The organism is Rhizobium sp. 01L410, assembly GCF_056400165.1.
The window spans coordinates 54,855-110,603 of the sequence record NZ_JBFTST010000017.1 but is presented as its reverse complement, the minus strand read 5'-3'; the positions used below and the strand labels follow the sequence as shown (position 1 = coordinate 110,603).

The 55,749-nt window shown below is 58.0% G+C and carries 58 protein-coding genes and 3 pseudogenes (2 of these 61 running past the window's edge); 28 read left to right on the top strand and 33 right to left on the bottom strand.

Going from position 1 to position 55,749, the window contains the following annotated elements; translation table 11 throughout:
* The 4 genes in view from AC1DV9_RS27460 to AC1DV9_RS27445 are tightly spaced (at most 17 nt apart) and all read left to right on the top strand, a layout consistent with a single transcriptional unit that may run on beyond the window.
* On the top strand, positions 1-835 hold the 3' portion of the coding sequence (locus tag AC1DV9_RS27460) for an Ldh family oxidoreductase (RefSeq protein ID WP_477950922.1). It extends 200 nt beyond the left edge of the window; the window shows 835 of its 1,035 coding nt (coding positions 201-1,035); its start codon lies beyond the left edge, outside the window; it ends in the stop codon at positions 833-835.
* Entirely contained in the window at positions 832-2,058 is a 1,227-nt protein-coding gene (locus AC1DV9_RS27455; protein WP_477950920.1) for an iron-containing alcohol dehydrogenase, read from the top strand. The genes AC1DV9_RS27460 and AC1DV9_RS27455 overlap by 4 nt, the downstream gene beginning before the upstream one ends.
* A gap of 17 nt (positions 2,059-2,075) precedes the next feature.
* Positions 2,076-3,563 (top strand): NAD-dependent succinate-semialdehyde dehydrogenase, encoded by a 1,488-nt coding sequence (locus tag AC1DV9_RS27450; protein WP_477950918.1) that lies wholly within the window; start codon positions 2,076-2,078, stop codon positions 3,561-3,563.
* A 16-nt stretch (positions 3,564-3,579) separates the two neighbouring features.
* Positions 3,580-4,416, top strand: a complete 837-nt coding sequence (locus AC1DV9_RS27445; RefSeq protein ID WP_112538792.1) for an alpha/beta hydrolase — start codon at positions 3,580-3,582, stop codon at positions 4,414-4,416.
* 154 nt (positions 4,417-4,570) lie between these two features.
* Here AC1DV9_RS27445 and AC1DV9_RS27440 read toward each other — a convergent pair whose 3' ends face one another.
* From AC1DV9_RS27440 to AC1DV9_RS27400, 9 genes and pseudogenes are all read right to left on the bottom strand, one after another.
* On the bottom strand, positions 4,571-5,125 hold the full coding sequence (locus tag AC1DV9_RS27440) for an MBL fold metallo-hydrolase (protein ID WP_477950916.1): 555 nt from the start codon (positions 5,123-5,125) through the stop codon (positions 4,571-4,573).
* A 284-nt stretch (positions 5,126-5,409) separates the two neighbouring features.
* Positions 5,410-5,778: a DUF1330 domain-containing protein gene (locus AC1DV9_RS27435; RefSeq protein WP_477950914.1), complete on the bottom strand. Its 369-nt coding sequence runs from the start codon at positions 5,776-5,778 to the stop codon at positions 5,410-5,412.
* 46 nt (positions 5,779-5,824) lie between these two features.
* Complete coding sequence (locus tag AC1DV9_RS27430) at positions 5,825-6,601, bottom strand: helix-turn-helix transcriptional regulator (RefSeq protein WP_442208272.1); 777 nt, start codon at positions 6,599-6,601, stop codon at positions 5,825-5,827.
* A gap of 510 nt (positions 6,602-7,111) precedes the next feature.
* On the bottom strand, positions 7,112-7,330 hold the full coding sequence (locus tag AC1DV9_RS27425; RefSeq protein ID WP_477950911.1) for a hypothetical protein: 219 nt from the start codon (positions 7,328-7,330) through the stop codon (positions 7,112-7,114).
* Positions 7,331-7,632: 302 nt separating this feature from the next.
* Positions 7,633-9,492 (bottom strand): glycoside hydrolase family 15 protein, encoded by a 1,860-nt coding sequence (locus AC1DV9_RS27420; RefSeq protein ID WP_477950909.1) that lies wholly within the window; start codon positions 9,490-9,492, stop codon positions 7,633-7,635.
* A 36-nt stretch (positions 9,493-9,528) separates the two neighbouring features.
* The gene (locus AC1DV9_RS27415) at positions 9,529-9,996 is read right to left on the bottom strand and encodes a CBS domain-containing protein (protein WP_442208351.1); all 468 of its coding nucleotides are present in this window, start codon (positions 9,994-9,996) and stop codon (positions 9,529-9,531) included.
* 109 nt (positions 9,997-10,105) lie between these two features.
* A complete protein-coding gene (locus AC1DV9_RS27410) occupies positions 10,106-10,612 on the bottom strand; it encodes a cytochrome b (RefSeq protein WP_112386538.1) in 507 nt (168 codons plus the stop codon).
* A 53-nt stretch (positions 10,613-10,665) separates the two neighbouring features.
* Positions 10,666-11,082, bottom strand: coding sequence for a sulfocyanin-like copper-binding protein (locus AC1DV9_RS27405; protein ID WP_477950937.1), 417 nt, complete (start codon positions 11,080-11,082; stop codon positions 10,666-10,668).
* A gap of 76 nt (positions 11,083-11,158) precedes the next feature.
* Positions 11,159-11,335 (bottom strand): annotated as a pseudogene (locus tag AC1DV9_RS27400) (phosphoketolase family protein); the annotation flags it as partial.
* Between the two features lie 157 nt (positions 11,336-11,492).
* Between AC1DV9_RS27400 and AC1DV9_RS27395 the strand changes: the two are divergent.
* Positions 11,493-14,780: a DEAD/DEAH box helicase gene (locus AC1DV9_RS27395; protein ID WP_477950907.1), complete on the top strand. Its 3,288-nt coding sequence runs from the start codon at positions 11,493-11,495 to the stop codon at positions 14,778-14,780.
* 155 nt (positions 14,781-14,935) lie between these two features.
* On the opposite strand, the gene AC1DV9_RS27390 is transcribed toward AC1DV9_RS27395, so the two are convergent.
* Entirely contained in the window at positions 14,936-15,703 is a 768-nt protein-coding gene (locus tag AC1DV9_RS27390; RefSeq protein ID WP_442208268.1) for an SDR family NAD(P)-dependent oxidoreductase, read from the bottom strand.
* A 211-nt stretch (positions 15,704-15,914) separates the two neighbouring features.
* Between AC1DV9_RS27390 and AC1DV9_RS27385 the strand changes: the two genes are divergently transcribed.
* Positions 15,915-16,136 (top strand): hypothetical protein, encoded by a 222-nt coding sequence (locus tag AC1DV9_RS27385; RefSeq protein WP_477950905.1) that lies wholly within the window; start codon positions 15,915-15,917, stop codon positions 16,134-16,136.
* Between the two features lie 402 nt (positions 16,137-16,538).
* Positions 16,539-16,772, top strand: coding sequence for a hypothetical protein (locus tag AC1DV9_RS27380; protein ID WP_477950903.1), 234 nt, complete (start codon positions 16,539-16,541; stop codon positions 16,770-16,772).
* Between the two features lie 30 nt (positions 16,773-16,802).
* On the opposite strand, the gene AC1DV9_RS27375 is transcribed toward AC1DV9_RS27380, so the two are convergent.
* Positions 16,803-17,111, bottom strand: a complete 309-nt coding sequence (locus AC1DV9_RS27375) for a hypothetical protein (protein ID WP_477950901.1) — start codon at positions 17,109-17,111, stop codon at positions 16,803-16,805.
* A gap of 618 nt (positions 17,112-17,729) precedes the next feature.
* Positions 17,730-18,707, bottom strand: coding sequence for a 3'-5' exonuclease (locus AC1DV9_RS27370; protein ID WP_477950899.1), 978 nt, complete (start codon positions 18,705-18,707; stop codon positions 17,730-17,732).
* A 284-nt stretch (positions 18,708-18,991) separates the two neighbouring features.
* On the opposite strand from AC1DV9_RS27370, the gene AC1DV9_RS27365 reads away from it, so the two are divergent.
* The 4 genes from AC1DV9_RS27365 to AC1DV9_RS27350 all read left to right on the top strand — a co-directional run bounded on the left by AC1DV9_RS27365 (position 18,992) and on the right by AC1DV9_RS27350 (position 20,634).
* The gene (locus tag AC1DV9_RS27365) at positions 18,992-19,351 is read left to right on the top strand and encodes a hypothetical protein (protein ID WP_442208263.1); all 360 of its coding nucleotides are present in this window, start codon (positions 18,992-18,994) and stop codon (positions 19,349-19,351) included.
* On the top strand, positions 19,351-19,563 hold the full coding sequence (locus AC1DV9_RS27360; RefSeq protein WP_112386546.1) for a hypothetical protein: 213 nt from the start codon (positions 19,351-19,353) through the stop codon (positions 19,561-19,563). Before AC1DV9_RS27365 ends, AC1DV9_RS27360 begins: the two co-directional genes overlap by 1 nt.
* Position 19,564: 1 nt before the next feature.
* Entirely contained in the window at positions 19,565-19,879 is a 315-nt protein-coding gene (locus tag AC1DV9_RS27355) for a hypothetical protein (protein WP_442208261.1), read from the top strand.
* 320 nt (positions 19,880-20,199) lie between these two features.
* Entirely contained in the window at positions 20,200-20,634 is a 435-nt protein-coding gene (locus AC1DV9_RS27350; RefSeq protein WP_477950896.1) for a hypothetical protein, read from the top strand.
* 61 nt (positions 20,635-20,695) lie between these two features.
* Here the strand turns inward: AC1DV9_RS27350 and AC1DV9_RS27345 are convergent, their stop codons facing one another.
* The 4 genes from AC1DV9_RS27345 to AC1DV9_RS27330 all read right to left on the bottom strand — a co-directional run bounded on the left by AC1DV9_RS27345 (position 20,696) and on the right by AC1DV9_RS27330 (position 26,473).
* Positions 20,696-23,959 (bottom strand): error-prone DNA polymerase, encoded by a 3,264-nt coding sequence (locus tag AC1DV9_RS27345; protein ID WP_477950894.1) that lies wholly within the window; start codon positions 23,957-23,959, stop codon positions 20,696-20,698.
* Positions 23,956-25,467, bottom strand: coding sequence for a Y-family DNA polymerase (locus AC1DV9_RS27340; protein ID WP_477950892.1), 1,512 nt, complete (start codon positions 25,465-25,467; stop codon positions 23,956-23,958). Before AC1DV9_RS27340 ends, AC1DV9_RS27345 begins: the two co-directional genes overlap by 4 nt.
* Positions 25,388-26,143, bottom strand: coding sequence for an ImuA family protein (locus tag AC1DV9_RS27335; protein WP_477950890.1), 756 nt, complete (start codon positions 26,141-26,143; stop codon positions 25,388-25,390). The genes AC1DV9_RS27340 and AC1DV9_RS27335 overlap by 80 nt, the downstream gene beginning before the upstream one ends.
* Before the next feature lie 144 nt (positions 26,144-26,287).
* Positions 26,288-26,473, bottom strand: coding sequence for a hypothetical protein (locus tag AC1DV9_RS27330; RefSeq protein ID WP_477950888.1), 186 nt, complete (start codon positions 26,471-26,473; stop codon positions 26,288-26,290).
* Positions 26,474-26,642: 169 nt separating this feature from the next.
* Here AC1DV9_RS27330 and dinB point away from each other — a divergent pair, with 169 nt between their 5' ends.
* Together dinB and AC1DV9_RS27320 are read left to right on the top strand one after the other, a co-directional pair.
* The gene (gene dinB / locus AC1DV9_RS27325) at positions 26,643-27,743 is read left to right on the top strand and encodes a DNA polymerase IV (protein WP_477950886.1); all 1,101 of its coding nucleotides are present in this window, start codon (positions 26,643-26,645) and stop codon (positions 27,741-27,743) included.
* Positions 27,744-27,900: 157 nt separating this feature from the next.
* Positions 27,901-28,674 (top strand): SOS response-associated peptidase family protein, encoded by a 774-nt coding sequence (locus AC1DV9_RS27320; protein WP_477950884.1) that lies wholly within the window; start codon positions 27,901-27,903, stop codon positions 28,672-28,674.
* Positions 28,675-28,767: 93 nt separating this feature from the next.
* Here the strand turns inward: AC1DV9_RS27320 and AC1DV9_RS27315 are convergent, their stop codons facing one another.
* Both AC1DV9_RS27315 and AC1DV9_RS27310 read right to left on the bottom strand, forming a co-directional pair.
* Positions 28,768-29,577 (bottom strand): metallophosphoesterase, encoded by an 810-nt coding sequence (locus AC1DV9_RS27315; protein ID WP_477950882.1) that lies wholly within the window; start codon positions 29,575-29,577, stop codon positions 28,768-28,770.
* A 270-nt stretch (positions 29,578-29,847) separates the two neighbouring features.
* On the bottom strand, positions 29,848-31,047 hold the full coding sequence (locus tag AC1DV9_RS27310; protein WP_477950880.1) for an FAD-dependent oxidoreductase: 1,200 nt from the start codon (positions 31,045-31,047) through the stop codon (positions 29,848-29,850).
* A gap of 17 nt (positions 31,048-31,064) precedes the next feature.
* Here AC1DV9_RS27310 and AC1DV9_RS27305 point away from each other — a divergent pair, with 17 nt between their 5' ends.
* Positions 31,065-31,760 (top strand): TetR/AcrR family transcriptional regulator, encoded by a 696-nt coding sequence (locus tag AC1DV9_RS27305; protein WP_477950878.1) that lies wholly within the window; start codon positions 31,065-31,067, stop codon positions 31,758-31,760.
* A 103-nt stretch (positions 31,761-31,863) separates the two neighbouring features.
* Positions 31,864-32,322 carry a hypothetical protein gene (locus AC1DV9_RS27300; RefSeq protein ID WP_477950876.1) on the top strand — a complete coding sequence of 153 codons (459 nt, stop codon included), beginning with the start codon at positions 31,864-31,866 and terminating at the stop codon, positions 32,320-32,322.
* A gap of 24 nt (positions 32,323-32,346) precedes the next feature.
* On the opposite strand, the gene AC1DV9_RS27295 is transcribed toward AC1DV9_RS27300, so the two are convergent.
* From AC1DV9_RS27295 to AC1DV9_RS27260, 8 genes are all read right to left on the bottom strand, one after another.
* On the bottom strand, positions 32,347-32,661 hold the full coding sequence (locus AC1DV9_RS27295; protein ID WP_112386557.1) for a chaperone modulator CbpM: 315 nt from the start codon (positions 32,659-32,661) through the stop codon (positions 32,347-32,349).
* 9 nt (positions 32,662-32,670) lie between these two features.
* Entirely contained in the window at positions 32,671-33,573 is a 903-nt protein-coding gene (locus AC1DV9_RS27290) for a DnaJ C-terminal domain-containing protein (protein ID WP_477950874.1), read from the bottom strand.
* 248 nt (positions 33,574-33,821) lie between these two features.
* Positions 33,822-34,178 (bottom strand): VOC family protein, encoded by a 357-nt coding sequence (locus AC1DV9_RS27285; protein WP_477950872.1) that lies wholly within the window; start codon positions 34,176-34,178, stop codon positions 33,822-33,824.
* A gap of 343 nt (positions 34,179-34,521) precedes the next feature.
* On the bottom strand, positions 34,522-34,842 hold the full coding sequence (locus tag AC1DV9_RS27280; RefSeq protein WP_112598166.1) for a hypothetical protein: 321 nt from the start codon (positions 34,840-34,842) through the stop codon (positions 34,522-34,524).
* A 35-nt stretch (positions 34,843-34,877) separates the two neighbouring features.
* On the bottom strand, positions 34,878-35,504 hold the full coding sequence (locus AC1DV9_RS27275; protein WP_477943641.1) for a LysE family transporter: 627 nt from the start codon (positions 35,502-35,504) through the stop codon (positions 34,878-34,880).
* An 81-nt stretch (positions 35,505-35,585) separates the two neighbouring features.
* Entirely contained in the window at positions 35,586-36,377 is a 792-nt protein-coding gene (locus tag AC1DV9_RS27270; RefSeq protein WP_477950869.1) for an anti-sigma factor family protein, read from the bottom strand.
* Positions 36,374-36,916 carry a sigma-70 family RNA polymerase sigma factor gene (locus tag AC1DV9_RS27265; protein WP_477943639.1) on the bottom strand — a complete coding sequence of 181 codons (543 nt, stop codon included), beginning with the start codon at positions 36,914-36,916 and terminating at the stop codon, positions 36,374-36,376. The genes AC1DV9_RS27270 and AC1DV9_RS27265 overlap by 4 nt, the downstream gene beginning before the upstream one ends.
* Before the next feature lie 264 nt (positions 36,917-37,180).
* Entirely contained in the window at positions 37,181-38,371 is a 1,191-nt protein-coding gene (locus AC1DV9_RS27260) for an MFS transporter (protein ID WP_477950867.1), read from the bottom strand.
* Between the two features lie 790 nt (positions 38,372-39,161).
* Between AC1DV9_RS27260 and AC1DV9_RS27255 the strand changes: the two genes are divergently transcribed.
* The 3 genes from AC1DV9_RS27255 (at position 39,162) to AC1DV9_RS27245 (ending at position 42,417) form a co-directional block, all read left to right on the top strand.
* Complete coding sequence (locus AC1DV9_RS27255; protein ID WP_477943638.1) at positions 39,162-40,682, top strand: mechanosensitive ion channel domain-containing protein; 1,521 nt, start codon at positions 39,162-39,164, stop codon at positions 40,680-40,682.
* Between the two features lie 155 nt (positions 40,683-40,837).
* On the top strand, positions 40,838-41,884 hold the full coding sequence (locus AC1DV9_RS27250; RefSeq protein ID WP_477950865.1) for a catalase family peroxidase: 1,047 nt from the start codon (positions 40,838-40,840) through the stop codon (positions 41,882-41,884).
* Positions 41,881-42,417, top strand: coding sequence for a cytochrome b (locus AC1DV9_RS27245; protein WP_477950863.1), 537 nt, complete (start codon positions 41,881-41,883; stop codon positions 42,415-42,417). The genes AC1DV9_RS27250 and AC1DV9_RS27245 overlap by 4 nt, the downstream gene beginning before the upstream one ends.
* Before the next feature lie 136 nt (positions 42,418-42,553).
* Here the strand turns inward: AC1DV9_RS27245 and AC1DV9_RS27240 are convergent, their stop codons facing one another.
* Positions 42,554-42,856 carry a BA14K family protein gene (locus AC1DV9_RS27240; RefSeq protein ID WP_477943750.1) on the bottom strand — a complete coding sequence of 101 codons (303 nt, stop codon included), beginning with the start codon at positions 42,854-42,856 and terminating at the stop codon, positions 42,554-42,556.
* A gap of 467 nt (positions 42,857-43,323) precedes the next feature.
* On the opposite strand from AC1DV9_RS27240, the pseudogene AC1DV9_RS27235 reads away from it, so the two are divergent.
* Positions 43,324-43,588 (top strand): annotated as a pseudogene (locus AC1DV9_RS27235) (PRC-barrel domain containing protein).
* A 384-nt stretch (positions 43,589-43,972) separates the two neighbouring features.
* A complete protein-coding gene (locus tag AC1DV9_RS27230) occupies positions 43,973-44,371 on the top strand; it encodes an ACT domain-containing protein (RefSeq protein ID WP_477950862.1) in 399 nt (132 codons plus the stop codon).
* A gap of 79 nt (positions 44,372-44,450) precedes the next feature.
* On the opposite strand, the gene AC1DV9_RS27225 is transcribed toward AC1DV9_RS27230, so the two are convergent.
* Complete coding sequence (locus AC1DV9_RS27225; RefSeq protein ID WP_477950861.1) at positions 44,451-45,428, bottom strand: magnesium transporter CorA family protein; 978 nt, start codon at positions 45,426-45,428, stop codon at positions 44,451-44,453.
* A gap of 96 nt (positions 45,429-45,524) precedes the next feature.
* Entirely contained in the window at positions 45,525-45,815 is a 291-nt protein-coding gene (locus AC1DV9_RS27220) for a hypothetical protein (RefSeq protein ID WP_477950860.1), read from the bottom strand.
* Positions 45,816-46,440: 625 nt separating this feature from the next.
* Here AC1DV9_RS27220 and AC1DV9_RS27215 point away from each other — a divergent pair.
* Complete coding sequence (locus AC1DV9_RS27215) at positions 46,441-46,818, top strand: hypothetical protein (RefSeq protein ID WP_112517564.1); 378 nt, start codon at positions 46,441-46,443, stop codon at positions 46,816-46,818.
* A gap of 245 nt (positions 46,819-47,063) precedes the next feature.
* On the opposite strand, the gene AC1DV9_RS27210 is transcribed toward AC1DV9_RS27215, so the two are convergent.
* Together AC1DV9_RS27210 and AC1DV9_RS27205 are read right to left on the bottom strand one after the other, a co-directional pair.
* Entirely contained in the window at positions 47,064-47,459 is a 396-nt protein-coding gene (locus AC1DV9_RS27210; protein ID WP_477950857.1) for a nuclear transport factor 2 family protein, read from the bottom strand.
* 26 nt (positions 47,460-47,485) lie between these two features.
* Complete coding sequence (locus AC1DV9_RS27205; protein ID WP_477950856.1) at positions 47,486-48,235, bottom strand: SDR family NAD(P)-dependent oxidoreductase; 750 nt, start codon at positions 48,233-48,235, stop codon at positions 47,486-47,488.
* Between the two features lie 107 nt (positions 48,236-48,342).
* Between AC1DV9_RS27205 and AC1DV9_RS27200 the strand changes: the two genes are divergently transcribed.
* From AC1DV9_RS27200 to AC1DV9_RS27175, 6 genes and pseudogenes are all read left to right on the top strand, one after another.
* Entirely contained in the window at positions 48,343-49,245 is a 903-nt protein-coding gene (locus AC1DV9_RS27200; protein WP_477950935.1) for a LysR family transcriptional regulator, read from the top strand.
* Positions 49,246-49,962: 717 nt separating this feature from the next.
* Positions 49,963-50,253: a hypothetical protein gene (locus tag AC1DV9_RS27195; protein ID WP_112538803.1), complete on the top strand. Its 291-nt coding sequence runs from the start codon at positions 49,963-49,965 to the stop codon at positions 50,251-50,253.
* Between the two features lie 98 nt (positions 50,254-50,351).
* A complete protein-coding gene (locus tag AC1DV9_RS27190) occupies positions 50,352-50,600 on the top strand; it encodes a DUF1488 family protein (RefSeq protein ID WP_112386601.1) in 249 nt (82 codons plus the stop codon).
* Entirely contained in the window at positions 50,597-50,842 is a 246-nt protein-coding gene (locus tag AC1DV9_RS27185; RefSeq protein WP_477950853.1) for a hypothetical protein, read from the top strand. The genes AC1DV9_RS27190 and AC1DV9_RS27185 overlap by 4 nt, the downstream gene beginning before the upstream one ends.
* A 606-nt stretch (positions 50,843-51,448) precedes the next feature.
* Entirely contained in the window at positions 51,449-52,174 is a 726-nt protein-coding gene (locus tag AC1DV9_RS27180) for a Crp/Fnr family transcriptional regulator (protein ID WP_477950851.1), read from the top strand.
* Between the two features lie 706 nt (positions 52,175-52,880).
* Positions 52,881-53,285 (top strand): annotated as a pseudogene (locus tag AC1DV9_RS27175) (alpha/beta fold hydrolase); the annotation flags it as partial.
* A gap of 82 nt (positions 53,286-53,367) precedes the next feature.
* Here the strand turns inward: AC1DV9_RS27175 and AC1DV9_RS27170 are convergent.
* Together AC1DV9_RS27170 and AC1DV9_RS27165 are read right to left on the bottom strand one after the other, a co-directional pair.
* On the bottom strand, positions 53,368-54,363 hold the full coding sequence (locus AC1DV9_RS27170) for an extracellular catalytic domain type 1 short-chain-length polyhydroxyalkanoate depolymerase (RefSeq protein ID WP_477950849.1): 996 nt from the start codon (positions 54,361-54,363) through the stop codon (positions 53,368-53,370).
* Entirely contained in the window at positions 54,360-54,842 is a 483-nt protein-coding gene (locus AC1DV9_RS27165; protein WP_477950847.1) for an NUDIX hydrolase, read from the bottom strand. Before AC1DV9_RS27165 ends, AC1DV9_RS27170 begins: the two co-directional genes overlap by 4 nt.
* A gap of 73 nt (positions 54,843-54,915) precedes the next feature.
* Between AC1DV9_RS27165 and AC1DV9_RS27160 the strand changes: the two genes are divergently transcribed.
* Positions 54,916-55,749, top strand: the 5' portion of a protein-coding gene (locus tag AC1DV9_RS27160) for a CYTH and CHAD domain-containing protein (RefSeq protein ID WP_477950845.1). Its footprint extends 618 nt past the window's final position; only the first 834 of its 1,452 coding nucleotides appear in the window; its start codon is at positions 54,916-54,918; its stop codon lies off the right edge, out of view.

Here is a 55,749-nt window from a genome sequence, read left to right as displayed (position 1 = left end):
CAATGCGCATTGGCGCTCATCATCATTTTTGGAGGTCGATGGGTTGAAAGGACTTGGCCCAGTCGTCGCTAGCTCCGCGCTGGAACGAATTGCGGAGCAAGCTCATAAGACTGGTATCGCCGTTGCTGGCATCCGCAACTCCAACCATCTCGGTATGCTCGCTTATTACGTCGAGCGCTTTGCCGAGAAGGGCTTGATCGGACTTGCCATGTCCTCCAGCGAGGCACTCGTGCACCCCTACCGTGGGACGCGGGCTCTCTTAGGAACCAACCCGTTGGCAATTGCAGTACCGACGGCAGGCAGGCCTCTGGTGGTCGACCTCGCTACCGCCATCGTTTCAATGGGCAAGATACACCACCATGCTGCAAACGGTTTGCCAATACCTGAAGGCTGGGCACGCGATGCCAACGGGAGACCGACAACTAATGCGGCGGCCGCCATTAGGGGCTCGATCGCACCCTTCGGCGAAGCCAAGGGCTATGCTCTCGGCATGGCGCTGGAGCTGATGGTGGCGTCGATTGCGAGATCCGCAATCGCGCCAGACGTCCGAGGGACGCTCGACGCCGACGCTATATGCAACAAAGGCGATGTGCTCATCGCTATTGATGTCGGCGAGCAACCCCAGTTTCTATCCTGCTTCAGCGCCTATCTCGACAGCGTACGCAGTTCCCGCCCATCGGATTCTGGCATGCGCGTGACCGTTCCAGGCGACGGCGCGACGGCTCGACGCGAAGGTGCGCTTTCCGATGGCATCGAGATTTCGGCCAGGCTTTGGGACGAACTGAACGCCCTCTCTCACTCCAGCAAATCGCTTGTCAAAGGACATGGACAATGACCCTTTTCGCCGCTCTACGGCTTCCCCAAGAAATTCTGTTTGGCAAAGGGCAACGTCACGCCTTGCCAACTGTCGCAGCTAGGCTTGGACGGCGTGCCTTGATCTGCACCGACGAGCGGCTCGCCGGCACCGGCGTGTTTGCCGAGTTGGTGAAGGCCCTCGAAGCCGCATCCATCGATTTCCTGATCCATGATGGGGTCCAACCAGACGTCCCTGCTGATAGCGTATCGGTCTGCGTCGAATATGCCCGCGATTTTGATCCTGAGATGGTGATCGGCATTGGCGGGGGAAGCTGCCTGGATATGGCAAAGTGCGCCGCCCTATTGCTGACCCACGGCGGTAAACTGAAGGACTACTACGGCGAATACAAAGTTCCAGGCCCGACGATCCCTGTCATTGCTGTTCCGACGACGGCAGGTACCGGCTCGGAGGTAACGCCCGTGGCAGTGATCTCGGACGCCGAACGCACTTTGAAGGTCGGGATATCGAGCCCCTATTTGATTGCCACGGCGGCGATCTGCGACCCGGAACTGACGATGACCTGCCCACCGGGTCTAACGGCGATCGCAGGAGCCGACGCCCTCACCCACGCGATCGAAGCCTTTACCGCCGCTCGCCGCGGGACGGATCACGCACTGGCGCAAAACCACGTCTTTATCGGCAAAAGTGCGCTGACGGACCATTTCGCCCTTTTGGCTATCAAGCTTCTCGGCCGCAGCCTTGAGAAGGCCTGCAAGGATGGCTCCGACGAAGATGCGCGTGCAGAGGTGATGATGGGGGCGCTTGCAGCAGGTTGCGCGTTCGGGACAGCCGGTACCGCCGCGGCTCATGCCATTCAATATCCCGCAGGTGCTTTGACGCATACCGCCCATGGCCTCGGTGTTGCAACCATGATGCCCTACGTCATGAACTACAATCTGTCTGCGTCAGTTTCCGAAATGTCCGAGATCGGAACCGCGCTCGGTCTGGCGAAACCGGACCTCGACGAAACGCAGCTAGCGACCGCCGCAATCGAGGAAATTCGCAGGCTGTTTGCGGCGATCGGTATCACCCGCACGCTCGCCGATCTCGGTCTTGCCCAGGACAAGCTCGACTGGACGGCCGAACAGGCCTTCGGAATTGACCGGCTCATCAAGAACAATCCACGGCCCTTCGACCTCGACGCGATGAAGCGTCTCGTCAAGGCGGCCTATGACGGCGATCTGGCCGCATCCGCTATCTAGCTATCGAGGGAACACCCATGACCATTGCCCAGCAGATCTCTAATTCCAATCATCAAGTCCCGGACATCGCAGCCGCCGCTCGCGGGCTCTACATCGACGGAGAATGGCGACAGTCTCGGTCCGGACAACAGATCGATGTCATCGATCCCTCTACAGGTAGAGTTCTGACATCCGTGCCAGATGCGACGATCGATGATGCACGCACGAGCGTTGATGCCGCCGCGGCAGCGGCACCTGCGTGGCGCGCAACGCCTCCCCGCAGGCGCTCCGAAATTTTGCGCCGATGCTTTGAATTGATGCTTGAACGCTCGGAGATGCTCGCGTCGTTGATCTCGATGGAGAACGGCAAAGCATTGCGAGACGCGCGGGGCGAAGTCGCCTACGCTGCCGAATTCTTTCGCTGGAATGCCGAGGAAGCCGTTCGCATCACCGGCGAGTTCGGCACTGCGCCATCTGGCACCAACCGCATTATCGTCGACTATCAGCCAATTGGCATTTGCCTGCTGATTACGCCGTGGAATTTTCCGGCGGCGATGGCCACCCGCAAAATAGCTCCGGCACTAGCGGCTGGCTGTACGGTAATCTTGAAACCTGCAAGCGAGACGCCGCTGACAGCCTATGCTCTAGCCGCAATATATGAAGAGGCCGGCGTACCGAAGGGCGTCGTCAACGTACTGACGACAACGACCCCTGGCCCGATGACCGAGGTGGTTCTGGCCGACCCACGGGTCAGGAAGCTTTCCTTCACGGGGTCAACAGGTGTCGGCCGCCAGCTGCTCGCTGAGGCGGCCAAGCATGTCATATCTTGCTCGATGGAGCTTGGTGGCAATGCACCGTTCCTGGTTTTCGATGACGCGGATCTCGATGCGGCGCTCGAGGGCGCGATGATTGCCAAGATGCGCAATGCGGGAGAGGCCTGCACGGCGGCAAACCGCTTCTACGTGCAATCCGGAATCTACGACCAGTTCGCTGAAGGACTCACGAAGCGTATGGTTGCGCTCAAAGTCGGGGCGGGCGTTGAGGCTGACACCGAATGCGGCCCGATGATAACCCGAAAGGCGGTGGAGAAGATCAGCCGCCTGGTCCAAGATTCCAAGGCGAAAGGTGCGCGCGTCCTGTGCGGCGGTGATGCGACATCAGGTGATGGGTTCTTTTATCCGCCAACGGTGCTTGCAGACGTTTCTGACGAATCAGAGATGAAGGCAGAGGAAATTTTCGGACCGGTCGCGCCTCTGTACCGGTTCGAATCCGAACACGAGGCCATCGAACGCGCAAACGACACCGAATACGGGCTTGCCGCTTACGTCTACACACGTGATATCGCGCGTGGGCTACGCGTCTCTTCCGGCATCGAAGCGGGTATGATCGCGCTCAATCGGGGGCTCGTCTCTGATCCGGCCGCGCCCTTCGGCGGAGTAAAGCAGAGCGGTCTTGGGCGCGAAGGCGGTCAGCACCATGGCATTGCTGAATTCATGGAACCCAAATATATCGCCACGAGTTTCTAATCCTGGAGGAGTGATTTTGGAGACCGACCCATTTCGGATCCGCGACCATGTCGCGGATTTCGATGTCATCGTCGAAGAGATCGTCGCGGCCAGTGCCAAGGCGCGGGAAACGTTACCCATGATAGCGGACGTCGCCTATGGCGATGGCCCGAGTGAATCGTTGGACATCTTTTTCCCAGAAGGGCCGCGTCAAAATCTTCCGGTTCACATGTTCATCCACGGCGGATACTGGCGGATGTGGTCAAAGCGTGAATACTCCTGCATTGCCAATACGGTCACGCGCGCTGGCGCGATCGCGGTGATTGTAGACTACGCGTTGATGCCGGGTGTGAGGATGAAGGTCCTGGTAGATCAGGTCGTTCGTGCCAAGCAATGGATCATTCATCACATAGCAGAGCACGGTGGCGACCCTTCATTGCTCACGATCAGTGGTCATTCTGCAGGAGCCCATCTTTCAACATTCCTTTTTCAAAGTAGCACCACGGGTTCCTCTGTCAATGGCGCCCTGTTGCTGGGCGGCCTCTACGATCTCCTTCCCTTACAGCAGTCCTTTTTAAAGGCCGAGATTGCTCTTACGGATGACGAGGTCGCGGCCTTCACGCCACTAGGCCATTCGTACGATCCCTCTTGCCGCGCGATCTTGGCGGTAGGCGAGAATGAAACAAGGCCGTTTCACGTGCAATTGGACGCCTTCGCCAATGTGTTGCGGGAACAGGGTGTTCCCGTTTCGATACGGGTCATTCGCAATCGAAATCACATGGATGCTGTGCGAGATCTCGGTGTGGTTGGCAGCGAAACGAGCGACAGTCTGTTCGGCCTAATCCAATACGTCGCGCGTGGAGGCAGGCGTTAAGTCCCAACCAAAGGGATATAGTGCGAACGGAACAAGAGTTAGACCAGTGACCAGCGTCGCCTGGTTGATGAGGATCACGCCGCTTGAGCGTATGCAGCTCGCGCTTGCGAATATGCTGACAACCAAAGCGAGTACAACACTGAGGTGGGGTCGATCAGGGAACGGCAACGAGCTTCCAAGCTGCGTCGGAGGCAAAGGTTATGACCGCATTCTTCATTTCGTCGCGATCTCGTCGAGCTTGGGCTCGACCAATTGAACACGGGAGCCATTTTTCGGTCATCGCGACGAACATGTATCCTGCGCCGTGGCGCTCCACGAAACCGGCGCCGGCGTAGATCCAGGGGTAGCCGAACATAAGGAGCTTTTCATTCGCGGCCTTGTCGAGTAGCGCAGCGCGGCTCGCGAGAGCGATTTTCTGTTCGGTGTGAAGCCGAAATGCCATTTCGGATTGCCAAAGGAGACGATGTCGTTTGGGATGACGTCGCCCCGCTTTCGGCAGGTTGCCGTCGCCGCCCTGTACCAGCGAGATGTGTCCTGGCGTCTGACCTCGCGTGCTTACGACGTTCAAACCTGACACGATTTCGTCGCCTATCTCGACGTGCGTCAGCCAATCCTTCACGGCAAAGAGGTCGCGCTGTGCCCCACGGGCGAAGGCGTAAAGCGGCTCCGGCTGGACGTCTCGTAGTTCGGATTCGTACAGAAAGACCACTTGGCTTCGCTGATTTGATATCGGCGTTTGGAAACGGCAAAGCCCCGTCCGGCAGCGTCGTTTCGCCCGAATGATCCGGGTACGCGTGGGTGAAGATGATCTTTGTAAGGGACGCAGGATCGACACCGAGGAAAGTCAAGTTCGCCGCCAGACGGACGATGAGGATTTTGAACCGAGAACCCACACCCCGCTTGAACGGAAACCCCACTTCCCCTCCGGTGTGAACGTGCGGAGCAAATGCGGGCTGCTGCGGTACTACGGCGCGGCAGCCGATGGTGGTTTATTCAAAGTCCTTTCGAGATCTGCAAAGGTTGCAGGACGATATCTGCAAGGGCCGACTCTCCTACTTCAAAGGCCTTCTGATACTCGGCGTCTTCCACCATTTCTCTGAATGCCGTCCGCCGCGGGTACTGCACTAGCATCACTGCGTCCCAGCCTTCCACCGGCCCGGTCGTAAGGACATCGAGGCCGTCGCCACGGAACAATATCCGTGCACCAAAGCGGGCTAGAATGGGTTCCGCCATTCTGAGGTATTCCAGATGCCGTTCCCGGCCGCCCTCGGGGACGAACCGTAGAAGGTTCAGCATCACGACAGGGGCGTCGTCCTCTTCAGAGAGGAACTTTTCAAAGACGTCGGGTGAAAACGCGACCATAAGCTATCCTTTCATTCAGAGCGTCCTTGGGGACGCTTCGGAAAGTCTAACCTCTTGCACCGTCAGAAACTGTCAGGAACGAACGCCAGTCCCGATCCTGCTCGCGCCAGCGCCGCATGAGCAGAGACCGTCGTTCCGGATACCGGTCGTCGAGGATCGACGCGGACCGAACACGGTCGACGCGGAAATGACGGAATGCCGACTTGGCTTCGCACCACGCAGCGAGAACACGCACGTCATCGAAATATACGATCGTGATCGGCCAGACGACACGTTCAGACATAGCGCCGCCAGCATCCTCGTATGCGATCGCGACCTTTCGCAGGCGACGGATCGCATCACGTATCACTCCCACCTGCGCCGGATCGGATCGCTGCGAGATGGAAGCTGCCGAAACGAGTGCCGGCGCGTGTTCGTCGTGGAGCCGGTCGGTCCGACTTGAGAGTATTTTCGCCAGAGCGCTGTCGCTGCTCTGAGAAAGAGCCGGATCGGCTCTCTGCTGCACCCAGGTCAGCCCAAGGATTAGAGCTTCAACCTCTTCGGCCGAAAATGCAAATTGCGGCAGGAAGAAACCGTCGCGCAGCAGAAACCCGACGCCCGCCTGCCCGTCGAGAGGTGCTCCGAGCAGACGAAGCGTTTCGATATCCCGATAAACGCTCCTTTCGGAGACCCCGAGTTCCTGCGCCAGCTCCAGCGCGGTTACCGGCGTTCGTCGTGTGCGAAGCATGCCCAGCATTTCGAAGAGGCGGCTCGTTCTCGACATTAAGCGAATGGTCCTGTCTTTCGGTCTGAGATATCTAGTGCTTTCGCGGGCGGCGTCCAAGAAGGGACATCTATTGGAAATTCCGCGCCTTCACTTTAAGGGTATCGATGTGACGATCGCGTACGTACATGTCCGAGACCTTGGGCGACGTCATGTCCCCCAGTATCGGTAAGATGTCGTTATTCCGCCGCCGCCCGAGACGCACGAGTCGTACGCCGCGATGGCATCGTGTTCGATACAGGAGACCCTTTAGGAGCTTTTCGATGCCGACCATCGTCGCCATGCGACAGGCAAAACGACCCGGTCGTCAGACGTCGCCTCGTGCAGTTGCTACATCAGGCGTGTCTAGTTACTAGCCGCAACGCACCTCGTGTTCTTTTTGGCTGCTCCGCAACATAGAAATCATCGTCGACGAAGCGATGGACGACATCGTGGCGACCGGCCTTTCGTGCGAGGCCGTCAAAGCACACGACGCGTTGCTCGAATGGAGAAAGGCGCCGGATTCCGCGGTCTGGTTTGGCATGTCGTGGGCCGACGGGGTTCGCCTAGCGTGGCCTGGGCCGCCTGCCCTTAAGGCAGCGCGCCGGGCCATTCGTTCGAAGGTTCCTCGGCCTCCACACCCGGCCTGTCTTCGGCCGGGTCTGGATCGCGGTCGTATGCCTTCTGGAGGCTTCCGATTTCATCGACGATCGCGTCATAGACGTCGGACTGCTTGGCACCCTTCATGACTAGAGAGTCGACCAAGTCTTCGAGCTGGTCACGTAAACCGTCTTTCCAGTCGCCGCTCATTTGCGATCCTCGGGCTGCAGTCTAACGCCCGTGCAGAGCATCCCACATGTCGAGTAGCGAGTGGAACTTCTTGAGATCGGCGCCCCGCCATCGTCCGGTTCCGGATCCGGAAGCGGCTCTTCGGTCCGGAGGATTGTCGAGCGGGGGCACTTTCGGTGGCGGCGCGACTGGCTCGAATGGGACTGACATTTGGCATTCCTCCTCGTTTTATGAGAACGCGGAGGATGAAGGCAAGTTCCGGCGGCGATCGAGCCCGACCATCACCTGTGCTCAGTCAAAGCAAAATGCACCAGAGGCCTATTTTACGGACGCCATTCTTGGCTGTTTCGATCATCAAGCTCCCGGTCGAGATAGAATGCAGCGCTGATCAAGGCCAAATGGGTAAAGGCTTGCGGGAAATTGCCGGCTAGTCGCGCCTGGGCGTCGAACTCCTCGGCGTAAAGTCCGAGATGGTTGGCGTAGTTCAAGGCCGCTTCGAAAACCCTGCGAGCTTTCTGACTCTTCCCTGCCCGAGCCAGGCACTCGGCATACCAGAACGAGCAGGCGGAGAAGGCGCCCTCTTCCCCGTCGAGGCCGTCGTCGCTTCTGTACCGCTGAACGACGCCGTCGTCAGCCAACTGTGCGCCAACAGCCTCCAGCGTTGAAAGCCACCGCGGATCGGTTGCGCTAACGAACCTCACAAGCGGCATCAGGAGAAGCGAGGCGTCGAGCATTTCGCCGCCCTTGGTCTGGACAAAGTGACCCCTGTCTTTATTCCAGAAGTTGGTCCAGATATCGTTATAGATATCGTTCCTCACGTCTTGCCACTTGACGAAAGGCGCGGCTAGCGATCGTTTCGTCGCCAGACGGATTCCGCGGTCGACCGCCACCCAGCACATGAGCCGCGAATGAAGGAATTCCTGGGGCTCTCGGCGCATCTCCCAGATCCCAGCATCAGGATCCTGCCAGTGGTCGCAGACGTACTCGATCACCTCGCGGACGCCCTCCCAGTGATCGTGAGAGATCGCATGCCCATATTTGTTGCTCAAATAAATTGAATCGAGGAGCTCGCCGTATATGTCGAGCTGGGACTGCTCGGACGCCTTGTTGCCAACGCGCACAGGTGTGGCGCCGCCATATCCTCGTAGATGATCGAGGTTGATCTCGTCTGGTACCTCTCCACCATCTACCGCGTACATGATCTTCAGGCGGCCGCCAGCGTCGCATGCGGCTGCACGCTGCCCGATCCAGTTGTTAAATGCCATCGCCTCCTGTCGATAGCCAAGCCTCATCAGCGCGTAGACCGTGAAGGATGCGTCTCTGATCCAAGTGGCACGGTAATCCCAATTGCGGCTGCCGCCCGGCGCCTCAGGCAAACCGAACGTTGCCGCAGCGATCACTGAACCGTGTTTGCGCGACGTCATGAGCTTCAACGTTAGCGCGGAACGGTTGACCATTTCGCGCCACCGCCCGCGGTAGGTCGACTGCCTTGCCCAGTCCTGCCAAAAGGCGACGGTCTGGTCCTCCATCTTTTGAGGTGTCTCATCGAACTCGTCGTCGCCGTCGTCGAGTATGAAATCGACGACCTCGCCCGCGCGGAGCGTGATCTGCGCGGTGACGGCGCCGTCGATCTCGCCGAGTGGTGCGCCCGCCACCAGCCGCACCACCTCGCCATTGGGATGTCGCCAGATGGCTGTGACGCCATCAAGCTGCGGGGATATTCGTTTGGAGGCGTAATCGAATCTCGGGGAGCAGGTCGCGCGGATCGTCATCGTGCCTCGGGTCGCTCTGAACCGTCGGACCAGCATGCTGGACCCATCGCTACGCCGGTTCTTCACATACATGAAGTCCGTAAGCTCTCCGCTGGCCTCGTCCGCCATCCATCGTGTCAGCAAGACGTTCGTGTCCGGAAGGTATTGTTGGGTTACGCGGGCATTGGGAAGGTCCGGTGCGATCTGAAACATTCCGCCGCGCTCCGGATCGAGCAATGCAGCGAATATCGACGGGCTGTCGAAGTCAGGCCAACACAGGAAGTCGATCGTACCGTCTGTCGCGACGAGCGCGATCGTCGCAAGATCGCCGATGACGCCGTGGCTCTCTATTGTTCGCGGAATATTCGCCACGGCGCGCGCCGTGACATCCGCGTCCATCGCACTCCCCGTCACCTCGATTTTGTTATCCATCGCGTCCTCTTTCTCGTCTGTGATGCACCGTGCCCGCTACTTGGCGATCTGGCGCACCTGACATAAACGACAAGGAAGAGCATGCTGAAGGCCGCTATAGGGAGTGCCGGCCCTTGTACAATCGGTGCTTCTATTGGGTAATCCGCGCAATCGGGGTGCAGGCGCCGACATCCGCGACCGTCGTGCGAACCGACCACGAACGGCGGATTCCATTCTGAACGTGAGCGTGGCGCTGATGACGGGTGACGACATGACATCCTTGACGCGCCAGCTCCTGGCTTTGAGATAGTCCGCAAGCGCGTCCGCCCGGTCACGCGTGTGTGGGACGGAACGTCTTGTCCAGGAAGATGCCACGCGCCGGATCAGGTCGCTCTCGGTCACGATTCCGGTCAGCCGTCCCTCTGCGTCAACGACGGGCACGGCCCCTATCTTATTGGCGTTGACGATCTCGATCGCTTGTCTGACGTTGTGCCCCTCGTCTATTGTCGTGACGGGGGACGTCATTATGTCTTTGGCCAGCATGACCTTACCTCCTGGTCTGTGGAGGCGATTGAAGCTTATATTTCGACAGGACGCTTTGATCGGGATCAATCGGGGCCCTTCTGCAGCAAGCTCATCCGACCGTCATTCGCCTCAAGACGTTCGTCTTCCAATAGAATTGATGAGCAAGCGCGCCAAGGATATGGGCGGCGATGACGATCCAGAGTATAACTTTCAGCACCTCGGCGTGTACCTCTCCCGTGCGGTCGTAACCGAAGTAGAACGCTGCCATCCCGCTGATCGGCAATGCGAAAAGAAGCAGGTAAAGCGTCGCGTGGGCGCCTTTGGCTGCAAAGGTCAGGACGTAAGGTTCCTCGGCGGGCGCGGAAGGCGTTCCCTGAATGAAGCGCAGCACGAGGCGGATACTGATCAGCAACAGTATCGAAATTCCGACATACGCATGGAGATCGGCGCCTGCCAATTGCGCATCAGTTGCCGAACCGGTGTGTTCGATCGCCCGCTGCCACTCGCTCATGCCGTCAGGCAAAAGCAGATTGTAGAAGACGAGCAGCGCCGACAGCCAATGAAGGATGCGTTGCGGCAAGGAGTACGCCGTCGGGTTTTGTGTCAATTTCTTCATCGTCGTCTCCCTGCCACTGATTCTGCTTATACTTATCTTTGACGGGGAAGCCCCTATTTCGTGACGGTCAACATCGCATGCATGCCGGCCTCATAGTGGCCCTTGATATTGCACAGAAGGAGATAGGAGCCAGCAGTGAGGTTCGCCTTCAACTGCCCGTCAGCGCCAGGCTTGAGCTCGGAGACCTCCCCCATGCTCTTCAACTGCTTTTCATCGACGCGATGTTTGCCGGCGACAACGTGGACGGTCGCGTCGGGGGACTTCAATTTGACCAAAATCATCTCGTGTTCCTCCGTCACCGCATCATTATGTACCATGAACACGGTATCGCCGGCCTTGATGGTTGGCTGATCAACTGACAGAGTCATCGGACCACCTCCCTCAACGACCCTGACTGTGGTCGCTGCCAAAGCTGGGGTGACAGCGCCGGCCAGTGCGAAAGCTACCAGAACTCCTCGTATAATCTTCACGTCAGTCGCCTCTCGGTGGTTGAACCAGACCCGCCTAGCCAGTGAATCTGACGCCTTCCTGAACGTCATTGCTTAATCACCGACCCGCGGTACCTGCCCCACGCCAACGCCAGTTCAGTATCTCCGGCATGTCCTCCCCATGGTCTCGCACATATGCGCGGTGCCCGGCGAGTTTTTCATGCAGAAAGGCGACGGCTTGAGGGTGTTTCTCGGCTAGACCAGGAACTCGCGCGATGGCTTCAAGCGCCAAATTACCTTGCTAAGTATCTGGAAAGATTGGTTGCGGGGGCAGGATTTGAACCTGCGGTCGTCAGGTTATGAGCAAAGAGATCCGCTCTAATGGAACACCCTGATCGAGAAGCCGTTTCTCCAAGCTGGTAAAGTCGCCAGCGAGAGAATGGCAGGTTCCTGTGAGCGTCGTTGAGTCCAGAGATGAAGATGCCTCTACGCTCCCTGATCCGGCCGATCACGCCCAAGTCTGCAACCCTCCGCCGGGTGTCGTAGCGACTAGGCTGGCTGCAGCTTTACAAAGCTTCGAGCTCCCCCTGTGCTATGTGGCACTAAGCGAAGGCGCGGCTGCCAGAATTGCTGAGGCACTCAGTGCGCTGGTTCCTGAGATCGAGGTGATCGTTTTTCCGCCTTGGGACTGCCTGCCCTATGACCGGGTGCCACCATCGGCACATTGTATGGGCCTGCGAATGGATGCTCTACGGATTTGGAGCACGCGGAGCGGCGGGCCGCGGCTGTTTTTGACCTCGTTGGACGCAACACTCCAACGTATTCCGCCAGCGACCGTCATCTCGAAAAGCCATATCGAGCTTGTAGTGGGAAAGCCGTTTGATCGTGACGCGTTTTCCGACTTCGTCCAGCGGGCCAACTATCAGGAAGAAGGTGTCGCGGACGACCCCGGCGAGCTGGCGGTTAGAGAAGGCGTCATCGACATCTACCCTGCCGGCGCGCCCGGTCCACTGCGCATCGTCCTGTCGGAGGATGAGAAGGTCGAGGAACTCAGAGGTTTTGACCGCTTAACGCAGCGGACAGAAAGCTATCTCGACCAAGTGACGTTCGGTCCGGCATCCGAAGCCATTTATTATGATGGCTTTACAGAACACCATGCTCCGGCTCTGGAGACGATGGAACAACTGCTGCTGCGCCTTTATCAAGACATGCCAACCGTGTTTGACGTACTCGGCGATGCCACTTTCCTTCAGGCTCCCGGCGCAACCGAACGTGTGGAACGCCACCTGGAGATTATCGAAGATGCTCGCCAGTCCCGCGAGGCGTTCGACGATAAGGAGCACCCCTCCTCCCGTTCTCTCTATCTGGATAGGGATGAGTGGGAACGGCTCTCCACCAACGTTTTCACAAACGTGCTTGATCTCGGAAAGGGACATAAGGTTCCAAAAGAAATATCACGCGCAGACCAGCGCAAAGCCTTGGTCGAATATGCGCAAGGTCATCTGCACAACGGGCTGAAGGTTTTGATTGCTGGGCAGGGCAAAACGGCCGAAGCGATTGGTCGGCGCTTGGCAAAATCAGCCGGGGAAGTGCCAAGGTCCGTCGACACATGGGAGGCGGTCTTGGAGGCACAGCCTGGCACACTCTTAAGCTTGGCCTGCGACTTAGAGCAAGGTTTTGTCGACGTCGGGCAGAATGTCGTCGTCATTGCCGCAACCGATAGAGCGGGTGGGATAGCGAATTCGAGTGCCGTTCTGGCGGCAGCAGAGCTTCGAATAGGCGACGTTGTCGTTCACGAAGACCATGGCATCGGCGTCCTGAAAAATTTGGAAAACATCACCGTGGACGACGTCTCTCGGGACGCGGCTCGCTTGGAATATCGCGATGGCGGCTCTCTCCTCGTGCCGATGGAGGAGTTTGGAAAATTATGGCGTTACGGCGCCGAGCCCGAAGCAATCACACTCGATCGCCTCCGCACGGACGTCTGGCAGAGGAGACGCGACGAAATCCAGGCAGACATTCAGTCTACCGCGCGTCATTTTATGACGGTTGCGAAACAGAGGCAGGCTGCGCAAGCAGAAAGATTTGCGCCACCGCGTCTCGAATTTTCTGCCTTCGCCCGTCGTTTTCCATTTTCCGAAACTCCTGATCAGGCCGACGCCATCCAGGCTGTCCTCTCCGATCTCGCCTCCGGACAAGCCATGAACCGTCTCGTTTGCGGAGATGTCGGCTTCGGCAAGACCGAAGTCGCGTTACGCGCAGCAGCAGCGGTCGCACTTTGCGGTGGACAGGTGGCTGTCATTGCACCAACCACAGTGCTCGCTCGACAACACTTTGACACCTTCAAACATCGGTTCGCGGGGACCGGCATCGCGGTCGGCATGCTGTCTCGACTGCTCAAGCCAAGTGAGGCGAAAAAGACCAGGGCTGCACTTGCCGAGGGCGAGATCCGCATCATCATCGCGACCCAGGCGATCCTTTCGAAAGAGGTTCGTTTCGCACGTCTTTCCCTGGTGATCGTGGACGAGGAGCACCGGTTTGGCCTGAAAGAAAAGCGGGCGATGAACAGCCTCGCACCATCTCTTCACACTCTGTCCATGTCGGCCACGCCGATCCCGCGGACATTGCAATTGGCGATGGTGGGCGTTCAAGAGGTCAGCCTGCTGACCACGCCACCATCTAGGCGCAGGCCCGTCCGCACGTCAATTGCGCCGTTCGACCCGGCGTCCTTGCGGACAGGCCTGATGAGGGAATACCGGCGCCGCGGCCAGAGCTTTGTCGTAGTGCCGCGTATCGAGGACATAGAACAGGTCGAAATACTGTTGCAGAAGATCGTTCCGGGACTTTCGGTCAAGGTCGCGCACGGCAAGATGCCGGCAGCGGCTATGGATGAAGCAATAGTCGGTTTTGCGCAAGGCGATGGCGACGTCCTTCTCGCCACGAACATCATTGAAAATGGCCTCGATGTCCCGCGCGCCAACACGATGTTTATCTGGCAAGCCGATCGGTTCGGCCTCGCTCAGCTCCATCAGTTGCGCGGACGTGTCGGGCGCGGAGCGGTCCAGGGCATCGTTACTCTTTTCACCCAACAGGACGCTGAGCTGGCTGAGGAAACGCGCTTACGGCTTTCAACCTTGGTCGAAAACGACCGACTGGGCGCTGGGGTCGCAATCAGCCTCCGCGATCTCGATCTTCGCGGCGGCGGCGATATCGCTGGCGAAGATCAGGCGGGCCATATGAAAGCGATCGGTATCGAGCTCTATCAAAAGCTGCTTGCAGACGCCGTCGCAAGATTTCGCTGGCAGCCGTCAGGCGTGCAACAGCGCGCGATCGTCAACCTAGGAAACGTCGGGACAATCCCGTCGGACTATGTGTCGGATCCAGCAGTCAGACTTAACCTCTACGCCAAACTGCTGCGGGCATCCGCGGTCAGTGAATTGAACGATCTCGCAGACGAATTCGAAGATAGGTTTGGCCAACCGCCGCACGACGTACTGCTTCTCTTGAGGACGGCAAGACTGCAGCTTATCGCGGGACGGTTGGGTGTTGCCAAGCTTGAAGCCGGGCCAAAAGCGCTTGCAATGACCTTGACAGAGAAGACGTCGGCGAAGCTTGTGGCAGCGTCGACGAAAGCCGGGGCGGTTCGGCGAGAGGAGCGGCTGATATTCGACGCCTCAAGCCTGGCCGGCGAGGACCCCTCCCATTTCTTCGACCGGGTTCTATCGGCAGTAACAGGATAGGGGTTGCAAGAAACATCGAAACAGAAAGACTCAGAAGAGCGGACCGCTCTTGACGGGAGGCGAACCGGCAGCCCCGCTGTCAAGCTACTTTTGCGCGCGCGGTGGAGGCCATTCGTCCTCGCCTCTAAGCAAATATCGTGCGTAGTCAGCGCTCGTCAGCCAAGACTGACACCAGTGATCTCGGCAAGCCTCATTATCAGGCGATCTTGATAACCGACGTCGCCAACGGCGGCCGAGGGCGGTTGCAGTTGGCGATGGTACCAATATTGACCGCTCACCTTGGCCCTTGCGTCGTCGCTGACGGACAGCCATACCTGCGTGCGATGGCCGTCCTCGAGATCGCCAGGCGCGCCTGCTCCGCCCATCTTCGTCGGAACCCAGCCTGGATCAACCGCGCTGCTGACGACGCCAGGCCGATATCTCGCGACTGCTGCAGCGAGGGTTGCAACATGAAGCTTGCTCTCGGAATAAGCGGTGACTGGGCTCCATGCGCGCCTCTTCCAATCGATATCGTCCAGCGAGGTCCCGGCGTTTCTGTGCATGCCGCTGCTAAGGTAGATCAGCCGCGTAGGGCGGCCGATCAGTGCTGTCAGGATGTACGGCGCAAGTACGTTGACTGCGAGCATCGTCGGGTGGCCTTCGGAAGTCGGATTGCGGCTTGCTTGGTGATAGACGCCCGCATTGTGAATCACCGCATCAGCACCGCCGATAGCATTGACCTGATCGGCGATTGAACGGGTCTGGCCAGCGCTCGAAAGGTCACCAATGACGATGTCCGCCAAGTTTCCAGTTATTGAGGCCAATACGGCCGCGCGTTCTTTCGAGCGGGCATGCAGGATTACGCGGTGCCCGGCGTCCATCAAGGTTTCAGCTGCGGCACGCCCCAGCCCATCAGTGGATCCGGTGACAAAAATGCAACTCATACGGTTTCCATGTTTACGTCATCCCAGTCGGCCGATCGGGTGTCTGAAGCCATTGGACAGCGCTTTCGAGTTGCGATGTCAAGCAGTCGTGACATCCCAGCCAGAAGCACAACGGCAAAGCAGCAATATACGCCTGGGGATGATGCTAAGCGAGGGATACTCATTTTTGAAAATCCTGATATGATCCGGGGCAGTTGTGGGAGTAGGTGGTATGAAGAGTCTAGTACCTGAGGCTTTCTATTGGGCTCGTTCCGACAGGCACACCGACGGCAAGACGACCATCGTTCAAGTGTCCTCGGTCTTCGGCGAGGATCCGGATTATTGGACCATCGCAGTTCTGGGTTCCGACCAACATTGCATGATAAGCGACTTTGAGATCATCGCGCTTGTCGAACCGTTGGACGGTTATCCACTTCAACATGCGGCCGAATAATTCCGCTCTTGAAGGGCGGAGAAAAGGCACACAACTTCAACTCCGGTATCAGGATTGAAATGCTCAACATTACGTCGCCGGACGAGGTTCCGTCTAATTTCTGACCGTAATTGTCCGCTCCAGTGCTGCCCCCGAGCATAGCCTACCTTGGTTGGACATGACAATCTCGACGAAATCTTGTCAATGTCTTGGAACCGCAGGCCCCGCGAAGCTTCAGAAGTATGCATGATGACTGTAAAATCCGCGCGCGCTCCGTGCAGGTTGACATCGAACTTCGCCGGCGGATCAGGGAAGGCGCAAGCTCATCGGAGTGTCTAAGAACACTCTTGAAGCACAGCTGGGGATCACATCCACACATTCAAAAATTTGAGAAGGCCAAAATTGCGTTAGGTCAAGTCGCGTATGGGCAATCGCGCAGATTTTGAGAACGTCGCCCTGCCCTTTTCGGACAATGCGGCGGCCAGGATGCCGCCATCGTTTGAAGTCAATGCCATCGAACAGTTGGACGGGTGTCCTGACCGGCTGAACCTGAAAAGGGTTCTCGCGAAAATCCGCGATGAAACGGCCCATGGATCGATCATCGCGCTCGTGACGGCGCTCTCAGAAGGCCAAGTGTCGAGTGCTGAGCGCCGCTAAAATTTTTCAGATGTCGCGATACAGCGTTTGCTATTTGCCGAGCCAGTGGTACTCGGCGATCGAGGCTTTACCGGTCTTCTTGTCGTAAAGGCAGATGAGACTGACGTTCACCTTCGACTTGCCCTTGCCTGTCTGCCCTCGCATGAGCAGAGCAATCTTGCCAGCTGCATCATCGAAGACAACAGGGGCAGATGCCTCTGGTGTGTTCAGGCCCGACTGACCAATACATGTCCCGTTTACCTTGGCAAAAAGCGCGTTCCAGGCCGCATCGCTGGACGCATATGCTGCCTGTGATAGGCAAAGCGCGAAGCTTGCCGCGGCAAGCGTTAGTCTAATCATAGTAAGGTCCTTTCTGCGAATTTGACTCAGGTGTTTCCAATGCTTCGTCGCTGGTCAACGAGGCCAAACCAAGGCGGTCCCCGGACCGTCAGCGGTCGGGATGTCAGTTCGAAACTCTGTGATGCATCTGCGGCTGTTGGCGAGCCCTAACCAACGGGTCCGAGCTGAGGAGATCGGTGCGTCTGCAGGCGGGGTGTGATCCTCAATCGATCGGATCCTGCGCATGGATCAATTTTCTGGTCTCTCCACCCGAGGCACTTTCAGGGTTCTGACCGTTCTGCTGCACTCAACAACGCTGTGGACCACCCAGGCAAACGAGAATAATCCACATTGGCTGATGCGTTGAACAGCGCGATCAACTGATCGTTTCGTGTGCCGGGCCGGCAATTCCGAGCGCTCCGCGCAGGCCACTAATTTCGACAATTGCACGAGTGAGCTGCTGCCTTCTAGGTGCCGCAGTTTCTCGATCTCGTTAGCTGCCTTTGCCAATTGGGCAATGAAGCTTTCGGGCATGTGATGCCGGTCACCCTGATGCCCGGTCGCTGCCGACCTCTTCCTGGTCGTCGATCATGTGGTGCCAGTAAGCTCACCTACCTCTTCGCAATCGTCTCCCAAGCGTCAGCTTTTGAACCGTTCGAAAGCAGTCATATATCTCACTGGCGGGTCGGCTTCTTCCCATCCATAGATTTCAGCGCGTAGGTAGTTGATCTCATCCTGGACCCTGTGCTCCTCGATTTCGATCCACCAGGATTTCGGCCCGCCGTCGCTTCCATCTGACCACCGGTAGCCGCGCATCTTCAATTGATCCTTCATCTCGAAGGGACTGTGTTCGGCATAAATGCGCGCACGGTTCTGCTGGCTCGACAGATAAAGTTCCGAGAACGGCGAGCTGGCGCCATCGCCATGACCGCGATCGAGGATTTCCAGTAGCGCGAAACAGTCATCGACCGCGCGATGCGCCTCATGAAAGTAGCCAGCCTGGCCGATCAGATACCCAAGCTTGTTGCCTTCGAATCCGCGTGCTGCCCAATCGATTTCCGAAACCGAGCAGGCCCAGGCTTTGCGATCGAACACAGGTGAAAATGCTTCGAAAAACGGCCGGTCGAACCTGGCGTAGTGGGCGATGACCAGATCCGCGGGTTCGACCAGCGATCGCAATTGCTGCGGGTCGATCATATGGCCGGCCACCATTTCGTCAGTAATCCCGGTCAGCCGCGTGATTTCCGCCGGAATCGGCCTGGTCGGCTCGTGTAGCGCGGTGTAGACGCCAGTCACGTCGCCAATCGCCCCCTGCTCGTCGAAGGAAAAGGCGACAATACCGATCTCGATGATTTCGTCTTCTCGATTGTTCAATCCAGTCGTCTCTGCATCGACGAGGACGCCTCTCCGGAAAAAGCCGGGACGTGGAAACGGCACGATTGGCCTGGGCTCAAGCCTTTTGAGGACGCGATAGCGGCCGGTTGCCTCCAGCTGCCGAACAAGGCCGCCTTCGCTATCAGCGGTGACCACTTGCTTGACGCTACGCCGTCGCCGTGGGCCAAGTGCCGGTGCCTCAGCCTCATCATCATCTGTAAAGAAATCGAACTGCTGCGTCACGTGCCCGTCTCGGATTGATTTCCGGTCAGTCAGCTTTAGTCGATTCCCTTGCGCAGATCAGGTGAAAGTGCGCCTAGGGGCCAAATTCGAAATCAACTGGCGCAAAGGTGCCCAAGCAGACCATCATGACGGGTGACGAGGGAGGCGCCTGCTTTGGCTCGCCCAATAGTCCGGATTGGTCATGTTGACTCCGTAAAAAAACAGAACATAATAGGAACATATACGGCGAGTGCGGCCGCCAATCCGACAGTGAGCAATGGAGAGCGAGGATGTTTGCGCGAAGGATGAACCGTGGCAGCAACGATAATAGCGCTGATGGCTTCGACATGTATATGACGCCTGCTGAGGAGGCTTCTGGGCTCGAAATGCATCCTGAGTTGATCCGGATGGTCGGCCTGCGGGTCGCCGGCAGTGTGCGCTTTGCTGTGGCCTGCGCCTTTTGCGTTCCCGACGCCGGCCCCTTTGGCGAGATCGAAATTGCAATAGACGAAGACACAGGACAGGCTTGCGGCTTGCATCGTCTACGCAATCCCGATCGGATCGTCAAAGCGCTCTGGTTTGACTGGAGCGGGACGGTCGATGATGCCGTTGGTGGTGTCTACGATCGCATCATCGCGCATTACCGCCATCAGGAGATGCTCTGATGCCGGAGGCGACCGCTGCACCTATCCTGCTCGTCTCCGCAAGCGAAGACGTTCGCGCAGCGCTTTCATGGCACGACGGTGACGCCTTGGCAACGATCGCTACCCTGATTGAGGATTGCCGTCATCTGAGGGAGCAACTGGCGCATGCCGAAGCTTCGATGAGCGTCGGCTTTGCCCGGGGATGGACGCCCGTATATGAGCGGAGCACCTGACATGCTCGACAAGGTAGCGCCGCGCAAGGCGCTTTTTCGCGCTGCGTTTCGCGACTGGTGGGATGCACAGCTTCCGTCGTTTCGCGAGCGGACCGACTATAGCAGTGCAAGGTTGATCTTCCGCGCAGGCTATGCGTCGGGCCGCAACCGTGATCTCTCGAGATATACTTTCAAAGCGGGCCGGTTTCGTATCACGGTCTGGGCGGACGGACCTGCCGAGGCCAAGCAGAAAGCCAGAGAAGAGGCTGATTTTCGCGCCACCCGCAAAGGATGGAGTGCTCCGAAGGGCGGCTGGAACCTGGAGGAATTAAAGTGAGCGATATCGATAGACCGGTCCTGCAGCGCGCGCCTGTCCTTGTGGCACGACGCTGCCATTGCGGCGACTGGGCGGGTTTTCCCTTCGGCAAAGGTGAGAACCAGGAATGGTAGTGCTGGAAACATTATCCCTACAAGACATCTTCGCGCCTTTGAGGCCGCGAAAGTGGCAGCGATGCTTGAGCGACACGTAGCGTGATGTGTTGTATCGCCTTCAAGGCAATTGAAGCTGAAGGGACGAGCAACGATGATTGTCGTGCCCGCCGAAACATTGCTCGACGCGGCTTGGGGCAAGGACTGGGGCTCGCCAAAAAGATCGCGTTGAAGACGGCCGATGCAGATCAGGTGAAAAAACTCTCTGGGCCAGAGGCTTTACTGCTCTTTGCGGAAGCCATTCAGCTACATGAACGGGCCATGCATCCGAAAAGTAAGGTGAAAAGAATGGCAGCCGTTTCGGCTTGCTTCTCGCCATCGCGGTCCCCTTCAGATGAGTGGGGTGCCTCGACATGGCGATCCGGGTCGGCGTCCTGTCCGTCGCGATCCACAGCGCTCTGGATCGATCAGGTTTCTCGAACTTCGGCAAGCCTCTTGACTGCCGTCGTCGAGGGCGGCGGCGTTTTCGGGCAGCGCCAGATCAAGATCTGCGGCATCGACATGCGCTTCATCCCAGTCGATCAGCGCGACATTGTTTCCGAAAACGCGGATGTTGCGGCGATTGTTCGGGTTGCCGTGAACAACACATGCGTTGATCAGTGACGGAACAGATAATGGAGATTTGAGTCCCCAAAATGTCAGTTCCTATGCGTGGCTGCCCTCGTCAATGGAAGTTCCGACTTTTCACTTTGAGCGTGTCGATATGCAAGTCTGGAATGTAGATATCCCTGACTTTGGGTATAGGCGCCCGATCGCGTGAATCCGGACTACCTGGCGATCCATGAGCGAACTCGTCGCCCCTGCCCGTCGGCAATTTGAAATCGACATGGCGATCGGCCAAACCCGTTAGATCGCTGGAAAGGTCAAACAGCTGCTGGGCGACTAGGTGAACCACGTCGCCTTCCCGCTGTATCCTGCCGTTGATCGCCATCATCGATGACCCCAATACCACCTGACGGCTCTTCTCAAATAGCGACGGCCAGACGACCACATTCGCTGGCCCGGTCTCGTCTTCGATCGTGATGAACATGACGCCCTTGGCGCTCCCAGGCTTCTGCCGGACGAGCACAAGCCCTGCCGTCATCAGCCAGCGACCGTCGCAGGCATTCATGGCATCCGAACAAGTCACGATGTTCCGTTTTTCGAGGTCGTGTCTCAGGAAGCTGATCGGGTGGCCACGGAGTGTCAGCCCGACATGGCCGTAGTCCTGGATGACGTTGTGGCCGTCGGTCATTTGCCGTAGGTGGACCTCCGGCTCCTGTTGCTCGGCGATGACTGCAGCTTCGCGCTCAGCGGCCGCCGCAAACAACGGCAAGGGTTCATCGCGTAGCGCCTTGATTGCCCACAGCGCGTCACGCCGCTCCAGTTCAAGGGAGGGCAGGAAGGCGTCGGCCTCGGCCAACTGGACGAGCGCCTCCGTTGGGACGTTGGATCGCCGCCAGGCGTCGTCGACGCTTTCAAACACGCGGTTCATGCGCGCCGCAATAATGCGCGCGGCGTCGGCGACAGCCAACCCTTTCACCATTCGCATCCCAAGCCGGACGGCATGCCGCCCGGTGTCGCCGATCTCCTCGAGAGTGCAGTCCCACCGGGATCGGTTGATGCAGACGGGCCGGACTTCCACGCAGTGGTTTCGGGCGTCTCCGACGATCTGGGCAGGCGCGTAGAAACCCATCGGCTGGGAGTTCAAAAGCGCAGCGCAGAAGACGTCCGGGAAGTGACACTTCACGTAGTTGGACGCGTAGGCAATAAGGGCGAAAGAGGCGGCGTGGCTTTCCGGGAAACCGTAACTTCCGAAGCCCTCCAGCTGACTGAATGTTTTCTCAGCGAATTCAGCGGAATATCCGTTTGTGATCATACCGGACACGAGCTTGTCCTTGAACCGGGAGACGCCACCTGTGAACTTGAACGTCGCCATCGACTTGCGGAGTTGATCCGCCTCACCCCCACTGAAGCCGGCGCAGACCATGGCGACTTTCATGGCGCTTTCCTGGAACAGCGGGACGCCAAGCGTTTTGCCGAGGACGGCCTCTAGTTCCGGCGTCGGATACTCGATCTTCTCTTTCCCCTCTCGCCTGCGAAGATAAGGATGCACCATATCCCCCTGAATGGGACCCGGGCGGACAATCGCCACCTGGATGACGAGGTCGTAGAATGTCTGCGGCTTCAGTCGTGGCAACATCGCCATTTGTGCGCGGCTTTCGACCTGGAAGGTTCCAAGTGTGTCGGCTTTGCGGATCATCGCGTAGGTCGCAGGGTCTTCCTGCGGTATCGAGACAAGATCGAGCGGCTCATGTTTGTGGTCGCGGATAAGATCGAACGCCTTCTGCATGCAGGTCAGCATGCCAAGTGCCAAGACGTCCACCTTCATGAACTTGAGAGCTTCGACGTCATCCTTGTCCCACTCGATGATCTGGCGATCGGCCATGCTCGCGGGTTCGATGGGGACGAGGTCATCGAGGCGGTCATGTGTCAGGACGAAACCGCCCGGGTGCTGGCCGAGGTGACGCGGCGCTCCCATCAGCTGCTGGGCCAGCTTCAACGTCAGTGCCAGACGACGGTCTGCGGGGTTCAAACCTTGTGTCTTCAGTCGGTCATCGCTGATCAGTTCCTCGGACCAGTGCCACATCCCCGACGACAAGGCTTTGATGATGTCCTCCGGTAGACCCAGAGCCTTGCCGACATCCCGGATCGCGCCCCGGGCGCGGTATCGGGTGACCGTCGAGCAGAGGGCGGCCTTCTCCTTGCCGTAGGTTTTGTAAATCCACTGGATGACCTGCTCGCGCCGTTCGTGCTCGAAGTCGACATCGATGTCAGGCGGCTCGTCGCGCTCCTTTGAAACGAAGCGCTCAAAGAGGAGATCATTGGTTTCCGGGTCGATGCTGGTGATCCCGAGGATATAGCAGATAGCCGAGTTTGCCGCCGATCCGCGCCCCTGACACAGGATACCTTGGCTTCTGGCGAACTTGACGATGCTGAACACGGTCAGGAAGTACGGCGCGTAGCGCATCTCCTTGATGAGATCGAGCTCGTGCCGGATAGAACGCAAAACCTTCCGTGGGAGGCCTTCGGGATATCGCTGCGGGATGTATTCCCGTACGTAATGCTCAAGGGATTGCTGGGCATCCATGCCGGGCACAATCGCCTCCTCAGGATACTGGTATGTCAGCTCCTCCAGCGAGAATTTGCAGCGCTCGACGATATCCATCGTGCGTGCAAGTGCATCTGGATAGCGCTGGAACAGCCGCTCCATTTCTTGCGGTGGCTTGAGGTAGCGGTCAGCATGCCGTTCGCGCTCGAAGCCGACCTCATCGATCGTGGTGTTGTTGCGAATGCAGGTGACGATATCCTGCAATTGTCGTCGTCCCGGTTCGTGGAAGAGGACGTCGTTGGTGACAACAGTGCGCACACGATGCCTGGCCGCCAGATTGGAAATCTCATGTAGCCGCAGCTGGTCGTTCGGCCGCCGGCGCAGCGCGAGCGAGACATAGGCACGATTACCGAAGATCTCGGCCATCTTCCGGAGTTGGACGGCACAGGTTTCATCCGGGAGATCGGGGACGAGTACCGCGATGAGACCCTCTGCGTTGGCCCCGACGTCATCGAGGTGGAGAATGCAGTTGTCCTTCCCTCCCCGGCTCTTTCCAAGCGTGATCAGCCTCGTCAGGCGGGAGTACGCAGCTCTGTCCATTGGGTAGACGAGCATCGACATGCCGTCATGAAGATCGAGGCGGCAACCGACGACAAGTCTGATGCCGGTGGCACGGGACGCTTCAAGCGCGCGGACGATGCCAGCAAGTGAGTTCCGGTCCACGACGCCCAAGGCTTCGATGCCCAATTGCTTGGCGGTGGCAAACAGCTCGTCTGCCGAGGATGCCCCCCGTAAGAAACTGAAGTGGGTCGTGACCTGAAGCTCGGCGTAGCTCATGCGAATATCCCGTGCACGAACCACTCGCGCGAGCCGGTGGCAGGGTCAACGCCGTCGCCGCGCCGGAAAATCCATAGGCGCTCGCCGCCCTCGCCTTCGATGACGAAGTAATCCCGAACGGCGTCGAATTCACCGTCGCGCCGCCACCACTCTCCAAATACCCGTTCAGGACCGTCAGCGCGGATGACCTTCATCTTTCGTCCGCGCCATGTGATGCTCGCAGGCGGATAGTCCGGCATGAGCGCAATCGCTTCGATCCGGTCGGGTTGTGCCAGCAGTCGGACCGGCCGAGGCCAGTGATGCACCCAGGTCTCGTCCGAGATTGCGGCTGCCGCCGCGATCCGCGCGACACTTCGCTCGGGAACGTCGGAGGCAACAGGAGCGACGCGATAGACCCGCTGGCCGCGATTGCCGAAGATGTCAATCAGCGGCGTGATATCGGGCGTCTCCTCCTCGACCAGTGCGGAGACCTTTTGAAACTCTTCGAAAGGTTCTGCCCTGACGGCCACCAGGGTCAGCTTCTCAATTCCGAAACCCGGCTCGATTGTCTCAGTGCGGTCGCGAAAGAGCTTCTTCAGCCAAACGACATCACGCGACGGCTTTGCCGTTCCGGAACGAACGGCTTGGCGAGTGCCGTCGACCTTTTCGATAATCAGATCGGCGCGGCGAACACCAAGGCCATGGCGCTGAAGTTCAGCCACCAGGCGGATGATCAAATAGCCGACGTATTTGTCGATCGTCTCGGCGGCCCCGATGGGCTCGGCAAACACACGGCTGACCTCGATCAGCTCAGCGGCTCGGATAGGCTCGATTGGCTCTGCGATGCGTCCGAACATCTGGTCGAGCCGGCGGCCGATCTCAGGACCGAAACGAAGGGCGAGCGGCGCACGAGGTGTTGCCGACAGCTCTCCGATCGTCTTGAAGCCAAGCGTGTGAAGGTCGCCGACGATCTTGGACGAGAGCCGCAGCATTGAGAGCGGCAGCTTCTCGACGGCACGTACGGTCTCGCCCACTGGTACGATCACGCTCTCCTGCCGAGTTGCCCGGGCGCAGGCGTGTGCCGCCCCCCACGTGTCGGCAATAGCAACGCGGGCCGACAGCTTTTTGGCGCGGAAACGGTTGGCGATCCCGGAGACCATCAACGGCTCCCCGCCCTGAAGATGATCGGCCCCCTCGGTGTCCATGATGATCCCGTCGGGGGCATCGACAGCGACGAGCGGCGAATACTGGCCCAAGGCCCAGAGGGTGATCCGTTCGAGTGCCGCTGCGTCGGCCACCGGATCGGCGTCGACCAGCATCAACCCATGAAAGATCGCCTGAGCCTTGGCAGCAGGCATACCTACACGGACGCCCGATTTCCTGGCTGCAGCATCGGCGCCCGATACCCACCTTTTCGACCCACTGCGGGCGATCACGGCGATGGCCTGCTCAACGGGAATAGAAGGATCGGCTCGCCTGATCCTGTCCGTCGCCAGCTCCGGAAGATAGATTGATACGACCCTTGGCATCACACGCTCCTACGAAATACTCAGCGCACTCGCCCGCTTTCACTCTTATAAGCTCTAACCGCCACTGTGCTCGACCGACGCCTTGCACAGGAAGCTCCTCGCTCGGAGTGACACTCACCCGCCACCGCGTGACCGAAGCCGTCGGCTGGCCGAAGTCCCTGGCTTCTGTCTGTCGTCGCCAGCGCCTGACGATCAGCCCCATGGTTCCAGACTTCTCCGCGGCAAGCTGAAGGCGACGCGACTTGGTCATCGGCAACCGCACCAGCTCGCCGACCACGGCACCCAGACCGCCATAGCCCAGGGCCTCCTCCATGTTGGCGATGACGTCGTCCTCGCTGGCGGACTCGACAAAAACGACCCGCTTCGGATGGAGGCCCGCCTGCGCCAGCGCAGGGAAAAACAGGTCCGGTCTTGCAAGGCACCAGACAATCTGGCCCTTGGTGCGGGCAGCAATGCCCGCCACGAAGAGTGCCGCCGCCGCGCCGTCGACAGTTCCCGCGCCGCCGCCGGCAAATTCATGCAGAGCGCCGTAGGCCAGCCCTCCGCCTGGCAGGCGATCATCGATGTCGGGTATGCCGAAGGGTAGGACCCGCTTTGGACGCGAAGATGGACCTTCGAGATGCTGAATGCGTTCCCGAAGCTCGGAGATCACGAGATTTGCGGCACCGTGCGCCAAAATTGACCTCTGTCAAAAGCGGGTTTCCATTCTGCACAAAAGCAAGTATGTTCCTTGTTTGTTCCTGATTGGCATTTGAGTCAATCGTCATGTTTGGGCAGATACTCGTGGTCCAACATTCGTCCACAGCGGCTTGACGCGCGATCAGGAAGCAAAATCAATGCGGTAGAAAGAGCTCGTCCACAGATCGGCAAAATGACAAAGATAAGAAAAAATTCCTTTAAAGATGGGATTATTCTCCGGCAGGTTCGATGCAAGGTTCTCATTGTCGCATGCCGGGCATGTGGTCGCAGCGACGAGATGAATCGCAAGGCAGTTGTGCAGCGGCATGGCGCGGCAATCCCGATACGTAACTTGCGTCGCCGGCTGGCATTGGGATGCGAGAGAATGAATGCCGCCGACGGGATAGACAGGTGCCAGCTCGATGTGGCGGCGAAGCCGGAAACCAGGGAGGCCTGATGCGAGCCGGTGGTGGATGGCGCATGATGTGGAATGAGTGATGAGTGCCGAACCGGACAGCCCCGCACCAGAGCGAGTGCGCAAGATCATTCACGTTGACATGGATGCCTTCTATGCATCTGTAGAACAGCGCGACAATCCCGAACTTCGCGGAAAGCCGATCGCCGTTGGTGGCGCTGAGGCCCGCGGCGTCGTCGCAGCCGCAAGCTATGAGGCACGCGCGTTCGGCGTGCGTTCGGCAATGCCATCCGTGACGGCCAAGCGAAAATGCCCGGATCTGGTTTTCGTCAAGCCGCGATTTGACGTCTACAAGTCGGTCTCCCTCGATATCAGGGCGATCTTTTCCGAGTACACGCCGCTGGTCGAGCCACTGTCCCTGGATGAGGCTTATCTCGACGTCACCGAAAATCTCAAGGGAATAGAAATCGCAACCGAGATCGCGCTCGAAATCCGTGAAAAGATCAAGGCGGTGACAGGGCTCAATGCGTCAGCCGGCATTTCCTACAACAAATTCCTGGCTAAGATGGCGAGCGACCTCAACAAGCCAAACGGACAGGCAGTTATCACGCCGAAGAATGGTCCGGGCTTTGTGGCAGCGCTGCCAGTGAACAAGTTCCACGGCGTCGGACCGGCGACAGCCGAGAAAATGCTGCGCCTCGGCATTGAGACCGGTGCAGATCTTAGAGGCAAGGATCTTGCGTTTCTCGTCAGTCATTTCGGAAAATCAGGACCCTACTACTACGGGATTGCCCGCGGCACCGACGACCGCCAGGTCAAGCCTGATCGGGTTCGCAAATCTGTGGGCGCCGAGGACACGTTCGCGTCCGACATTCATGCCTATGGCCCGGCGATGGATGGCATGATGCCGCTCATTGCCAAAGTCTGGCGCTATTGCGAAGCAAACAGCATTGCCGCAAAGACCGTAACGCTCAAGGTCAAATATTCCGACTTCACGCAGATCACGCGCTCCCGAACGCTGGCAAAAGGATTAAGTTCGGAAGGCGCGATCGAAGACGGCATCCGCCTTCTGCTCGAAGGCGTCTTTCCGGTGTCAAAAGGCATCCGGCTTCTCGGCGTGACGCTCTCGTCCCTGGAGCCTAGGACGGAGCCGTGCACCGAACAACTCTCGCTGACCTGGTAGATCCTTGCATAGTAAGCCACAAGTCTCATTCGGCGACAGGTGGTGCGGCCTTGCGGACTTGCTGCTTCGAAGGAGTTCCGTGCTTGACTGAGGTAACGATTTTATTGGCAGGTGCAGCCGCATCGGCTACCGTCGAGGAAATCGGAGGCGGGGATCGATGTGTACGCTCTATCGCATGGAAGACAAGGACTGGGTTACGAAATGGGCTCAGGACGCCGAGAGCCTGATTAACCCGATGCCCGCCTACCAGATCTATACCGACCAGCTTGCGCCAGTCATCAGGAACGTGGCTGACGGTCGCAGGCAGGTCGCAAATTGCCGTTGGGGCCTTCCAGCGCCTTTCTACGTGCAAAAAGCAGCGGCGGAGGCGCGTGCTGCAAAAGCCAGGGCAAAGGGTCTAACTGTCGACATGGAGGAGTTGATCCGCATGGAGCCAGACCGCGGGACACCAAACGTGCGCAAATTGAATCTGCCGCATTGGAAGCGATGGTTCGGTATCGAACACCGGTGCCTGGTGCCGGTAACGTCATTTGCCGAACCCGATCCAAAAAGCAAGACTGGCAAAGAGGCGACACCCAACGCATGGTTTTCTGCCGCTCCCGAAAAGCCGCTGATGTTTTTTGCTGGACTGTGGGTGGCGCAATGGAAAAGTGTCAGAAAGGTCAAAGACGGTCTGACGACTGATGATCTTTTTGGCTTCCTGACCACGGATCCCAATAACGCCGTCCGGCCCGTGCACGAGAAAGCGATGCCTGTGCTCCTGCGCACACGCGAGGAAACTGAACTGTGGATGACGGCACCCTGGGACCAAGCAAAGGTGCTCGCCCGCCCACTGCCGGACGATGCCATCATGATCACTTCGCGTGAGCCCTACCAATACAGCATCGTCTCGAAAACGGGTGAGCGACTTGCCGAGCCAGCTCTACCGTAAAAATCGTGGCCCAGTCGCACGCGAAATCCGGCATCGGGGAAATTCGGACCTGACACTTTGGCGGGCAAGCGTGCAGTGTATCGCTGGCCTCGCTTACGACATCCATTCCTCCACGCTGATCCCGCCATTAGCGGCAATGCCGGTGCAGAGGAAATGAGAAAGCCTGTCATGGCGAATGACGGCGGCGCTGAGCCTGCCCGTCCGGTAGGCGGCGGTGTCGAGCGCAATGCGATTTTGGTAGATTTCGGGCCACAGAGAGTTCGTGATGGTGTGGCCATGCACGACGATATGGTCGAACTGCTCGACGTGATCGAGAAATCCCGCACGGATCCATCGCAAGTCGTAATCGGTCTGTGCGGCGAGAGGGACGCCAGGGCGCACACCTGCATGCACAAAGCAGAATCTGCCGGCAACCTCATGGGTCACCGCGCCGTTCAGGAGGCCGACATGATGCGGAAAGCGTTGGCGTATCTCGGTTGCAATCCCGGTAAAATTAGGCACCGGCTGGCTTGAATAAGCGCTGACGGTCGCAACGCCGCCCCAATCCAACCAATTGGTTGCATCGTCCTCAGCGAGCTCGTCGCGCAGCAGCGAGCGCAGGTAATGATCATGGTTTCCCAATACGAGCCGCGAACCGGGATAGCGATCGAGAGCGGATGAAACGAGATCAAGGACCTCTGGGCTGCGCGGACCCCTGTCGATAAGATCGCCAAGAAACATGATGACGGGCTGCGACCTAGCGGCACGCTGAATGGCGGCGATATGGCCGAGGAGCGCCTCAAGAAGATCGGCGCGTCCGTGAATGTCGCCGATTGCGTAAATATCGGACAATGAAGACTGGCTCCTGATTGCGATTTTCTGGCGGTAGGTCGCGCTCGATTGGGATGGACAAGAATTTTTCACCGGAGCCGACCTGCTCCGGTTACCTTGCGGGCGGGCGTCAGCGCAAGCACTTCTTGGGGCGATGACCCTTGCAGCCGATGGATTCGTGTCTGCTGCATTTTACCGCGTTCGGTCGGCGATGATCCCGACGCCAATTGCAATCTCTGATCGGTCCGCTATCGAGATCATCGACTTTCCCGGTGTATAGAGGTTACGGTACCCCATCGTGGCACTCTTGCAAGGTCCCGGCGATCCTCTCCGCCGAGAGTTTTTCCGGAACCGCCCCATGGATCAGGCCTTGGTTGCCGCCTTAGGCTTGCCGAGCAGATCCTGCGCAAATGCCTCAACAAGGCCGTAGGGCGCGTCTTCGGCAAACATCAGCTGGACCAGTTCTGCCGCTTCGATCGCAGCCGAATGGCTGCGCGGGAAGAGTTGCTGTTCGTAGCAAGCAAGTGCCGTCTCGATATCGCCAGGGCTGGCTGCAATGCTTTTGCCAAGCTCGGCGCCATCGAGCATGGCGAGATTGGCCCCTTCACCGGACGGGATCATCAGATGGGCCGCATCACCAAGCAAGGTGACGCCTGAAACCCGTTCCCATCGGTGGTCTTGCGGAAGCGTATGAAGGACGCGCGCGACCAGGTTACACTCGCAATCGGTGATCAGGGCGGTCAGTTCTGGCGCCCAGCCTTTAAACTCCGCTGCGATCCTGGTCTTCGCGCTGGGGGGATCGGAGAAGTCAATGGCATCGATCCAATGCTTTGGCCGATTTAACGCGACATAGGCATGGAGCACGGCATTGGGTTCCCGGTGTGCCATGATCCCCTTGCCGGGCGCGAGACCAAACATCGAGCCGCCGCCAACGGCCGCTGCGGTTGCGGGGTGGCGAGTGTCTGCGTCGTGAAGCCAGGTTTCAACAAACGTCGTTCCCGAATAGACGGGCTTGGCGCTCGAGACGAGGGAGCGAACTTTCGACCACGCGCCGTCGGCGCCAACCAGCAGGTCGGCCGCGGCAGTCGAACCGTTCTCAAACGAAAGAAAATGCCTTCCTCTCCCGAGAGGTTCGGCGGTCCTCAGTTTATGTCCCCATAATACCGTGCCGGGCGGAAGAGAATCCAGAAGGATCCGCCGCAGTTCGCCACGCTGAACTTCAGGACGGCCGCCTGTGCCATCGTCAGGATTGTCCATCAGGACGTTGCCGTGCATGTCGAGCGCGCGCGACTGCTGCCCTCCAGGATGCACAAGGGCCAGAAACTGTTCATAGAGGTCGGCGTCGCGCAACGCCAGCTGGCCGTTGAAATCGTGGATGTCGAGCATCCCGCCCTGAGGCCGGGCATGGCGATCGGCATCCGCTTCATAGACGGTTGCGGCAATGCCGTGGATATGGAGGACGCGAGCAAGCGTGAGGCCGCCAAGCCCTGCGCCGATAATTGAAACGTTCACGAACAATCTCCTTGAATGGAATGTCATTCCATAGTTGGAATGCCATTCCATTCGTGTCAATATCAACTATGAAAAAAGACAGCAGACGACGGTCCGATTCGCTGACGAGGCAACGCATTATCGAGGCGGCGATAGAGCTGCTCGACATCGCCGGCACACGCGGCCTGACCTTCCCGGCGCTGGCCGCACACCTCAACACCGGGGCCGGAGCAATATATTATCATGTTGCCCACAAGGCCGATCTCCTGATCGCGGCCTGCGACGCAGCTGTCGAAGCCGTTTTGGCGCCGACCTGGGGAGCATCGCCGTTTTTGGAAATCCGTGAAGTTTCGCTCGCTCTCTTCGATGCGATCGATAAAAGGCCCTGGATTGCTACGGCTCTTGCCCAGGCACCGGGGTCGATGCCATCGATCCGGATCCTCGAACGGTTCGGGCAGCAGGTCCGAAAGATGGGGATTGATCCGGCGGTCGAGTGGTCGGTCGTGGCCACCCTGTTGAACTATGTTCTGGGTGTTGGGGGGCAGAATGCTGCCAATGCCGAGATGGCCCGCGACCTCGGCCTCGATCGAGAGTTATTCCTCCGGGCAATGGCAAAGGACTGGTCTAACCTTGCTGCCGCTGCGTTTCCGTTCACCCGCAGTATGGCCGCTCATCTGCCGGCACACGATGACAGGGCAGACTTCCTGGCCGGGCTCGATCTCATCCTGGTAGGTATCAGTGAACTTGCGGACGAGCAGGGACCAGACGGCAAATCACACCTTTGACAACGGCTCATCGGCGTTGGGACCTCCTCCAAATCTGTGCCTGCCCTAGTTATTGATTGCACGACCACTTTCGCGCCACCAAATGCCAGACCGGAGTTTGCAGATGGAATTGAACCGCGTTGAATGGAGCCATCCGAAGACAGCGACTGCCTACAGCCTGGAACACCACAATTTCGAGTTCTCGCTACGCCGGAACAAGGGCGGCAAGAATCTGGAGACGCTGCAGTTCGGCACAGACGACAATTTCGAAAGCGCTCCCTTCCCTATCAACGAGAAGTCGGTGTTGGATTACTTCCATGCCCATGAAGAACGGCTGAAGGCACTGTTCACCTTTTCCTTCAAAACCGACGAGGCGTTCCAAGATCAGGCAAATGACTGGGGAAGCGAATTTCCCGAAGCCGAGATTTTTGTCATCTGGGCCGATTCAAATATGGCCGCGTCTCGCTGGGTGGCGGTCGGTTTCGAAAAGGCCGACGACGCGGAGGTCTTCAAGCACAAATATGTCGACCACCCAGCCAACGCCGAGTTCGAATACAAGAGCACGATGAGCAAGAATGAATGACCTGGCAGGCGTTCTCTGCGGGCATCAGCCCCGATTGAGTGCGCGGCCGAGTGCATTCTGGACCGCGATGTCCTGCGTCGCAATGGCATCCATCAACAAACGCATCCGTTCGCGCAGACTGTGGAGCTGGTCGACAAGATCAATGACCACGTCGATGCCTGCATCATTGACCCCCATGCTTCCGATCAGGTCCAGAATCAAACGACCCCTTGCCACATCTGCATCCTCGTAGGAAAAAGCGTCGGGAGATCCAACCGGGATGATCCATCGCTCCTCGACCCACATCTGAAGGGTTGACGTTTCAATCCTCAGGGTACGGCAATATTCAAGCTCGTCCATCGCCTCCTCCTATGTACGCCGCGGATCATGTGACTTGCCCGCTTCCCAGTTGGTCATGAATTCGTTCAACTCTGCGTCCGGCGTGCCCTGCAACACGATCTTCAGGACGACGTATTGATCGCCATGGCCACCATGCTTGTTTGGAAAACCCTTGCCCTTGAGACGAAGCGTCTTGCCGGTGCTGGAATTTGGTGGAACCGAAAGGAACACCGCGCCCGACAGGGTCGGGACCTCCACCTTTGCGCCGAGAACCGCCTCGCGGATTGAAATAGGGACTTCGGTCCTGACGTCATCGCCCTCAAGGGAGAACTGCCTGTCAGGGAGAACGTGGATTTCGATGAGGGCGTCGCCGGCCGGTCCGTCATTATGGCCCGGTGCGCCTTTTCCACGAAGGCGCAGGATCTGGCCGTCCCGGACACCAGCCGGGATCTTGAGCTCCAGGGTCCCGCCTTCGGGAAGCGAAACCGTCCTCTTGCCACCGTTCGCCGCCTCGCGAAGACTGACCTCCAGTCGATACTGCAGGTCGCCACCTTGGTAAAACGCATTGCCCCTGCTCCTTGCTCCGGAAAAGAAGCTGGAAAAGATGTCGTCTCTGTCACCGAAATCGGCAAAACCGCCTGCATTATGATAACGGGCGCCGCTGCCTTGATCCGCAGCGTAGTCACGATAGTAGCTCCGCTGTTGCTGCTCAGCGCCCGTCTCATCGATCTCACCCCTGTCAAATTTAGCGCGCTTGTCTTCGTCACCCAAGATTGCGTAGGCGGCTGAAGCTGCCTTGAATTTCTCCTCCGATGCAGCGTCTCCAGGATTGAGGTCTGGATGCAGTTTCTTGGCAAGCTTGCGGTACGCGGTCTGAATTTCCTTCTGCGATGCGCCTTTTGCCACACCCAGTGTTTCGTAGGGGTTCGCCATGAGTATCCCGCCATGCACCTTTGTTACATAAGAGATAGTGCTGGCGACTTTGCCTGCAAGAACCTTGCGACGTAACACCAGGGGGCCTGCGGCTTATAGAACGACGGGTGCGCGACCATCGCAGTTGATCTCGCACATGAATCGCCAGGTTTTCCCCACCTCTTGCCCGGTTGGCGCTCGATTGCTGTTGGCTGTCCGGATTGCCTTGATCCGGTTGGCCGTGTGAAAGCCGTGCCGGCGACGCGAGCCTAACGAGTGAACGCTCTTGAGGGCGGTTCGGCAAGCGTGATGCGGTTGCCGTCTGGATCGGAAATCTGTGCAATTCGGCCATAGTCACCCTGGGATCCACCCAAAAGCGCCACGCCGATCTTCTTAAGGGCATTTCTGGCATCGGCCATATCAGGCACGACTATCGTCAATCGGCCCGAACCGGCGGTATCTGCGTCCTCGAATATCTGTATGTTCGCGCCGGCAACATCGCGCCATTGGATCAATCGCACCATCGGGCGATCGTCGGGCGCCTTGCCGAAAAGATAGCTGTAGAATTCTTCCGACTTCCTGATGTCGGTGGTCGCGAGTGCGGCGTAGACCCCTTGGATTTGCATCTGCCTAGCTCCGTTCCAATCTATTCACTCTTGGAATGATCGAATGACGCGATGCGTTCCATTTTTCTCATGTGATGGCAGCGCCGGACAGCCTCTTGCGCCAGGACGGGCATGGGAAGACACCGCCTTCAGTTGAAGGAGCCTATGAGACGAAGCCTGTTGCCGGAGCCGTTTTCTAGACGTTCGCGAGAAGAGATTCCGGCTCCCGGCTTCCAAATTTAGGCGCGACGCCGAGCACGGGGGGCTGAGCGTTCGACACTCGCCTTGATGATCGGCCCTGCCACCGACGCTGCTGCTCTGGCGCCATGCTCTCCAGTCTTCGCCGCGGCGCGCGCCTTCAGGTCTAGTGGAACTCGCCCGAGATAGGGGGTGCCTCGTCCAACACGGTCTGTGCTAATTTTTCGAACAGGGTGTTGAACTCCTCGATAACGATCTCGAACTCGCGGTCGGGCAGCCTCGCGATTTGGCTGATGGATTGGCTTGTGCTGATGATCACCCGATCGATGCCAATCGGATCGCTAATCAGACTGCTCGCCGCGGAGTGATCCTGAATGGTGTCAAGTGCCTCGACAATCTTTCGCAGAAGGGTGCGACGATCATGTTGGGATAAATCCACCAGGCGATTTCTCACGAGCCGGATTTCTTCGACGATCTCGAAACTCATAAATTTGCTCCAACAGCTGTCGGCCGATCTCCGGCTTAAAGGAGGCCTGTCGCGAGCTCTTGAGCCCCGCGAAAAAGCATGGACATCGCTAGAAAGGCCAGAAGGATGCCTGCTGCCCTGTTCGCGTGCCGAAGGATGCGCGCGCTGATGTTCTGGCGCATGGCGGATACTGCTAGGCTCAGTCCGGACCACCACATCAGGGAGCCAACGAAAACACCGAGAACAACGAGACTGCCCGGCGAAGCTGCCCCCGCCATGGCGGTGACCGCGGCTGCACATAAGGCGGGAGTGACCGGGTTAAGCAAACCAAAAGCGACTGCATCGAAATAGGCCCGCTTCAAGCCGGGCAGTCGCGATCGAACTCCCGTCGATACGAGGTGTCGCTTCCAGACACGAAAGGCAAAGAACGCCATAATCAGCCCAGAGAACACCGTCATCAGCGCCGTCCCATGGGCGCCGCCGTAGCTGATGAGGCCAAATGTCAAGGCAATGGCACTGTAGGCGACATGGACGGTTGCAACGCCGAGGCCAGTCACCATGCCAGTTCGCACGCCGTCGGCGAGCGTTCGTTCTATGAGATAAAAACTCGTCGGACCGAACGGTATCGCAATCGATAATCCCGCCGCCGCGCCCGCCATGACAGCTGCTGTAACTACAGTCATCGTTCCCTCGCCGGTTAGTACTGATGAAGTAACCGGAGAACACGGTCTTTTATTCTCGAAATGCGCGAATTTTTCGGAAATCTATTTTACAGCGGCAAGTTGCTGTTCGTAGAGCCCAGCAAACATTCTGAGTTCGGTTAGATTAAGGTCCGATGCGGCCCAGTATCGAAGCCCCTCTCCTGTAAAAGCTAGGATATTCGTTCCTTCGATCACTTGCGCCTCAGGCCGCGGTGACCGCCCGGTCTCCGTTGCTGTGACGCTGATGATGTGCCGATTACGCTTATAGACCATCACCGGGACAGCCTTGCCGGCAATGATATCGATCCGCCCGCCAATCAACGGGAATCCCTGTGCGGCGAAATCCGGCGTCATCGGCGCGATGGTGGTCTTTCCGTTAAACCACGGCTTAATCAGATGGCTGTCGGACGAGGCGATATCGAAGGGCTGCGGCGCGACTAGAGCGCGAAGATGTGCCGACAATATTTCTCCATCGGCAGCGAACGGTGTCTGTGACGGCGTCATATACGTCGCCCCGAAAAATCCGCCGGCTGTACCTCCCACGATGCCGGCAATCAGCGATGCGGCGATCGCGAGCCACGCAGCGCTCCGTGTTGTGCTGCGAGCGTTTGGCGAGCTTTCCCCAAGCTCCGGACCACCAATCGCCGCGAGCACGGATGCTCGCAGTGTGTCAGGCGCCGCATCTTCCAGGAAGCTGCCTTTTGCCTCCGTTGAGAGGCGTCGCAGAACTGCAAGGGACGAAGCGAGCTCGGGCTCTTGCCGAAGCCGCTTTTCCATGGCAAGCGCTTCAAAAGGCGAGAGTTCGCCGTCAAGATAGGCATTTAGAAGGATCCAGCTGTCGTTGCCGATGGTCAACGGCTGTCCTCCTCGATCTGGGAAAGCAGCGACTGGCGCGCTTTGGAAAGACGAGACATTACCGTACCGATCGGGAGACTGCTGACCTCGGCAATCTCGCGATAGCTCAGGCCATGATATTCTCTCAGCACGAAGGTCTCTTTAAGATGTACCGGCAGGGCGTTGATGGCATGTTGCAGCCGGACGGCCTGTATCTTGATGATCAGCGCCTCTTCCGGTGTAGACATAGCTCCGACAACGGACAAACTGTTGTCAATTGCCTGTCTCGCCTCTTCAGTAAGGTCCTCGATCGAGGTTAGCCGATCTGGCTTGTTCTTTTCAATCCACGAATAGGCAGAGTTGCGCACTATTGTCAGAAACCACGCACGCGTATTGCCATCGACATAGTTCTCTATCGAACGGTAAGCTCGCAGGCATGCCTCCTGCATCACGTCCTCAGCATCGGTCGCACTTCCCGTCAGCCAGCGTGCCAGACGAAAACCCTCGTCAATTCGTGGTAAGACGAGCTGCGCAAAGCGTGCCTTGGCGGAAGCAGTCAAAGGCAGGCACCAGGGCGTGATCGCATATCGGGTCTCGTGTCATCGATGCTCTTGCGAAGGATCTAACATATCCTTCGAAATTCCAACGACAAGGCCTTTGGCTCCGCCTTCTGCGAAGTTGACATTCCCTTTGATTACGACCTGCTAAGTGACGGCGTTAACGCACTGCAGCGCGGGGGGCAGGAATCCTGCAGGTCTGGTATCAACGATAGCCACCTCTACTTGAGCATTGTCTCCCGCTAAGGGCTATACCAACGATGGTCGCTAAGGCCGGACTCTAGACGTTTTGCCTTTGATCGTTGTAGCGAGCGCTCCAACCATGCTCAGACCAGCCATGCATGAGAGAGCGACCATAAAGCTGCTTTGTTGAGCGATCGCGCCGAAGAACAGCGCGCCAGCGCCCGTGCCGAAGTCGTAGGTTACGTTCCAGAGGACGGAAGCCGTTGGGGCGTTGGATCGGCCGCTGTCCTCGAAGGCCCGAACGAGAGTTGCGCTTTGAAGTCCGCCGTACGCGACACCGAGGACTGCCGCACCAAGGACAAGCAGTATCACATTCATGGCAGGCGATAAGGAAAGTGAACAACTTAATATCAAGGCTCCGAGCCCGGTTGCGGCTACAAGCGCAGGAATCAACCTGTTGGTGCCAAGCCTGTCGCTCATGGTGCCCGCGATCCACCTGGCGATCACGGCGACACCGGTGAGCGAAAGAAGCGCGGCTGTTGCGGCTTTTGGGCCCGGCGCAATTTGATTTGCGAATGTCAACAGGGCGCCGCCCGTGCTGGTCACGATGAGCAGGGCCAGGAGTGCCGGAAAGATCAATCCGAACACCTGCCGCGGGCTGCCAGGAAGCACGACCTCCTCCTGGTCGTTCTCTTCCTCCAGTCTTTTCAAGCGCGCCCCCAGGGGGGCGACCCACAACATAGCGACGATCGGTAGCGCGCCGGCGGCAATGACAAGTTCACTGCCAAAATATCCCGCAAAGACCGGTGCGGACGAACCAAACAGCAACTGTGGAAGTGATGATGCGAGACCATAAGCTGCGACCGATCGGCCACGTTCGGATGCGGGAACAAGGAGGTTGAGCGCAGTCGCGCCGCAGACCGTCAATATCCCGAACCCGAGGCCACGGAACGCGTTGCAGATCAGGACGAGCGCGAGGTCAGGTGCGATCGCTTGAAAAGGAGCGGGAACCGCAAGGCATGCGAGCCCAACAGCGATAATTCTCGTCCAACCGAAGCGCCTAAGCGCGCGGTTTACGCCGAGCTGCGCGAATATGGTGAACAGCATGAGCGTGGTCGTCACACTTCCGGCGCCAAATTCACTCGCGCCACCTGAAACCACCCAGAATGGCGAAACGGGAAGCAGAAGACTGAAGCCCGCGAGTGTGAAAGCCACGGTGGCAAGCAAGGGCAGCATGCCGGGGACAGCAAGGACAGATTTTCGGACTTCGGTCATTTCGCAGGCTTCATCAAAGGAGAGACATCGACGGCGCTATCCTGCAACGCCTGGCATCGAACCGAGTGTGGCAAGGATAGACGTCAGCGACTAGCAGATCGCCGAGATTCCGTATAGTTGGTGGCAACACGGGTGCCTGCCAGCCGGCGTAACAAATCTACGGACTTGGCAAGTGCCGGGAAACCCATATCTCCCTTCGGCGCTATGCCGATCATTAGCACGCAAGCCGTGCCGGCCGATCATCTGGCGGTCGAATGGAATTCTTCACCGTGTGAGGTAAAGCCGCGATAGCGCCGTGGTTCGTTCGCAGCAGGGTATAGTCGGTGTCTGGGTTCGATAGGGATCAGGGGCGGCGGCGCCTTGGATGGGGCGATTTGAGGTAGAGCTCAGCATTACCTTAAGCGCGTCCGGCTACACGCAGGACGAGATCGCCGCTGTAGTCATGACATTCGAATAGGATCACATCGTCTCCATAGCACCCGGCAACAGGCTTCGCTTGATCAGGACCTTGCCATGACGCGCCGTAAGGCACGGTACCTCATACCGCTGCAGGACACTGGCTGACCCGATTGACGAACACGACTTTGCGCTCGTCATAGATATCGCGACATCGGTCGCCGAGCCTTGCTCCGCAAGGCCGATCGGGTGGCGCGGTAAGAACTATCGCTGCGCGAAGGTGGGTCCTGACTCGTTCAGAATGGGCAGACTGGTGAAAAGATTCCTGTTGCCCGTCGATTGCTACCATGCGGCGCTGGGATAAGGTTGGCTCGGACATCATCCAGGAGACACCATGTCAGACCTATCCTACACGCTGATAGGCCGTGTTCTCGGAGACCCGATCTCTCAGTTCGTGACCCTTGTGGTCTTGATTCTGATAGCGAGAGTCTTTGCAAGAGGACGGCCCGCGCTGCGGTTTTCCGCTCACGTCGTGTTTTTCGTGATGCTGACGGTCTTGCTGATCGCCAACGGTGTCGCGCCATGGTCGACCGATATGACAGCCGAGGATCTGACACATCGTTTGTTTCTCGGCCTTGCGAAAACGACGTGGTGGATCGGCACTGCAATGGTCCTTGTCGCTTCGGTTCGGCTGTTTCTGATTTTCGAGCGAAATCCGAGAGAGGGCCGGCTGATACAGGATCTGCTTGTGGGCATCATCTACGTCGGCGCGGCTCTCTCGATTATTGCCTTCGTGTTCAGTCTGCCGGTCGGCACCCTGATCGCCACATCCGGCGTTTTCGCAATCGTCCTTGGTCTGGCACTGCAAAGTACCCTCAACGACGTTTTTTCCGGCATCGCACTGAATCTCGGCCGGCCCTATAATGTCGGCGATTGGATTGTGCTTGACGACAATGTTCAGGGCCGGGTGGTGGAGACGAACTGGCGCTCCACTCACCTGCTGAGCGGCACCAACGATCTGATCATCGTGCCGAACAGCGCGCTTGCGAAGGCTCGTCTGACGAACCTCACCGCTCCCGACGAGGTCCATGGCGCTACCGTGACGGTTCGAATGCTTCCAACCCGCAGCCCGGCAACGATTGAACAGGCAATGCAGGCGGTCTTGCTCAGCGCCAATTCCATTCTCAAATCTCCGCCTCCATCCGTTTCGATTGTCGGCATGGATGCATCAGGCGTTGATGTCGAGCTCTCCTTCCGCGTGTCGGGGATTTCGAAGATCGCAGCGGCACGAAATGAGATCTACGACCTTGCCTACAGGCATGCCAAAGCGGCTGGAATACAGCTCGGTCCACCGGCCAACGCATCGGCCGGCATAATTCAGGTTCAGGACGCGACATCCAAACACCCGGGAACTCCCTGGAGGCTCCTGAGCTCGATAGGGTTGTTCTCCACTCTGACAGAGGACGAAAGGGAGAACCTTGCGCAGGAGATGAAGCGGCTGACCTTCAAACAGGATGTCGTCATCGCTGCCCAGGACGCTGCTTTGACGTCCCTGATGATCGTGCGAAGCGGGGTGGTCGTCGTCGAGCGTGAGATTGAAGGGGTCATGAGCGAGATCACGAGATTGGCGCCTGGCGACCTGTTTGGCGAACGTGGGGTCCTCATGGGTGCGGTCGAACCGGCCAGAATGCGCGCGCTCACTTTTGTCGTCGTCTACGAAATCTCTAAAGAGGTCCTGGCTGGCGTCATGCGAGACCGTCCTGGACTTGCAGAAGAGCTCGGACTGCTATTGACGCGACGCGTCGAAAGCGAGATTCACCTTTCAAACGACTTGAGGCAATCAGCAGATCAGCACCCGACCTCGATTACAGCAAGAATCCGTCATCTTTTTCAGGTTCCGCATTCGGGGCATTGAGGCCGCCTCCACCGCGACCTCCGATTTGACCGCGATGGACAACAATGCCATTCTTCAAAACCTGAAAGCAGGTGAAGCATCCCCAGCACCACTTGTCGTCGCATCGCAATCGATTTCCAGCATCACAGAAAAACTGAAACGACGGAGAGTTTTTCATGCCGGGCTCGCAGCATTCCGCCCTCGGATCCCTCGCGCTGATCAGTGCCGTCGTGGGCTTCAGCGTCGGCGCCTTTGCATACACTGCCGGATGGCTCACACCCGGACGCCTAACACCCATGGAGCTTGTCGCCGCTCTGGCGCCTCCTGGCGGACCCGCGCTGGGGCATCGGAGAAATCATGCAAAGGGGGTGTGCTTCACGGGCAACTTCGAAGCCAATGGCAACGCTGTCGCGCTTTCGAAGGCACCGTTGTTCATCGCGGGACGATATCCGGTTCTCGGACGTTTCAACCTCGCAACGCCTGATCCCAACGCAGCAGATCCTACCGTGCGCGTGCGCGGCATCGGTGTGCAAATTTCAGCTCCGGACGGTAACGTCTGGCGCATGGCGCTGATTGACCCGCCCGTCTTCGCGGTTTCGACGCCGCAGGGATTTTATGACCTGCTCGAGGCTTCAAAGAGCAAGAACCCTGATGCCATGAAGGGCTTTGTGGCAGCACATCCAGAATTTGCCGCATTCGGCGAGTGGGCAAGCAAGGCCCCTTGGACAGCCAGCTATGCCGAGGTGACCTTCAATAGCCTGAATGCATTCATCTTTACGAATGGTGACGGGGCCAAGAACGCGGTGCGTTGGTCACTGCGGCCCGAAACTCAGCCTGTGACGATCGCAGTTGAGGATTTCGCAAAGTTGGGCCCCAATCATCTTGAAGAGGACATCATCGACCGTGTATCCAAGTCGCCGGAGCGCTGGACCCTTGTTCTGACAGTCGCCGACCCTTCAGATCCAACATCCGATCCGACAAAGGCCTGGCCGCCTGAACGAAGGACGGTGGAAGCTGGAACGCTTGTGGTGGAAAAAATCGAGCAAGAGGCGGACGGCCCGTGCCGGGATATCAATTTCGACCCGACAGTTCTGCCGGACGGCATCGAAGTTTCCGATGATCCATTTCCTGCAGCACGATCGGCTGCCTATGCCAGATCCTATGATCTTCGAACCAGTGAAGCGAGCCAGTATCCCCGAACAGCAGCGAGCGCGAAACCATGACCGGCATCACAACACGTTTCTCTGCCACCCAGCGTCTGTTGCACTGGCTGATGGCTGTCGGAATTCTGGCCATGCTATTCATCGGCGTCGGGATGGTCTCGACGATCGGTCAGCGGTACGTTGCGCTGCTGGTGACACACAAGACTCTGGGAATCCTCATCCTCGTTCTCGCCCTGGTTCGTCTTGTGGTCCGTTTCATATCGGGTGCCCCGGCTCTGCCACCAGATCTACCGCTGCCGATGAAACTCGCTGCCCATCTGGCGCATCTTGCATTATACCTGCTGATGATCGCCATGCCGCTCATTGGTTGGGCGATGATGTCGGCAGCGGCCTATCCGATTGTGCTCTATGGCGGTGTCCGTCTTCCCCCGATCCTGCCGCAGAGCGCGAGCCTGCACGCTATGCTCTGGAGCGCACATTTCTATCTGGCCTTCGCGTTTTTCGCACTCGTCGTGATGCATCTCGCGGCCGCACTGTTTCACGGTTTGGTTCGCCTCGACGGGGTTCTTCAGACAATGTTGCCAGGCAAATAGTGCCTTTGCTTGGACGGCGGTATCTCACGAGATGTGAATAAGAACGCGTACGTGCCTCGGAGAAAAGCCAATCGGACCATGCCGTTTCATTCGCGGTCAGCCGCTAACGTTTCGCAAGGTATCCGGTGTGCTCGGGCTATCTTGATGCCACCTCGCTAGACGCACGCGGACCCTCGCAAGCCCTTCGCGGGCCGTCATAGGGCTGGTAGGTGTTGTCCTCGACACGGTATGACTGGTAACGGGCAGAGCACCATGAGGCGGCCGCGGCCGTCACGGACGTAGGCTGGACACTTTCAGCAGCCGTAACGGTGGTCGAAGGACCGCTTTCATAAGGCGAGTAGCAGGTACGAGTCTGGCCGCTGAACGAGCGGTAAGTATTGGTCTTCGCATCGAAGGAGCGATAGCGGTCAATGCACCAGCTCAAATGCTCGCTCGACATTGCCGTGTTCAAGACTGGTGCGGCGACTGTGGCCGGGCCTTTGGCAAGACCCGTCTTCGCAGATGGTTGCGCGAGGGCGTATGTCGAAAACTGAGCCGGAACCCTTTCGAACGACTGAGCCGACCGATCAATCCTGACTGGCGCTGTAGTCCACAGGTCCGATGCGGTTTCGCTTGCGAATGTATGGCGTTCGGGCGCTGCCATAATGATGGACGCGATCGAAGCTGCCGCAATGCAGGAGCCGACTGCGCAGGTGATTCCAGAACCCAACAATGCGATGGTCTTCATGACGTCCCCGAGGCAAAATAAACTTGTCGGATCAGAGAACGCGAGACACTGAAAATCGTTCACTGTCAGGAGGGATAATCGTTGACGATCGAGACCGACAGTAAGTGCTGCAATGCGGTTGTCAGTTTCAGAACAGTTGGCGGACCTGCAGATTATTCCATCCTCCAACAACGGAGGAACTGTCCATAGACCACATTCGTCTGCCATCGTCTGAACTGACGACGGCGGCGCTCCAGGCGCCACGATCTATGGTGCTGACGGCTATAAGGTTGGCAAGATTGACCACATTCACGGCTGCAATGCTGGCGGCACAGCGGTTTTCTCGGTATCGGCGCCAAGCCCGTTGCCGTCCCGACTTCGGATCTCGAGTCCATGCGCGACGAAGACGGCGACGTCGCGAGTTGGACTAAAGATCACTCAAGACGATGCCCGAGCCATGACTGACACGATGGCGGCCCGGCGCCCGCCTTGCTTCCTCTCCGGCGCGTTGATGACGGCCAGGTTTAGAATGTCTGTGACACGGTTTGCGAAAGCCTTCTGAAAAACGCTAATGACGGAACCAGCGCCTATGAACTGATGGGGGGGCTCCTCCGTGTCCGTTGCCTCAACTCTCTGGTGGCGCAGACGAGCACTGTCTTGGCTTGCGCTTCGCCCCAGTCTTTCCTCACTTCTAGAAGGACACATTCATGGTTGCCAGTCGAGTCTCCAATGCAGAAGCGGACACCGCTGATGGCAAAGGGCGTCGAAAAATGGTTGCCGAATTGGCTTATGCGTGTGCTAAGGCCGACGACATTGACGTGTGAAAACAGATCTCCCCGGAAAACCTGCATGCCTACAATCAAGATTGCTGATTTCGATGGCGAATACGCGATAGTTCAATTGGACGCCACCGCAGAGTTGCCCGGATGGTGGTCCGGACCAGGCTTTGGATCTGTAAGCCGCGGGGACGACGAACTATCGATCGTATGCCTGGCTGACCGTGTGCCTGGTGGCGTTTCCAAAGACGGCGGGTGGACGGCTTTCAAGTTCATTGGCCCGTTCGCGTTCGGGGAGACGGGCATCGTCCTGTCGGTCATACGTCCACTTTCGGAAAATGGTGTCGGCATATTCCTGGTATCCACCTTCAATGGCGACTACCTATTGCTGAAGCAGTACGACGTTGAGCGGTCACGAGGTCTGTTGTTGGAAGCAGGACACGAGCTCGTCTCGCTGGCACCCGCTTTCTAAAGTCTCACCCGCGGCCGCCGGCAGAGCCGAGCATCCCGGTCGACAATTCACAGCCTCCGATTCCGCAAACTGGGGATTCTCAAAACCATCCCCGCCGCCAGAACCAGACCAGAGGCGCGATGGCGCTCAGGATGATGGCCGTCCAGGCAAACGGGTAACCCCACTCCCAGCCCAACTCCGGCATGAACTTGAAATTCATGCCCCAGATGCCGGCCAACAGGGTCGGGGGCACGCCGACCACCGAGGCGATCGTTAGCACTTTGAAGATGTCGTTCTGCTCGATGGTGATGAAGCCGAGAACTGCGTCCAGGAGAAATTGGGTCTTGTCCGAAAGATGCGTTTCGTAGTCGCTCAACGAGGAGACGTCCTTGGTCACCGCGTGGAGCTGGTCGCGGAATTCGTCCGACAACATCTCGTGACACACATCCAAGGTAAATGAGGCCATCCTGCCAATGCCGAGGAGGACATCGCGGGCCTTCGAGGATCGATCGCCGAGCGCGCCGACTTTAGAAAGCGCGCGTCGCAGCGTAAAGTTGGCACTGCGGGGAGAGGCCGAACCTTTGAGGTTTCCTTTGAAGACCGTCCGGGACACCTGGTCTACTGCGGCGGCCAGATGCTCAAGAACATCAGCGCCACGGTCGACGATCGCCTCCAGCAGCGCCACGAAAACACCCATGCCGCTGGCAAGCGTTTGATCGTGTTTTATCCGTTCCGCAACGGCATCGAAAGCCGGCAAGTCGTCGAAGCGGATCGTCACCAGAAAGTCAGGGCCGACGATAAAGCCTGCCGGCGAGAGCTCGGCGTGCTCGGTTGTGGCATGACCAACGACGGGTGCGCTGAGGTAAAGCCGGTCTCCCTCTTTGGAAAGCCTGCTCGATACCTCAATTTCGCTCAGGGCATCTCGTGTTGGAACTCTTACTCTTGCACGCCGCTCCACGAATGCGATCTCCTCTTCGTCGGGATCGAGGAGGTCCATCCAGATGACGTGACCAGGCAATGAGTCATCGGCTGCACCTGCCCCGACGGTTCCGTCAATGTCGCGATAGATTTTCAGCAAAGTCGGCTCCTGAGGGCGGCGATAGCAGGAATAGATACGATGTCGTTGCCTCAGCCGCGAGGTGCCAAAAGGTCGCCGGGTCTATTTTGGGGGCCGTCAGTCCGCGTCGTCGTTTGCCTTCGGAAACAGCTGGGTCACGTTGGAACCGGTCGTCTTGTTGACCTGACGCGCCGTCCGTGTGCTTTGCCGGCTTTCCCCCGAGCTTTGCAGGACGCGGACAAAGCCCTCCCCCTGCCGATAATAATCAGGCTTGTCGGGCATACGTAGCGCGTACTCGCTGACCAGACGGTCGATCAGGTCCATCGCTTGCGCCGCAAGGACTGTAGCCTTCCCGCCGGCGCTCGAAGAAGCCATCAAAATTTCGAGCCGAGAGATCGAGCGCATCAAGGGCACGTCCCAAGTTAAGGACGCGATTGCCAAGCCACATGATTTCATCGGCAATCTCCTCATCAAGGAGCTCCAAGCGATCCGGCGACGGCAACGCCAGGACCGGATCGCGAGTGTGGAAGACGAACTCGCCCTCGTTCACCGGATTGAATTCCGGGGTGTCGTGAACGGCTCAAAAGCTCGGCCCCACGAAGTCGTCCAAAGCCAGAACCGCCTGCATGGCCGCTCTTCGTTCATCAGAGGCTGACCGCCTGCGGGAAAGGACGGACGTAAAAGTGGGAAACAGCGCCCCAAGTGTGACGCAACCTGCCCCAAGGATCGCGTCAATTGCCAGAAGGCCCTGTGAAGTCTCGAGAAATTGCTGCACTGATCACCTCGTTACTCAAGGAGCTTAGCGGCAGAGATCCAAAATCGAACCGTCTCCAGTCTCCCCATCGTGCGCCGCGATCGTTGCGGCACAAAGCTCAAAGGTGAGATGCCCACAAGCGGCCGGACCACCGCGACCGTTGCCTCCAGCCTGAGACACACTGAAGGTCATATGGCACTCTGTTCGCGACTTTCTGCGGGAGGGCATTGACCAACCCGTTGCCGAGCACGATTTATTCGGCACTAGGAGCCCGTCGTCATGCTTGTCACCGTCTTTATCTTTATTTTTACAGTACTCGGCGTGCTGGCCGCTCGCTACCTCGTCGTCAAAACGAAACTGACGGAAAAGTCTATCGACGACGCGATTTCGCGAAGAATGCGGACTTCAACGGCGATGTTGGAAATGCGCAATCTTCACGAAATGAATGGCATCATGCGCAACCTCCTGATCGATCTTGTTGAAACCGATGAGCTCGCATACCGGGCCGGCGGCACAGATGTGACGCCTGGTGACAAGAGGCGGCTGTTGGCGCTTCGAGAAGCTCGCAGGCGCGAGGTCTGCGCTGAAACCATTGTGTTCTTGAAGCAGACGGGAGGTTTTCCGGCTTTAACGAAAACAAGCCAGACCAAGGGTTGATCGCGTCGCCGGAGGCGACGCGTCAAGGAGCCAACGTGTTGGCCACAGATTGTGGGCCATACGACGGTCGAGCTCTTCTGCCCGATCTCCGACCGTCGCAAATCGATTACGCCAGCACCTCGCCCGCCGCCGCCGTCCCCTCTCGGGTCCTCGGCCGCGACCTGTTTTTGATTATCAAGAAGTGACGGACGGCAGGCGTATCAGGCCCGTTTACTAGGCGAGAACTTGTCTTGGAGATCCGCCGGTCATTGATCATCGTTCAAAGCCGGACTGGTCGGATCAGGCGCACCATCAAAGAACAGGTAAATGGCGGCGATCCGGCCATCTCTTACGACGATGAAGTCGGTGCCCGCATAGGCCGGCGGTTCACCCGGCACCCCCGACACCCAGCGCAAGCGTCCCGCCTTATCATGCAGCACGTCAGCACGCCCGAGCGTCGAGTATCGGAATGTCGGATGCAAGGCTCGGATGATCCCAGCTATCCGAACGATTTCGTCTCGTCCGCGATAGATCCCGTGTGGTTCGACGAACACGGCATCGTCATGAAAGATTTCTTCGGCGACCTTTCGGCGCAGGGTATCGTCCCCCTCCCCGAAAATGCCCTGAAGGTTGCGCTCAAGAAGCGTGGCGATATCAGCCATGATGGTTCTCCCTTGCGGCGGTGAGCCTAGATCTGTGCCTGGCCGCCGTCGACGAACAGCTCGACACCGTTGATGAAGGAAGCGTCGTCCGAGGCCAGGAACAGCACGGCCTTAGCGATCTCTTCGGGCTGACCAACGCGGCCTGCCGGAATGAGGCCGGCAAGGTAGTTCTTGGTGTTCTCGGCGCTTTGGCCGTTGCCGAACAACTCGTTGAGGCCAGCCGTATCGGTCACGCCCGGGGAGATCGCGTTGACGCGGATATGGCGATCTTTCAGATCGAGGATCCAATTGCGCGCGAAATTGCGCACCGCCGCCTTTGTCGCGGAGTAGACGCTGAAGGCCGGCGTGCCGGAAATGCTGGTCGTCGATGAGGTGAGGATGATCGAGGCCCCGTCGCGCAGAAGCGGCAGTGCCTTCTGAACAGTGAATAGCGTGCCCTTGACGTTGGTATCGAAGGTTTTCTGATAGTGCTCCTCGCTGATTGCGCCGAGCGGCGCCATCTCGCCGCCTCCGGCATTGGCGAAGACGACGTCGATATGGCCATGCTTCTGCTGGACGGCGTCGTAGAGGCGGTCGATATCGACGAGCTTGCTCATGTCGGCCTGCACGCCGGTGACGCGGCCGCCTATCGTCTTGACTGCTGCATCAAGCGCATCTTTGCGCCGGCCGGTGATGAAAACCGATGCGCCTGCCTGCGAAAATGCCTGTGCTGTCGCAAGTCCGATGCCGCGTGTGCCGCCCGTGACGATTACAACCTTGTTTTCAAAAGTTCTCATTGTGTTGCTCTTTGTGGACGGCCTAGTGCCGTTGAAAAGAACATGACAGCGGAACGATTATGCAAATAGCCGTCAAATCTGTTACCCATCGTTCCAAACGGAGAACGATGATGCGGTACGATCTGAATGACCTTGTCTATTTTGCGGAAGTGGTCGCCCACGGCGGGTTCGCGGCGGCGGGCCGCGCACTGCGAGAACCCAAGTCGAAACTCAGTCGGCGGGTGGCAGGACTGGAGGCTCGCCTTGGTGTCCGTCTTATAGAACGCTCAAGCCGGCGTTTCCGCGTAACCGATGTTGGCAAGTCCTTCTACGAGCGTTGCAGGGCCATGATGACGGAAGCCGAACGTGCTGAGGCGCTCGTTGCCGAAGCGCAATCGGAGCCGCATGGGATGATCCGCATGAGTTGTCCGACCGGGCTTGTCGAGGCGATCTCTCCGCTCGTCACGCGCTTCCTTGTTCAATACCCAAAAGTTCGCTTGCAGCTGGTGGCTATCGACCGCCCGGTGGATCTCATCGAGGAGCGGATCGACGTGGCCTTGCGCGTGCGCACCTCACTGGAAGGCGATGCCTCGTTGACGATGCGCTCACTTGGAAACTCGACCCGAATCCTCGTGGCCAGCCCGCAGATCGCAAGCCGCATTGGCTCGGTCGAGGACCTTGCTGCTCAACCAACGCTATCGACCACCGACGATCAGGGCGAAGTAAACTGGTTCCTGGAGACCGAGGAGGGCCGGACGCATACGTTGCGACACGAACCGAGGATTGGCTGCGCCGACTTCACTGCCGTCCGCACGGCAGCCCTTGCCGGCCTCGGCGTGGCACTACTTCCAGATCATAGCTGCAGACAGGCACTGGGCGAAGGCAAGCTGGTGCGTGTTCTTCCCGTTTGGCGCGGCATGAAAGGGCTTGTCCATCTGGTTTTCACGACAAGGCGCGGCCTGCCGCCAGCGGTGCGCAAATTTATCGATGGGCTTGCGGCGGGATTCCCGAAAGACGCCCTGGCTGAGTGACGATCGAGATGCGCTTTAAGCTCTGCGCCGCTAACAACTCGGAAGCTTGCGTCCGAGCGCGAGGAAGCTCGCATCGGCCCATTGAGACCGACCGACTGAGCGCCTTCATATAGATCTCTGTGCTCCTAAAACTCGCTTCTCATTGGACACTGGCCAGGAAACTAGAAAAGCAGCGTTGCCGATATTGTGCTGTAGCGTCTGCTCATATTTCCGAACCTTCGAGGGTCTTTCATCGTCAGGATTTTCCATGCAATGTAAGATAGTCTTCCCGTCGTGGTCCTTGCATCAAACGGACGGCAAGACAGCGCGGGTCAATGTGCGACATGTTGCGATTTTCCTTTGCACTTGGTTGAAGCGAAATCTGCCAGCTGCCTCTCGCTCCTGGAGGGATGCGTCCCTTCTGGATTGAGCGCCAGGAAAAGTCACAATACACGATCGTTCGATATCACTCCTCGTCATCGCTCGCGAAACGCCGGATGGGCTTCTGTGTTTCCGCCACCGGTTCTGTCCAGAGCCTTTCGTTGGCGCTGGATGATAAGGCCAACGGCCATCAACTTCGCTTTACAGACAGCGATTATTCCTCCGGTTTCGATGAAGGCTCGTATTCGTTTGCTTTCTTCGCTCTAGAAGCGCAGGGTTCTTCCTTCAGTAAGCCATGTTCAGGGCGCTGCTGCTTTAGGGTCATCACGCCCTAGCCCCGACTGAAAGGAGGACACAATGTCTTCCGCACTTTCGCCTCACCTTCTAACAGTCGCCGATATCAACTTTCTTCAAAATGTGCTGAAAGATGCGGGCTACTCAAGCCACGAGCTGACAGGCACGCGCGTGACACCCGCAGGGAAACTACTGATCAAATCGTTTCAGGCAGGGATGGAACATCCGGTGGATCTTCAAACCGAGCTCGAAAATCACTTTGGTCGTTACGAAATGAAAACCCGCGTATCGAGTAAAGCGCTACATCCGTTCGCAATCCCAGGCTTACCGCACCGCGACACGACTGCCACGTAACAACGCCGCTCGCCAGCAAACTGCGGAAGTCAGTTGATCGCTTGATTGGCGTCATTGGTTTGCGCCCTAAAACTGCGAAAATTAAAGGTCGGACCAAGATGTCGCTAGTGTTTCCCAACCGAAGCCGAAGTTTCGACGAAATAAAGAACGGCGTACGCTTCACCGGATATGACGGCATGTTTGAAGTCAAATTCCTGGTTGAGGCGTCAGCGTTGAAGCAGACGACGGCGGCGCGGTGCCTCAGCGCATTCGACAGCGACCGGGCATCGGTGCTGGAAGCGGCAGCCAAACTCTATGAGCGACGCCGAAGCAATAACCTGACACTGAGTCTCCAGGATATGGCTTGAACTGCCTGATAACGCAACCGCCGGCATTGGCAGATTTCACCGGCAGCCCTTTCACGGAGAACAACATGATTAGGTTCAGATCGTCAGACGGCAATGAAGCGAGATCAATGGAAATCGCGCTGGAGCTGAAAAAACTGGATGCCGAGATGGCGTCCCCCAATATCAAGGAATCCAGAAATGCGGAGTCTACTGCCCTCTATCGAAAGTTGAGCGCAGAGCGAGATGTGCTGACGACACGGTGAGTGTGTGCCGTCATGTATTCCGGAAACGTGCGCTACGTCACCACCGAACAGTTGAGCTTGATCGCAGAACTTCTGGGGGATGCTGGCCACAGCACAAATGTATGGGCCAATGCGCCTCCCAATGTCGCTGCAAGATTGCTGATCAGACTTGTCCAGGGAGGTATGACCGACCCAATCGATCTTGCTTGCGAGCTTGAATTGAAGGTGGGAGGGAGGCGAGAGCCCGTTGCACTCCTCAGATCAATCCGGCAACTGACAGACCGTGGTTTCTCGATTCACTTCGGCCCCGAACGACCGTAGCTCTCGCGGTTCTTTCTTATGTTGGCCCTCAACCTCTTGTTTAAAGGCTTTCTGGCAGCGGGTCGTAGCGCCGGGGCCTGATAGAAATGGACGATACCGGACAGACTATAGAGCGTTTTCGCTGAACGTCAGGCCTACACGCGAAGTTTCCAACGTCCGATAAAGTGCACAGGGCTGCCGGCCAATTGTCGGTCAAGATAATCCGACATAAACGAATTGTCGGAGACTAGGCTCTGATCATCGGTTGCAATCAATCTGACGCACCGACTTTGAGACCCGATTGCTCTTGCCTCACGAGGACGAGCAATGCCGGAGATTGCAAAATTACTTTTCCAAAATAATCTCTTAGCCAAGTTGGCGAGGAGCGATCTCGATAGAGTTCGCCCGTTCTTGGAGAAGGTTGATCTCCCGCGTAATGCAAGTCTAGCCGAGCCTGGTACCATCAGCGACTACACCTATTTTCCAGAAACGGGTATCGGCTCGATCGTTGTGGGTCCTCCTGATGGGCGCAAATCTGAAATCGCGCTGTTCGGACGAGAAGGCTTGGCGCCCACCTCCGGAATCGCGGGGACTTCGTCCTTGCCTTATCATGTCTTTATGCACGTTGACGGTTGGGGCTTCCGAATTGCAAATGTTCATCTCCAGGCGGCGATGGCCGAGAGCGTCTCGTTTCGGAATTTTCTGACAAGATACCTTCAGGCAGCGTCGGTCCAAATTGCCTATACAGCGTACACAAATGCCGCTCATCAGCTCGAAGCACGTTTAGCGCGCTGGCTCCTGATGTGTCACGATCGTTCCAACGGGGACCAGATCCATCTCACCCACAAACTTATGAGCATCATGCTGGCGGTGCGCCGCCAAAGCGTTACAGAAATGCTCCATATTCTTGAGGGAAAGCACCTTATCGCAGCGGCGAGAACCTATGTAACCATACGGGACCGAGCGGGGCTCCTCGCAGTGGCGGGCGACGCCTACGGGGTGCCGGAACGAGAATACATGGCAAATATTGGCGGTCTGGACCCGACAGCCTAGCTTTATTGGTTCAGGTCTTTTTAGACCTTGGGGCGTTCCGTATCGCTTCCGCTTCGTCTGCTGCCGTTTGTCTGGCGAATATTTCAGCGACAATCTCTACAACATCTGATGTTGACGTGCCCTTCGCCATCTCAGCTCGAATTCTTGCCATCACTAGTTTTTTGTTATCTATCAACGCTTACTCGCCTTCGAGGCAGACTTGCTAGGATGGTGCAGACCGGGTTCAGCTGTGAAGACGGCCACGCTCCACCTACGCGCCGGGCATACTGTGTTTCTTGATCGTGCTTCCGACTGCGCGCAAACCGGAACATCGCTGGCCGCTCGCGAAAGTGTAAGTTGCCGACGGACTTTGTCCCAGAAGATTGCTCAGGGTGGCTGATGCGCCTTACCATCGGCCATCCAATCCGAATCGCAAGGGGGCCGGCGATCTCGATAAGGACTAGAGCCTCTAAGCAATTGTTGCCTAACGCCTCAAATGCACGTTACCGGACATTTATGCAAGCCAGTGGCAAATCTTTCTCAAAGGTGAACAAACCAGAAATACGACTATGTCCAATTATTAATTTGCGCTGGGAATTAGCGTGAACATATCATACATTTCCACAGAACATACCCAAGGAATTGTTGGTATGGAACGCACTTACTCGATTAATTCGTTATGAGCAATGCTTGTGGCCGCGTCGCGATAAATGCACGCTTGAAGACATTGTTCGATGGTCCGCGATCAGCACTCGCTGCCAACCGGTCGAAATTCGTCCGTGATTTCCCGGTGGCCCCGTTTTATGGTTTCAACCGTGAACGCGCAGCTCTGCAGGAAGCGGTGATCCAGAACAGGTGGTGGCAGGGCTCGATGGGCGCCGCAAAAGCACACTAGGACGGCATCAAGGCTTTTCTGAAACGGACCAGACCGAAGATCTCAGTCGATATCGGTCTCCACCCTGGTACTGCACGGTGAAGATGATCAGATAGTCCCACTCGCCGATGCTGCGTGCAAGTCATCAAGCTTCTAAGAAATGGCATCACCAAGACCTATACGGCCTTTTCGCACGGCATGCTCACCGTCAATGCCGATGTCTTGAATGCTGACTTGCTGGCGTTCCTTCAGATCTAACGGACAATCGCGATGTTGCGCGAGCAGAACTGCGAATAGCTGGCAGCGTCATGGACGCCCACGGGCAACTGCCGTGACCAACTCAGCGTCTAGGCAGCCCCCACAACCTCATCAATTCAAGAGGCGCTGAAACGTTGGTCGCAAGCACGAAGGGGTCTTTGATGCGCTGGGTGCCGCCGCGCGATTTGATGGGAAGACCATGTGCCATGCCTGCGATCGAATAGAAAGAAACTGCGGACCCATTGGCAGCCTTCCACGAATGCAGGTGGCCCCAGGTCTTTGTTTGGACGTCACCTGATCGGCGATCGATGTTCATGGCTCCCAGCCATTGGTCGATGCTGGTATCTGCGTTCGCCGGGTTGACGACGCGATCAGCCGTTCCGTGCCAGATGGTAATTGGGGGCCACAACCGCGGTTTAGGCGAGATGGTCGTGATCCTGCGACCCCATCCCTCAGTGGGCGCGGCAGCGCCAGATTTCATCGCACGAAGAGCCGACATCGCGTCGCGAACGGCCCCAACCGGCATTCCGCCGACGATCGCCGCACCCGCAAAAAGATTTGGATAGGTTGCCAACAGGACTGCGGTCATGGCCCCACCGGCTGAAAGCCCGACGATGAAAACGCGGTTCGCGTTGATCTTATGCCGGCTACTAGCATATTCGATCATCTGCTTGATGGAGAGCAACTCGCCGCGGTCGCGGGCGATGGCGCTGGGGCGAAACCAGTTGAAGCATAACTGCGAATTATTGCTTCTCGTCTGCTCTGGATAGAGAATAACAAAGCCCCTGTCCCTTGCCAGCCGCGAGAAGCCGGAAGCGGCATCCAGACTTTCGGGTGTCTGCCCGCATCCGTGCAACACGACCACCAGCGCCGGTTTTTTCGGCAGGTTGGCAGGGATAAATGATTTCATGACGAGCCGCCCGGGATTGGTGCCGAACCCTACCGTTGTTACGAGCCGCGGCGAGACGCTTCGTCTCCGCTTGCGCGCCGGCGGCTGCAAAACGGCTTCTAAGATTCTGGCGACTTTCTTTTGCGAGCGGATTGCCCTCGACAGCGATTTTGCGAAGCTGAACGTCATTGGCCCATGGCGTCCAGCTTTTCGAGCAAGGCCTGCAGGCCCGGCTGGGCGGCGTCACGAACTGCGGCCTTCAGTGTAAACCACTTCTGTTTTCGTACCGCTTTCTCAGGGAAGTCTGCCGCCAGTGTGGAAACCTCAAGGAGATGGACGGCAACCTGGTAGCGATGTGGTGAGCTATCCTTTGTATAGCTGAAAGTGCCGAAAACATCTCTCTCGACCGCGCCAACCACTCCGGCCTCTTCGAAAGATTCCCGTCCCGCGGCGAGATGACTGGTCTCACCGGGATCGAGATGCCCTTTTGGAATGCCCCAGCGACCGCTCCTGCGACTGCCAACGAGGAGGATACTGAGCACTCCATTTTCATTGCGACGATAGCAGATCGCTCCGGCCTGCTGGATGTCACGAGGTGACGTCGGGGTCGAAGAGAATGAGAGGTCATCCGAGAGCATATTGCTTTTCGATTTCTTCCTAACTTTCATCAAAGCGCTGTACCACTGAACTATGACAGCTAGGTCGGCGTTTGAGAGCGTCCACTACAAACTGGAGTCGATCGTGTCATCCGAGACTGAAATTAAGCTCGACCTTTCAGATGAAGCGACAGAGGGCCTTCTCGGTTCCCATCTGCTTGGCGAACCTGCGAAGATTTTGGAGCAACGATCGACCTACTTCGATACGAGGGATCGAGCGCTTTGGCAGGAAGGGTACACGCTGCGCATACGAGAGGTTGGTGAAGCGCACGTGCAGACCGTGAAAGCCACCGGCCCGGCCCGGTCGCTTTTTGCGCGATCGGAATGGGAAGCGCCGATCGGGGGGGATGAACCCGTCCTCGACCACACTAGCCCACTTATCGGCAAGTTTGGCACCAACCTGAAGCTGGAGCCGGTCTTTGACGTTTTGATCGAACGACGCCAATGGGACCTTGAGGAAAACGGCTCGCGCATCGACGTTGTCATCGACCGGGGTGAAATCATATCGGGCGACCGTCGTTTCCCCATACGCGAAGCCGAAATCGAACTGAAGGATGGAAAGATCAGCGACCTTTTCGTTTGCGCGAGAAAGATCGACGGCGTCGCAGGCTTTCGGTTCGGCATGCGCTCCAAAGCTGAACGGGGCTTCGCGCTGATTGAGGCGCAAAAACAGGCTTTCAAGGCCGAGCGCGTCGATCTCGAACCGGACATGAATGCGGCCTGCGCGTTCCAGGCGATTGCCTTATCCTGCGTCCGGCAATTTCGGCTAAACGAGGACATAGTTCTCCAGAAGCGGAACCCAGAGGCTCTGCATCAGGCGCGCGTCGCTCTTCGCCGGCTGAGGTCTGCCTTCTCGCTGTTCAAGATGTTCATCCCCGGCAGCGAACCGGAGCGGCTGAAAGAGGAGCTTCGATGGATT

Bases quoted from the DNA above. Each gene is read 5' to 3' on its own strand.
- AC1DV9_RS27455 (WP_477950920.1), top strand. From the start codon at position 832: ATGACCCTTTTCGCCGCTCTACGGCTTCCCCAAGAAATTCTGTTTGGC.
- AC1DV9_RS27450 (WP_477950918.1), top strand. From the start codon at position 2,076: ATGACCATTGCCCAGCAGATCTCTAATTCCAATCATCAAGTCCCGGAC.
- AC1DV9_RS27435 (WP_477950914.1), bottom strand. From the start codon at position 5,778: ATGGTCGCGTTTTCACCCGACGTCTTTGAAAAGTTCCTCTCTGAAGAG.
- AC1DV9_RS27425 (WP_477950911.1), bottom strand. From the start codon at position 7,330: ATGAGCGGCGACTGGAAAGACGGTTTACGTGACCAGCTCGAAGACTTG.
- AC1DV9_RS27420 (WP_477950909.1), bottom strand. From the start codon at position 9,492: ATGGATAACAAAATCGAGGTGACGGGGAGTGCGATGGACGCGGATGTC.
- AC1DV9_RS27415 (WP_442208351.1), bottom strand. From the start codon at position 9,996: ATGACGTCCCCCGTCACGACAATAGACGAGGGGCACAACGTCAGACAA.
- AC1DV9_RS27410 (WP_112386538.1), bottom strand. From the start codon at position 10,612: ATGAAGAAATTGACACAAAACCCGACGGCGTACTCCTTGCCGCAACGC.
- AC1DV9_RS27390 (WP_442208268.1), bottom strand. From the start codon at position 15,703: ATGAGTTGCATTTTTGTCACCGGATCCACTGATGGGCTGGGGCGTGCC.
- AC1DV9_RS27385 (WP_477950905.1), top strand. From the start codon at position 15,915: ATGAAGAGTCTAGTACCTGAGGCTTTCTATTGGGCTCGTTCCGACAGG.
- AC1DV9_RS27380 (WP_477950903.1), top strand. From the start codon at position 16,539: ATGGGCAATCGCGCAGATTTTGAGAACGTCGCCCTGCCCTTTTCGGAC.
- AC1DV9_RS27375 (WP_477950901.1), bottom strand. From the start codon at position 17,111: ATGATTAGACTAACGCTTGCCGCGGCAAGCTTCGCGCTTTGCCTATCA.
- AC1DV9_RS27365 (WP_442208263.1), top strand. From the start codon at position 18,992: ATGAACCGTGGCAGCAACGATAATAGCGCTGATGGCTTCGACATGTAT.
- AC1DV9_RS27360 (WP_112386546.1), top strand. From the start codon at position 19,351: ATGCCGGAGGCGACCGCTGCACCTATCCTGCTCGTCTCCGCAAGCGAA.
- AC1DV9_RS27355 (WP_442208261.1), top strand. From the start codon at position 19,565: ATGCTCGACAAGGTAGCGCCGCGCAAGGCGCTTTTTCGCGCTGCGTTT.
- AC1DV9_RS27345 (WP_477950894.1), bottom strand. From the start codon at position 23,959: ATGAGCTACGCCGAGCTTCAGGTCACGACCCACTTCAGTTTCTTACGG.
- AC1DV9_RS27340 (WP_477950892.1), bottom strand. From the start codon at position 25,467: ATGCCAAGGGTCGTATCAATCTATCTTCCGGAGCTGGCGACGGACAGG.
- AC1DV9_RS27330 (WP_477950888.1), bottom strand. From the start codon at position 26,473: ATGCCGCTGCACAACTGCCTTGCGATTCATCTCGTCGCTGCGACCACA.
- dinB (WP_477950886.1), top strand. From the start codon at position 26,643: ATGAGTGCCGAACCGGACAGCCCCGCACCAGAGCGAGTGCGCAAGATC.
- AC1DV9_RS27320 (WP_477950884.1), top strand. From the start codon at position 27,901: ATGTGTACGCTCTATCGCATGGAAGACAAGGACTGGGTTACGAAATGG.
- AC1DV9_RS27310 (WP_477950880.1), bottom strand. From the start codon at position 31,047: ATGGAATGGCATTCCAACTATGGAATGACATTCCATTCAAGGAGATTG.
- AC1DV9_RS27305 (WP_477950878.1), top strand. From the start codon at position 31,065: ATGAAAAAAGACAGCAGACGACGGTCCGATTCGCTGACGAGGCAACGC.
- AC1DV9_RS27300 (WP_477950876.1), top strand. From the start codon at position 31,864: ATGGAATTGAACCGCGTTGAATGGAGCCATCCGAAGACAGCGACTGCC.
- AC1DV9_RS27295 (WP_112386557.1), bottom strand. From the start codon at position 32,661: ATGGACGAGCTTGAATATTGCCGTACCCTGAGGATTGAAACGTCAACC.
- AC1DV9_RS27290 (WP_477950874.1), bottom strand. From the start codon at position 33,573: ATGGCGAACCCCTACGAAACACTGGGTGTGGCAAAAGGCGCATCGCAG.
- AC1DV9_RS27285 (WP_477950872.1), bottom strand. From the start codon at position 34,178: ATGCAAATCCAAGGGGTCTACGCCGCACTCGCGACCACCGACATCAGG.
- AC1DV9_RS27280 (WP_112598166.1), bottom strand. From the start codon at position 34,842: ATGAGTTTCGAGATCGTCGAAGAAATCCGGCTCGTGAGAAATCGCCTG.
- AC1DV9_RS27275 (WP_477943641.1), bottom strand. From the start codon at position 35,504: ATGACTGTAGTTACAGCAGCTGTCATGGCGGGCGCGGCGGCGGGATTA.
- AC1DV9_RS27260 (WP_477950867.1), bottom strand. From the start codon at position 38,371: ATGACCGAAGTCCGAAAATCTGTCCTTGCTGTCCCCGGCATGCTGCCC.
- AC1DV9_RS27255 (WP_477943638.1), top strand. From the start codon at position 39,162: ATGTCAGACCTATCCTACACGCTGATAGGCCGTGTTCTCGGAGACCCG.
- AC1DV9_RS27250 (WP_477950865.1), top strand. From the start codon at position 40,838: ATGCCGGGCTCGCAGCATTCCGCCCTCGGATCCCTCGCGCTGATCAGT.
- AC1DV9_RS27245 (WP_477950863.1), top strand. From the start codon at position 41,881: ATGACCGGCATCACAACACGTTTCTCTGCCACCCAGCGTCTGTTGCAC.
- AC1DV9_RS27240 (WP_477943750.1), bottom strand. From the start codon at position 42,856: ATGTCGAGCGAGCATTTGAGCTGGTGCATTGACCGCTATCGCTCCTTC.
- AC1DV9_RS27230 (WP_477950862.1), top strand. From the start codon at position 43,973: ATGCCTACAATCAAGATTGCTGATTTCGATGGCGAATACGCGATAGTT.
- AC1DV9_RS27215 (WP_112517564.1), top strand. From the start codon at position 46,441: ATGCTTGTCACCGTCTTTATCTTTATTTTTACAGTACTCGGCGTGCTG.
- AC1DV9_RS27210 (WP_477950857.1), bottom strand. From the start codon at position 47,459: ATGGCTGATATCGCCACGCTTCTTGAGCGCAACCTTCAGGGCATTTTC.
- AC1DV9_RS27205 (WP_477950856.1), bottom strand. From the start codon at position 48,235: ATGAGAACTTTTGAAAACAAGGTTGTAATCGTCACGGGCGGCACACGC.
- AC1DV9_RS27200 (WP_477950935.1), top strand. From the start codon at position 48,343: ATGATGCGGTACGATCTGAATGACCTTGTCTATTTTGCGGAAGTGGTC.
- AC1DV9_RS27195 (WP_112538803.1), top strand. From the start codon at position 49,963: ATGTCTTCCGCACTTTCGCCTCACCTTCTAACAGTCGCCGATATCAAC.
- AC1DV9_RS27190 (WP_112386601.1), top strand. From the start codon at position 50,352: ATGTCGCTAGTGTTTCCCAACCGAAGCCGAAGTTTCGACGAAATAAAG.
- AC1DV9_RS27180 (WP_477950851.1), top strand. From the start codon at position 51,449: ATGCCGGAGATTGCAAAATTACTTTTCCAAAATAATCTCTTAGCCAAG.
- AC1DV9_RS27170 (WP_477950849.1), bottom strand. From the start codon at position 54,363: ATGACGTTCAGCTTCGCAAAATCGCTGTCGAGGGCAATCCGCTCGCAA.
- AC1DV9_RS27165 (WP_477950847.1), bottom strand. From the start codon at position 54,842: ATGAAAGTTAGGAAGAAATCGAAAAGCAATATGCTCTCGGATGACCTC.